General features: G+C 66.0%; 40 protein-coding genes and 5 pseudogenes. 22 read left to right on the forward strand and 23 right to left on the reverse strand.

What is annotated here, in order from left to right:
* Positions 1–222 precede the first annotated feature (222 nt).
* The 9 genes and pseudogenes from CDN38_RS21015 to CDN38_RS21055 form a co-directional block, all read right to left on the reverse strand.
* A complete protein-coding gene (locus CDN38_RS21015; RefSeq protein ID WP_075512663.1) occupies positions 223–2,013 on the reverse strand; it encodes a serine/threonine-protein kinase in 1,791 nt (596 codons plus the stop codon).
* A gap of 376 nt (positions 2,014–2,389) precedes the next feature.
* On the reverse strand, positions 2,390–3,550 hold the full coding sequence (embR, locus tag CDN38_RS21020; RefSeq protein ID WP_075512664.1) for an ATPase/transcriptional regulator EmbR: 1,161 nt from the start codon (positions 3,548–3,550) through the stop codon (positions 2,390–2,392).
* Positions 3,551–3,820: 270 nt separating this feature from the next.
* Positions 3,821–4,515 (reverse strand): annotated as a pseudogene (locus CDN38_RS21025) (C39 family peptidase).
* A gap of 196 nt (positions 4,516–4,711) precedes the next feature.
* Positions 4,712–5,425: a C39 family peptidase gene (locus CDN38_RS21030; protein WP_075512665.1), complete on the reverse strand. Its 714-nt coding sequence runs from the start codon at positions 5,423–5,425 to the stop codon at positions 4,712–4,714.
* A 129-nt stretch (positions 5,426–5,554) separates the two neighbouring features.
* On the reverse strand, positions 5,555–5,947 hold the full coding sequence (locus CDN38_RS21035) for a DUF4189 domain-containing protein (RefSeq protein ID WP_099319448.1): 393 nt from the start codon (positions 5,945–5,947) through the stop codon (positions 5,555–5,557).
* A gap of 67 nt (positions 5,948–6,014) precedes the next feature.
* Positions 6,015–6,749: an LppX_LprAFG lipoprotein gene (locus CDN38_RS21040; protein WP_075512681.1), complete on the reverse strand. Its 735-nt coding sequence runs from the start codon at positions 6,747–6,749 to the stop codon at positions 6,015–6,017.
* Positions 6,750–6,920: 171 nt separating this feature from the next.
* Positions 6,921–7,256, reverse strand: coding sequence for a DUF732 domain-containing protein (locus tag CDN38_RS21045; protein ID WP_075512666.1), 336 nt, complete (start codon positions 7,254–7,256; stop codon positions 6,921–6,923).
* Positions 7,257–7,383: 127 nt separating this feature from the next.
* Entirely contained in the window at positions 7,384–9,297 is a 1,914-nt protein-coding gene (locus CDN38_RS21050) for an ABC transporter ATP-binding protein (protein ID WP_075512667.1), read from the reverse strand.
* A gap of 2 nt (positions 9,298–9,299) precedes the next feature.
* Positions 9,300–11,048 (reverse strand): ABC transporter ATP-binding protein, encoded by a 1,749-nt coding sequence (locus tag CDN38_RS21055; protein ID WP_075512668.1) that lies wholly within the window; start codon positions 11,046–11,048, stop codon positions 9,300–9,302.
* Between the two features lie 147 nt (positions 11,049–11,195).
* On the opposite strand from CDN38_RS21055, the gene CDN38_RS21060 reads away from it, so the two are divergent.
* Both CDN38_RS21060 and CDN38_RS21065 read left to right on the forward strand, forming a co-directional pair.
* Positions 11,196–11,753 carry a DUF3558 domain-containing protein gene (locus tag CDN38_RS21060; RefSeq protein WP_075512683.1) on the forward strand — a complete coding sequence of 186 codons (558 nt, stop codon included), beginning with the start codon at positions 11,196–11,198 and terminating at the stop codon, positions 11,751–11,753.
* Positions 11,750–12,292, forward strand: a complete 543-nt coding sequence (locus CDN38_RS21065) for a DUF3558 domain-containing protein (RefSeq protein WP_075512669.1) — start codon at positions 11,750–11,752, stop codon at positions 12,290–12,292. The genes CDN38_RS21060 and CDN38_RS21065 overlap by 4 nt, the downstream gene beginning before the upstream one ends.
* 26 nt (positions 12,293–12,318) lie before the next feature.
* Here CDN38_RS21065 and CDN38_RS21070 read toward each other — a convergent pair whose 3' ends face one another.
* Together CDN38_RS21070 and CDN38_RS21075 are read right to left on the reverse strand one after the other, a co-directional pair.
* Entirely contained in the window at positions 12,319–12,831 is a 513-nt protein-coding gene (locus CDN38_RS21070) for a SixA phosphatase family protein (RefSeq protein WP_075512670.1), read from the reverse strand.
* A gap of 34 nt (positions 12,832–12,865) precedes the next feature.
* Positions 12,866–14,258 (reverse strand): annotated as a pseudogene (locus CDN38_RS21075) (HNH endonuclease signature motif containing protein).
* A gap of 294 nt (positions 14,259–14,552) precedes the next feature.
* Between CDN38_RS21075 and CDN38_RS21080 the strand changes: the two are divergent.
* The 9 genes and pseudogenes from CDN38_RS21080 to CDN38_RS21120 all read left to right on the forward strand — a co-directional run bounded on the left by CDN38_RS21080 (position 14,553) and on the right by CDN38_RS21120 (position 28,796).
* Positions 14,553–17,812, forward strand: a pseudogene (locus CDN38_RS21080) (helix-turn-helix transcriptional regulator).
* 220 nt (positions 17,813–18,032) lie between these two features.
* Positions 18,033–18,503 carry a DIP1984 family protein gene (locus CDN38_RS21085; RefSeq protein ID WP_075512671.1) on the forward strand — a complete coding sequence of 157 codons (471 nt, stop codon included), beginning with the start codon at positions 18,033–18,035 and terminating at the stop codon, positions 18,501–18,503.
* A gap of 797 nt (positions 18,504–19,300) precedes the next feature.
* On the forward strand, positions 19,301–19,789 hold the full coding sequence (locus CDN38_RS21090) for a hypothetical protein (RefSeq protein WP_233026975.1): 489 nt from the start codon (positions 19,301–19,303) through the stop codon (positions 19,787–19,789).
* Complete coding sequence (locus CDN38_RS21095) at positions 19,786–20,544, forward strand: hypothetical protein (RefSeq protein WP_082277337.1); 759 nt, start codon at positions 19,786–19,788, stop codon at positions 20,542–20,544. Before CDN38_RS21090 ends, CDN38_RS21095 begins: the two co-directional genes overlap by 4 nt.
* 149 nt (positions 20,545–20,693) lie before the next feature.
* A complete protein-coding gene (locus tag CDN38_RS21100) occupies positions 20,694–21,752 on the forward strand; it encodes a cupin domain-containing protein (RefSeq protein ID WP_075512673.1) in 1,059 nt (352 codons plus the stop codon).
* Between the two features lie 340 nt (positions 21,753–22,092).
* Positions 22,093–23,253 carry a metallophosphoesterase family protein gene (locus CDN38_RS21105; RefSeq protein ID WP_075512685.1) on the forward strand — a complete coding sequence of 387 codons (1,161 nt, stop codon included), beginning with the start codon at positions 22,093–22,095 and terminating at the stop codon, positions 23,251–23,253.
* Positions 23,250–25,871, forward strand: a complete 2,622-nt coding sequence (locus CDN38_RS21110; protein ID WP_099319160.1) for an AAA family ATPase — start codon at positions 23,250–23,252, stop codon at positions 25,869–25,871. The genes CDN38_RS21105 and CDN38_RS21110 overlap by 4 nt, the downstream gene beginning before the upstream one ends.
* Positions 25,872–25,893: 22 nt before the next feature.
* On the forward strand, positions 25,894–27,486 hold the full coding sequence (locus tag CDN38_RS21115; protein ID WP_099319161.1) for a GMC family oxidoreductase: 1,593 nt from the start codon (positions 25,894–25,896) through the stop codon (positions 27,484–27,486).
* Between the two features lie 68 nt (positions 27,487–27,554).
* Entirely contained in the window at positions 27,555–28,796 is a 1,242-nt protein-coding gene (locus tag CDN38_RS21120) for an alpha/beta fold hydrolase (RefSeq protein WP_075512676.1), read from the forward strand.
* Here the strand turns inward: CDN38_RS21120 and CDN38_RS21125 are convergent.
* Genes CDN38_RS21125 through CDN38_RS21140 form a run of 4 tightly spaced genes read right to left on the reverse strand, consistent with a single transcriptional unit; the run spans position 28,783 to position 34,149 of the window.
* Positions 28,783–30,447 (reverse strand): ABC transporter family substrate-binding protein, encoded by a 1,665-nt coding sequence (locus CDN38_RS21125; RefSeq protein WP_075512677.1) that lies wholly within the window; start codon positions 30,445–30,447, stop codon positions 28,783–28,785. The genes CDN38_RS21120 and CDN38_RS21125 overlap by 14 nt on opposite strands.
* On the reverse strand, positions 30,444–32,279 hold the full coding sequence (locus CDN38_RS21130) for a dipeptide ABC transporter ATP-binding protein (protein WP_075512678.1): 1,836 nt from the start codon (positions 32,277–32,279) through the stop codon (positions 30,444–30,446). Before CDN38_RS21130 ends, CDN38_RS21125 begins: the two co-directional genes overlap by 4 nt.
* Complete coding sequence (locus CDN38_RS21135) at positions 32,276–33,175, reverse strand: ABC transporter permease (protein WP_075512679.1); 900 nt, start codon at positions 33,173–33,175, stop codon at positions 32,276–32,278. Before CDN38_RS21135 ends, CDN38_RS21130 begins: the two co-directional genes overlap by 4 nt.
* Positions 33,172–34,149 carry an ABC transporter permease gene (locus CDN38_RS21140; protein ID WP_075512680.1) on the reverse strand — a complete coding sequence of 326 codons (978 nt, stop codon included), beginning with the start codon at positions 34,147–34,149 and terminating at the stop codon, positions 33,172–33,174. Before CDN38_RS21140 ends, CDN38_RS21135 begins: the two co-directional genes overlap by 4 nt.
* Positions 34,150–34,324: 175 nt before the next feature.
* Here CDN38_RS21140 and CDN38_RS31945 point away from each other — a divergent pair.
* From CDN38_RS31945 to cysC, 5 genes and pseudogenes are all read left to right on the forward strand, one after another.
* Positions 34,325–35,121, forward strand: a pseudogene (locus tag CDN38_RS31945) (PE family protein); the annotation flags it as partial.
* Between the two features lie 116 nt (positions 35,122–35,237).
* A complete protein-coding gene (locus tag CDN38_RS21150; protein ID WP_075513651.1) occupies positions 35,238–35,507 on the forward strand; it encodes a hypothetical protein in 270 nt (89 codons plus the stop codon).
* A 180-nt stretch (positions 35,508–35,687) separates the two neighbouring features.
* Positions 35,688–36,179 carry a beta-class carbonic anhydrase gene (locus CDN38_RS21155; RefSeq protein ID WP_075513650.1) on the forward strand — a complete coding sequence of 164 codons (492 nt, stop codon included), beginning with the start codon at positions 35,688–35,690 and terminating at the stop codon, positions 36,177–36,179.
* A gap of 163 nt (positions 36,180–36,342) precedes the next feature.
* A pseudogene (gene cysD / locus CDN38_RS21160) lies at positions 36,343–37,340 on the forward strand (sulfate adenylyltransferase subunit CysD).
* Positions 37,340–39,190: an adenylyl-sulfate kinase gene (gene cysC, locus CDN38_RS21165; RefSeq protein ID WP_075513648.1), complete on the forward strand. Its 1,851-nt coding sequence runs from the start codon at positions 37,340–37,342 to the stop codon at positions 39,188–39,190. Before cysD ends, cysC begins: the two are co-directional and overlap by 1 nt.
* On the opposite strand, the gene CDN38_RS29035 is transcribed toward cysC, so the two are convergent.
* On the reverse strand, positions 39,162–39,467 hold the full coding sequence (locus CDN38_RS29035; RefSeq protein ID WP_142361307.1) for a hypothetical protein: 306 nt from the start codon (positions 39,465–39,467) through the stop codon (positions 39,162–39,164). The genes cysC and CDN38_RS29035 overlap by 29 nt on opposite strands.
* 33 nt (positions 39,468–39,500) lie before the next feature.
* Here CDN38_RS29035 and CDN38_RS21170 point away from each other — a divergent pair, with 33 nt between their 5' ends.
* The gene (locus CDN38_RS21170) at positions 39,501–39,986 is read left to right on the forward strand and encodes an Rrf2 family transcriptional regulator (RefSeq protein WP_075513647.1); all 486 of its coding nucleotides are present in this window, start codon (positions 39,501–39,503) and stop codon (positions 39,984–39,986) included.
* Positions 39,987–39,989: 3 nt separating this feature from the next.
* On the opposite strand, the gene CDN38_RS21175 is transcribed toward CDN38_RS21170, so the two are convergent.
* Together CDN38_RS21175 and CDN38_RS21180 are read right to left on the reverse strand one after the other, a co-directional pair.
* A complete protein-coding gene (locus tag CDN38_RS21175) occupies positions 39,990–40,379 on the reverse strand; it encodes a VOC family protein (protein WP_075513646.1) in 390 nt (129 codons plus the stop codon).
* Between the two features lie 28 nt (positions 40,380–40,407).
* On the reverse strand, positions 40,408–40,821 hold the full coding sequence (locus CDN38_RS21180; RefSeq protein ID WP_075513645.1) for a VOC family protein: 414 nt from the start codon (positions 40,819–40,821) through the stop codon (positions 40,408–40,410).
* Positions 40,822–40,860: 39 nt separating this feature from the next.
* On the opposite strand from CDN38_RS21180, the gene CDN38_RS21185 reads away from it, so the two are divergent.
* Entirely contained in the window at positions 40,861–41,739 is an 879-nt protein-coding gene (locus tag CDN38_RS21185; protein WP_075513644.1) for an LLM class flavin-dependent oxidoreductase, read from the forward strand.
* Position 41,740: 1 nt separating this feature from the next.
* Here the strand turns inward: CDN38_RS21185 and CDN38_RS21190 are convergent, their stop codons facing one another.
* Entirely contained in the window at positions 41,741–43,456 is a 1,716-nt protein-coding gene (locus CDN38_RS21190) for an NAD-binding protein (protein ID WP_075513643.1), read from the reverse strand.
* A 145-nt stretch (positions 43,457–43,601) separates the two neighbouring features.
* On the opposite strand from CDN38_RS21190, the gene CDN38_RS21195 reads away from it, so the two are divergent.
* Positions 43,602–44,069, forward strand: coding sequence for an SRPBCC family protein (locus tag CDN38_RS21195; protein ID WP_075513642.1), 468 nt, complete (start codon positions 43,602–43,604; stop codon positions 44,067–44,069).
* 11 nt (positions 44,070–44,080) lie between these two features.
* Here the strand turns inward: CDN38_RS21195 and CDN38_RS21200 are convergent, their stop codons facing one another.
* Positions 44,081–44,998 (reverse strand): DUF2971 domain-containing protein, encoded by a 918-nt coding sequence (locus CDN38_RS21200; RefSeq protein ID WP_075513641.1) that lies wholly within the window; start codon positions 44,996–44,998, stop codon positions 44,081–44,083.
* Between the two features lie 62 nt (positions 44,999–45,060).
* Between CDN38_RS21200 and CDN38_RS21205 the strand changes: the two genes are divergently transcribed.
* The 3 genes from CDN38_RS21205 (at position 45,061) to CDN38_RS21215 (ending at position 46,905) form a co-directional block, all read left to right on the forward strand.
* Complete coding sequence (locus tag CDN38_RS21205) at positions 45,061–45,597, forward strand: NUDIX domain-containing protein (RefSeq protein ID WP_075513640.1); 537 nt, start codon at positions 45,061–45,063, stop codon at positions 45,595–45,597.
* Positions 45,598–45,704: 107 nt separating this feature from the next.
* Positions 45,705–46,220, forward strand: coding sequence for an Rv2253 family sensor-like surface protein (locus CDN38_RS21210; protein ID WP_180276366.1), 516 nt, complete (start codon positions 45,705–45,707; stop codon positions 46,218–46,220).
* Positions 46,221–46,269: 49 nt separating this feature from the next.
* Positions 46,270–46,905, forward strand: a complete 636-nt coding sequence (locus tag CDN38_RS21215) for an Rv1289 family protein (protein WP_075513639.1) — start codon at positions 46,270–46,272, stop codon at positions 46,903–46,905.
* A gap of 11 nt (positions 46,906–46,916) precedes the next feature.
* Here CDN38_RS21215 and CDN38_RS21220 read toward each other — a convergent pair whose 3' ends face one another.
* From CDN38_RS21220 to CDN38_RS21230, 3 genes are all read right to left on the reverse strand, one after another.
* Complete coding sequence (locus CDN38_RS21220; RefSeq protein WP_075513638.1) at positions 46,917–48,341, reverse strand: DUF2254 domain-containing protein; 1,425 nt, start codon at positions 48,339–48,341, stop codon at positions 46,917–46,919.
* A gap of 263 nt (positions 48,342–48,604) precedes the next feature.
* Entirely contained in the window at positions 48,605–49,042 is a 438-nt protein-coding gene (locus CDN38_RS21225; protein ID WP_497755994.1) for an Rv1443c family protein, read from the reverse strand.
* A gap of 270 nt (positions 49,043–49,312) precedes the next feature.
* Complete coding sequence (locus CDN38_RS21230) at positions 49,313–49,813, reverse strand: nucleotidyl transferase AbiEii/AbiGii toxin family protein (RefSeq protein ID WP_161951718.1); 501 nt, start codon at positions 49,811–49,813, stop codon at positions 49,313–49,315.
* Positions 49,814–50,050 lie beyond the last annotated feature (237 nt).

Below are 50,050 nucleotides of genomic sequence, written 5' to 3' on the forward strand. Positions count from 1 at the left end.
CATCAGCCTCAGCCGAACGACCAATCGTCCACACCCGATTCGGTGTGGCATGCCAGACCCGCCCACCAGCACGCACCTCCAACCGGGGCACCTCCCTCATAACCCGCCTCCGGCACCTCGGGTTCGCAACGGTTCGCCCATCCCGTGCAACTTGCTCATCGCCGCCCTTGCCTGCGGATGTCGTTGTGCTGCTTGGGCTTTAGCGGCTACGGACGGTCCGGATCAGCCGTACTTCGCCCACCACGTGTGCAGTTCGTCGATCGTGGCCGGATCGCCGAAGACGTCGCTGAGCATCAGTTTTTCTTCGTTGGTCCAGATCACGTTCGGGTGGTTCTTGTAGGTGCCACACGCGATCATCCCGGCGGTCACATTCGGCGTCCGGTCGTAATGCCAGCCGTCCGGCGACGGTCCTTCTCCGGGGCAGTTCATCAGATCCACCGCGGCGATGTCGTCGTCGAAGGCCTTCTTGAGCGCGTCAAGAGTCGGAAACAGTCCGTAGATGGCGCGGCTGGGGCCGCCCTGGTTGGTGTTCTGCCCGCAGTTGTACATGGCAGTCGCTCCGGTCCAAACGCTGTCCGGCTTGGGAGTGGTGGGTGTGCACGTGCCGCTGGCGTAGCCGGACGGCAGATAACTCATCAGCCTGCTTTGTGGGTCCCCGGCCGGCGTGGTTGTCGCGGGAGAACTTGGGGTCGTCGGCTTGGTGGTGGTGGGGACGGAGGTCGTGGTGTCCGCCTTCGGGGTTGAGTCCGGTCTGGTCGCCAACCAGATCCCGATGGCGGCGACGACGAGAACGACCACCAGTGCGGCGGCACCGGCCACGATCGGCCACGGGTTGCGCTTGCGCGGCGCGGGCTGATTCCAGGGAACCGGGCCGCCGGGCTGTTGTGGTGGCGTGCCCGGTGGCGAGCCCCCCCAGCCGCCGCCTTGATAGTACTGCGGGACGGGGGCGGGCTGACCGGCGGCCGGAATGGGACCGCTTGCCGGTGCCCATGCGGGCTGCCCGGTCGGGCTCGGCTGTGGCAACGGCCCCGAACCGGCCGGGTCCGAGTACTGCGGCGTCGGTGGCGGCGTGGCAGCAGCTAGCGTCGGAGGTTGGGGCGCAAAAGGCGCAAAAGCGGTGCCCGGCAGGGTCGCTTCCTGGCTGCGGCGCAGGATGTCGGCGGCGTGGTCTTGATCGGGGTCGCTGAGCGCGTCGTGGGCAGCGCGGGCGAAATCGCCGGCGCTGGCGTAGCGGTCCTCGGGTCTCTTGGCCATGCCACGCGCGATCACCGCGTCCAACCCCTTGGGTATCCCCGAGCGCGCGGCGCTGGCCTGCGGCACCGGATCCATCAGGTGCGCGGTGACCAATGTGGACGCGCTGTCGGCGCGATACGGCGGGGAGCCGGTCAAACATTCGTACAACACGCACGCCAATGCGTAGATGTCGGCGCGGTAGGTGACTTCGTCGTTGGAAAACCGTTCGGGCGCCATGTATTTCCAGGTGCCCACCGCCGTGCCCAATTGGGTCAGCTTCTCGTCGGTGGTGGCGCTGGCGATGCCGAAGTCGACAAGGTAGGCGAAGTCGTCGCGGGTCACCAGGACGTTGGGCGGTTTGACGTCGCGGTGCATCACCCCCGCGGCGTGGGCCGCGTCGAGGGCGGAGGCGACCTGGCTGATGATGGCCACCGCCCGCGGCGGGGTCAGCGGACCGAAACGCTTGAGCAGGGTATCTAGGTCGGTGCCCTCGATCAGGCGCATCTCCAGGTACATCTGCCCGTCGATCTCACCGTAGTCGTGGATGGGCACCACATGGGGTTCCTGCAACCGACCGGCGGTGCGGGCTTCGCGCTTCATCCGCTCGCGAAACACCGGGTCCTTACTGAATTCCGCGGTCATCAGCTTGACCGCGCACGGCCACTCCTTGACGGTGTTCTCGGCCTCGTAGACCTCACCCATACCGCCACGGCCCAGCAGCCGCTTGAGGTGGTAAGGGCCGAACATCGACCCCACACGCGAGTCTGGCGCCTCGCCCATCGCTGATCCTCCCTCGACCCAACCCGAATTCCGCCGACCCTATCAAGCGGGCACCAGGTATCGCAGCGAGTGCGACCGTCGGCCCAGCAACCCGTGACGGTAACCATGACGGTAAGCCCTCGCCAACCGGACCGCATGAAAACGGGGCTTATCCGTCGGTGGGCGACCGGGCACCGGTTGCCCTGTCGGTCTTCGGACGAAAACGGTCGGCCACGACGGCCGTCCGGCTATGGCCGCGCGCTAGCCGAGCGCCCCACCGTGCGGTCACCGCACGCCGAAAAGCCTTGGCGCAGTACGACACTGAGTCGGCACCCGTCCTATTGGGCCGGCTCGTCGCGGGTCAAAGCGGTTGCGACACAACCGTGCTGCCGCCAGGCTAGCGGTCACGCCGGGCAGCGATCTGAAAGGTGAATTCGTGGTCGCAGATGCGGATGTGATCGCCGTCGTTGAGCGTGGCGGCACCGCGGATCCGCTGGTGCCCTACGTGCACACCGTTGGATGACCGGAGATCGTTGATGATGTAGTTGGTCCCGGTGTCGATGATGACCGCGTGATGGCGGCTGATCTTCGCGCTGTCGAGAACGATGTCGTTGTCACTGAGACGGCCGATTCGGGTCGCCGCGGTGCGAAGCGGGTGGTCGTGCCCGGTGGCGATGTCGTGCAGGCAGGCCACGGCATGTTGCCCGGTCACCATGGTGCGCTGGTCGAGCGCGGTGACGGTGCCGACGGCGGTGGACTTGGCATTCATCTTGGCGTCCAACGGTTCCTGGCGCAGGATCCGTTCGTTGAGACCGCGCAGGGTCGGGCCGGGGTCGATGCCGAGATCCTCGGCCAGGGTTGTCTTTACCCGCCGATACGCGCCCAACGCGTCGGATTGCCGATCGGTGAGGTAATAGGCGGTGATCAGCTGCGCCCACAGCGGTTCGCGATACGGGTGTTCGACGGTGAGGGCCTCCAGCTCGGTGATCACCTCAGCAGCACGGCCGCAAGCGATCTCGGCTTCCGCCTTGGCGGTGTGGGCGAGAATCTTGTCCTCCACGAGCGCGGTGGCGAACGCGTCGACGAACTGGAAGTCACGCAGGTCGTCGAGCACGGGTCCACGCCATTCCCGCAGTGCCGCAGCCAAATGCCGGCTGGCCTGGTCGAATTTGCCGGCAGCGGCCGCGTGCACCCCGGCAGCTTTCTCCGCGATGAACCGCCCGAGATCACAGCTGTTCTCGGGGATGCTGAGCCGGTAGCCCGGGGGCGCCGCAGCCAATACCGCCCGGGGGTCTACCCCGGCGCCGCTGAGCAGCTTGCGCAGGTTGGACACGTAGGAATGAATGCTGGCCCGGGCTCCGGAGGGTGGCCACTCCTCCCAGAGGGCGGTGATCAGCGCGTCGACCCCGACCGGCCGGTTGCGGTTGATCACCAGCATGGCCAGCACCGCCCGCTGTTTAGGGGTGCCGGTCGGTACCAGGGCGCCGTCGATGCTCATCTCCAGCGGTCCCAGCAGACCGAATTCGAGACGTTTGCCCGTCATTGCGTTACCAGCCATCCCGGGTCCTCCGCGGCTTCATCTGCGCCTCATCTGCCTAGTGTCAAGCAACCGTCGTCAACGGTCATTCTGGTACGAAGTTCGCCGCTCCGGTACGAACCAACGGCCCGGGCACGTCGATCCCGTCGCGCCGCCGGGCCGGAAGCTCCCGGCTATCGGTATCCTTCAAGCGAATCACTATGTCGCCCTGCGGGACACGCGATGGGCGGGCAACTGAGCGGGCGCGTTGCCCGCGGTGGCTACCTGCCGCCGCCGTCCCCGTGGTCGTGGTCAGGTGCCGGTGGTGACGACCAGGAAGTCGTGGCTGGTGGCCCACGCCTTGACGAAGGCCTCGATCGGGACCTGCTCGTCGTGGCCTTGCTTGGTACCGCTGTCGTTGAGGTGCACGATGCCGTTGGCGGTGTCGACGCCGGTGACCACCACCGCGTGGTCCGAGCGCGGATTACCGTCGCTGTCTTTGCTTTCGATCGGCTCACCCAGATCATTTCGGCGTTGAGGCTGACGATGACCTTGTGGCCGCCGCCCAGGTACTGCTCGAGCGCCTCCATGCCCGTGGGGACGCCGGTTTGCGGGGCGTCGTCGGTGTCGGTGACCTTGGCGTCGACGCCGTAGTGCGCCAGCAGGGCCGGCACGTCCCACATGCTGGTGCCGATGCCGGAATTCGGGTTCGACGGGTCAGCGGGTTTGATGTAGATCGAGCCGGGGTGGACGGTGCTGGGTGTCGACTGGGCCACCTTGACGATCGACCTCTCCGAAGGTTCCTTGCCGGTGATCTGACCGATCACGTCGGCGCTCGACATGATGACGCAGTCGTCGTACTTCTGGTAGCGCCACCACTTGGCGGCCGCCACGGGGTCGCCGTACATCGTGCCCGTAGCCGCATCGGCCGGGACGGCCAGTCCCAGTGCCAGCGCGCCCGCGAAGGTGGCGGCGACGGCCGTCTTGGCGATGGTGGAGATCTTCATCGGTGCTTCCCTTTTTCTCGTTCTCTCGTTCCGCCCCCGTCGGATGGCTGCGGAATGGGCGTTGAGAAAAGGTTTCGCTGACGTTATCTCTATGAATCCTTGAAGTGATCTGCGGGCTATCAGGAGCCGCAAAACACGAGTAGCGGGCAGCCGACCCGGCGCTCGGGTGGCTGCCCGCCATGTGTGGGACCACGGGCTACTTGCGTGTTTCCTGGGTGACGGTCACGAAGTAGTGGCTGGTGGCCCAGGCCTTGACAAAGGTCTCCAGGGGGATCTGCTCGTCGCGACCGTCCGGATTGCCGCTGTCGTTGAGGTGGACTACACCGTTGGCGGTGTCGACGCCGGTCACCACCACTGCGTGGTCGGCCCGCGGCTGGCCGTCGGTGCCCTTGTTCTGGATTGGTTCGTTCCAGATCATTTCAGCGTTGACGCCGACGATCACCGCGTGGCCGCTGCCCAGGTACTGCTCGAGCGCGTCCATGCCGGTGGCGAGGCCGGTCTGCGCGGCGCTGTCCGAGTCGGTGTTGACGCCGTGGACCCCGTAGTGCGCCAGCAGTGTCGGCAGGTCCTCCGGGTTGGTGCCCATGCCCGAGTTCGGGTCGTTCTTGTCGGTCGGCTTGATGTAGATCGAGCCGGGGTGGCTGGTGCTGGGTGTCGACTGGGCCACTTTGATGATGGCCCGCTCCGAGGGCAGCTTGCCTGTGATCTGGCCGATCACGTCGGCGCTGGACATGATGGCGCAGTCGTCGTAGTTCTGGTGGCGCCAGTACTTGGCGGCCGCGGCCGGGTCGCCGAACATGGTGCCGCCGACGGATGCGTCGGCCTGGCTGGCCAAGCCCAGCGACAGGCCGGCCGCGAGCGCGGCGGCGACGGCTGCCTTGGCGACGATAGAGATGTTGACGGTCTTCATGGCCGGGTCCTTTCTCAATTCCGCTCCGGTGGAGGGGGGTTGAGAAAAGGCTCTGATGGTGGCCTATCCGTTATCTCGTCGAATTCTTGGAGTGACCTCGGGCCGCGGCCCGGCCGTGCGGGGGGCGCGTCAGTTGCAGGCCCACGTGTCGATGTAGCCGCCGTCGAGCTTGCTCAGCGCGTCTTTCATGGCGGCGCTGAGATTGGGACCCGTGCCGCCCTTGTAGTCGCGGTCTTTCGCGGCGACGGCGCCGCAGGCGGTGAAGGAGGTGAGCACCTTGCAATCGGAATAGCCGCACGATTTGACCGCGGTGGCTTCGGCAGCCGCCTTGGTGGGGTAGGCCCACGACCGGCCCCATGACCCGTTGCTGGAATAGGCGATAGCACCGTAGGAATCGGTGGCGCGTGCCACGGTCGCCGCAGTCGCCGCCGTTGTTGCGATGGCCGCGATGGTCGAGATGACAACCGCCAGCCGGGCGACCGTCACGGCGAACCGGCGCCGATGGGGAACCATCATCGTCATTGGTGAATCCTTTCCGAGCGTCGGCGGTCCGGCCGGATCAACATGCCGTGACGCCATCCGCCAATGGCTAGACCGGTTTGGTAGCGGTGACCTGTTTGCCCCAGTCGGACATTGTCAGCGTCACCGAAGTGTTGGGGGCCGGGACGATCTGGATTTGCACGAGATGTGAGGACCCGTCCGAAGCGGTCCACACGGTGGTGGGCACCGTGGAAACGTCCTCGGTGGTCAACCGTGAGCCGGCCAGCGTCGCGATGTCGTCGGCACTCGATTTCCCGGTGATCTTGGTGGTGGCAACGCCGTTCACCTGCTGGGAGCCGGCCACCGACGCGTCCTTGAGGTTGGCCAGTACGTTGGCCAAGCCCTTGTCGGGGTCCAGCAGCACCGACACGTTGTAGATGGACGCGCCGTTGCCGAAGTCGGTATACATGCCGGGTTGGCCGAGGTCGGAGTAGAGGTGACCGTCGACATAGACGAATTTGACGTCCTGGGTGTCCTTGCCGACGAGCATCGTCGCGCTGCCGGTGGCGGCGGTCTGCGGTGTGTTGGATACATCGCCGTCGAGCTTTGTCACCCGCAGGTTTGGCACGTCACCCTGCACGGCAAGGCTGAGGTGCATGCCGGTGACTTTGCGCATCACGTCGGTGGCTTGCTTGAGCAACCTCGCCGCCTCCTCGCTGGTGGCGGTGGCCGTGGCGCTCGACGATTTGGCGCCGGTATCCGAATGTCCGCAGCCGCTGATCGTCAGGGCGACAGCGAGTCCGGTGGCCGCGGCGGCGACAACGCTTCGACGCGCAAGCTTCATCGACATCTCCTTAGTCAGCCCGCAGTTGCTCAAGCCGAACTCCGAGCTTAGTGAGCCCTGGGTTAGGGCCGGCCGGTCTGGGTCCACCTACCTCTCCGCGGCCGACTGGCGCAGAATGCGCGATGCGGGGATCCCGGTTCTCGGGATCCCCGCATGCTGTGTGGGAGTCGATCAGGTGAGCTGGCTGGCGTACTGCGGGCAGTAGTCCTTGGTTGCGTAGACGACGAAGTAGGCGGCTTGCTTGGAGGTCAGGTTGGTCTGGCTGAGGATTTCACTGGCGATTTGGGATCCGGTTGCTCCGGCCGCCAATTCGGTGCAGACCTGGTGGCCCTCTTGGACCGCCGCCTGCGGTGAGGAGAAGGTAACGCCAACCGACTCCATCTGCGAGATGAATGCCGCGTCAGCTGCCGTGGTGGCCGAGGCGACGCCGGCGGTGGCGACGGCAAGCCCGACGCCGGCGGCGCCGACGGCGGTGGCCAGGACTGCGGTGAGGCGTGCTGAGAACATTGCTGAGGTCCTTTGCTGAGTGCTGTGGGTTTCCTGCTTGGTGACCTCAGCTTCGGACCGACCTCTTGGCGAATTCTCAATAACTTCTTGATAACTTCCCGGCGCCGATTCGCCCGGCGCGGCGAGGTTAGGCCTGAGTCATCGCGTAGTAGGCGCCGCGCCGGGCCAGCAGTTCGGCGCGGTTGCCCTGTTCGACGATCCGTCCGTCCCGTACGACCACGATGCGATCGGCATCGCGAATCGTCGAAAGCCGATGGGCGATAATGAAACTCGTTCTGTCTCGGCGAAGTTCGCACATCGCTTGGGCGATGAGCAGCTCGGTGCGGGTATCGACCGAGCTGGTGGCCTCGTCCAGGATCAGCAGTTGGGGGCGCGCAAGGAACGCCCGCGCGATGGTGATCAGCTGCTTCTCGCCGGCGCTGATATTGCTCCCGTCGCCGCTGATCCGGGTCTGATAGCCGGCCGGCAGGCTACGCACGAACCGGTCGACATGAGCCGCTCTGGCGGCTTCGGTTATCTCGCGCGGGGCGGCGTCCGGCCGCCCGTAGGCGATGTTTTCGGCGATCGTCCCGTCGAACAGCCAGGTGTCTTGCAGCACCATGCCGATCCGTGACCGCAATGCTGGCCGGCTCATCGAAGCGATGTCCACGCCGTCGATCAGGATTCGGCCGGAATCGACCTCGTAGAACCGCATCAGCAGGTTCACCAGCGTGGTCTTGCCCGCGCCGGTCGGTCCGACGATCGCCACCGTGCTACCCGGCTCGGCCACCAGCGACACGTCCCGGATCACCGGGTGACCGGGGTGGTAGGCGAAGCTCACGTGTTCGAACTCGACGCGACCGGGCCGGCTCGGGCCCCGGACCGGCTCCGGGCCCCGGATGGCTGAAACCGGCTCCGGCTCTTCTTCGGCCTCGTCGAGCAGCTCGAACACCCGCTCGGCGCTGGCCACCCCCGATTGCAGGGTGTTGTACATCCCGGCCACCTGGCTCACCGGCATGTTGAACTGGCGGACATATTGAATGAAGGCCTGGATACTGCCCAGCGTGATGTGTCCGGTGGCGACCTGCAGGCCACCCACCACGGCGACGGCGACGTAACCGAGGTTGCCGATGAACGTCGTCGCCGGTCCGACCAGGCCGGACAAGAACTGCGCGCCGAAGCTGGCCTGGTAGACGTCGTCGTTGAGCTTGCGGAATTCTTCTCGCGCGGCGGCCTGGTGGCCGAAGGTCTTGACCACCGTGAAGCCGCTGTACGTCTCTTCGATGTGGGCGTTGAGGCGCCCGGTGCTGGTCCAATGCGCAACGAACAGTCCTTGCGAACGTCGCGTGATCGCCCGGGTCACCAGCAGCGACAGCGGCACCGTCAGCACCGTGATCAGCGCCAGCAGCGGCGAGATCCACACCATCATGAAAAGCACGGCCAGCACCGTCAGCATCGAGGTCACCAGCTGGCTGATCGTCATCGACAGCGACGACTGGACGTTGTCGATGTCGTTGGTGACCCGGCTCAACAGCTCGCCGCGCTGACGTCCGTCGAAGTAGGACAACGGCAGCCGGTGCACTTTGTCCTCGACATCGGACCGCAACGTCGTTATGGTCCGCTGCACCGTCAGGTTGAGCAGCCGGGCCTGAGCCCAAATCAACAGCGACGCAACCAAATACAGCGCCAGCGCCAGCGCCAGCGTGCGTCCCACCGCGCCGAGGTCCACCCCCCGGCCCGGCACCACATTCATCCCGGACAGCAGGTCGGCGAACGCGTTGTCACCGCGGGCCCGGGCCGCCGCGACGGCCTGCGCCTTGGTGATGCCGGCCGGCAGCCGTCGCCCGATCACGCCGTTGAACAACAGATCGGTGGCATGGCCCAGGATTCGCGGAACGACCACGCTGATCGCCGTACCGGTGATACCCAGCGTGATCACCGCAAGGCTGAGCCGGCGTTGCGGCGCGAGCCGTTTCACCAGGCGCGCCGCCGAACCCCAGAAGTCTTGCGACCGCATGGTAGGGGGCGGCGCCGCGCCGCGCGGCCGCTGGTTCGTTGCCATGGTCACGGGACGCCCCCGGCGCCGACGGTCACCGACTGCGAGATGGCGAATTCGGCATACGTGGGGCAGTCGGCCAGCAGGGCTTCGTGGGTGCCCGCGCCGACGATCCTGCCGTCATCGACGACGAGCACCTGATCGGCCTGGCATGCAGTCGAAACACGTTGGGTGACAATGATAATGGTTGAAGCTGCGGCCACCTCACGCAGCTGCGAGCGAACGCGGGCCTCGGTGTGCACGTCCAGAGCCGAGAACGCGTCGTCGAACAGATAGATGGCGGGGCGGCGGATCACGGCCCGCGCGATCGCCAGCCGTTGGCGCTGCCCACCGGAGAAGTTGATCCCACCCTGGCCGACGCGCATGTGCAGCCCGTGCGCCCGCACGAAATCGTCTGCGGCGGCGACCCGCAGCGCCTCCCACATCTCCGCGTCGGTTACCGACTGGTGCGGGGCCGCGCCGTAACGCAGGTTGTCGGCGACGGTGCCGGAAAAGAGGTAGCCGCGCTGCGGCACCAAACCGATTGCAGTCCACAGTCTTTCGGTGTGGTAGTCCCGGACGTCGATGCCGTCGATCAGGACGGCGCCGCCGGTGACGTCGCGGAGCCGGCAGATCAGCGAGACAAGCGTCGACTTGCCCGAGCCGGTACTGCCGACAATCGCGGTGGTGGCACCCGGCCGCGCGGTCAGCGAGATATCCTGCAGCACCGGACAATCAGCGCCCGGATAAGTGAACGTCACACCGTCCAGACGGACCACGCCGGCGATTCCGTCCGGCGGGAACATGGGATTTGCGGGGTTGCCGATGGCGGCGCGGGTGGACAGCACCTCGGTGATGCGTTCAGCGCACACGGATGCTCGCGGCAGCACCACCAGCGTCATCGTCGCCATCAACACCGCCATCAGAATCTGGGCGAAATACGCCAGGAAGGCGCTCAGCGAGCCCACCTGCATCTGGCCGTTGTCGATGCGCAGGCCGCCGAACCAGATCACCGCGACGCTGGAAGCATTGATGGTCAGGGTGGTCACCGGCAGCATCAGCGCTTGCCAGTTACCCGCTGCCAGTGCGGTCTTGGACAGCGCGGTGTTCGCCCGGGCGAACCTGTCCCGCTCGAAGCCTTCCCGGGTGAAGGCGCGGACCACCCGGACCCCGGACAGTTGGTCGCGCAGCACTCGGTTGATGCCGTCGATCAGGTTCTGCATGCTGCGAAACAACGGCAGCAGGTGCGTCATGATCCAGTAGTTCGCCACCGCCAGGACCGGGACGCTGACCAGTAGCAGCCAGGTCAGTGCGGCTTCCTGGTGAATCGCCATGAGAATGCCGCCGACGCTCATGATCGGCGCGGCGACCAGCACGGTGGCCGTCGTCTGCACCAGGAACACGATCTGGCGCACGTCGTTGGTGCTTCGGGTCAGCAACGTCGAGGCGCCGAACCGGGCGGTCTCTTGTTCGGAGAAGGTGACGACGTGTTCGAACATGGCTGAACGCAGGTCGCGGCCGAAGCCGGTCCCAGTCCGGGAGCCAACGTAGAGCGCACCGACCGCGCACAGCGCCTGCAATCCGGTGACGCCGAGCATCACCACGCCCAGCCGGACGATGATGGCGGTGTTGCCCTTGGCGACTCCGTCGTCGATGATCGCGGCGTTGACGGTGGGAAGGTACAGCGAAGCCAGGGTGCTGATCAGCTGCAACACCATCAGTACGGCGATCAGCCGGCGGTAGGGCCGCAGGTACTGGCGCAGCAGTGCCAGGAGCATGGGGTAACTGTCGCACACCGCGCCTGCCCGGCACCGGCGCCAGGTTCGCTCGTGAGACCGAAATGCCTGATCAGCGGGCGTGTCGTGATTGACCTCTGGGGCTGCGGCTACAGTGCATGCTGTGAGCGGCAGAAGAAGAGGTACGCGGTGCGGCGCAATGTGACGACGCTGGTGTTGGCGGCGTCGGCCCTGGTGGCTTTGACACCGGCGATCGCGGGGTGTTCCAGTTCCGGCGCCAACCAGGAGGGTGCGACGATTTCGTCGACGCCCGGCAACGCGGCGGGCAAGCACGGGCCGTTTTTCCCGCAGTGCGGCGGCATCAGCGATCAGACGGTGACCGAGCTGACCAGGGTCGGCGGGCTGATCAACACGGCCAAGAACTCGGTGGGCTGCCAATGGCTGGCAGGCGGCGGAATCATGGGACCGCACTTCTCCTTCTCCTGGTACCGTGGTAGCCCGATCGGGCGGGAGCGCAAGACCGAGGAACTGTCGCGGGCGAGTGTCGAGGACATCAACATCAACGGCCACAGCGGCTTCATTGCGATCGGCAACGAGCCCAGTCTGGGTGATTCGTTGTGTGAAGTGGGGATCCAATTCCAGGATGATTTCATCGAGTGGTCGGTGAGCTTTAGCCAGAAGCCATTTCCCCCACCGTGTGACGTCGCGAAGGAATTGACCCGCCAATCGATTGCGAACGCGAAATGAGACGTGTTCTGGTCGGTGCCGCCGCATTGATCACCGCGCTGGTTTTCCTGGTGGGTTGCACGAGATCGGTTTCCGGCACCGCCATGAAGGCGGGCGCGGGCGGGGTGCCGCGCAACGACAATTCCGAAAGGCAATATCCGAACCTGCTCAAGGAATGTGAGGTCCTGACCACCGACATCCTGGCCAAGACCGTCGGTGCCGATCCGCTCGACATCCAAAGCACATTCGTGGGCGCGATATGCCGGTGGCAGGCGGCCAACCCGGCCGGTTTGATCGACATCACCCGATTCTGGTTCGAGCAGGGCAGTCTGAGCAACGAGCGCAAGGTCGCCGAGGGTCTGAAATACCAGGTCGAGAATCGCACGATCCAGGGCATCGACTCGATTGTGATGCGGACCGGCGATCCCAACGGCGCCTGCGGTGTGGCCAGCGACGCGGCGGGAGTGGTCGGGTGGTGGGTCAACCCGCAGGCGCCCGGTATCGACGCCTGTGGGCAGGCCATCAAGCTGATGGAGTTGACGCTGGCCACCAACGCCTGAGCCGGCAACCACGATCCCCTGGGTGGTCAGGCTTCCCGCGGCACATGGAAGGTGACGAGCGCGGCGTCGCCGGGTCGCAGATCCTCCCAACGTCCTTCGATCTGTAGCACCGCGATCGCCGACGTCGGGAACTTCTCCGAGATGCGTTGTGCAACTGTAGATTCGGTGCTGCCAGCAGTGGCCAGGATGAGGGCCAGCGCAGACGTTGTCGGTTCGTGACCGATGACGAGCAGGGTGGTGATCTCATCGGCCACCCGGTTGATCTCCTCGATCACGACGCCGGGAGTGGCGCCGTAGAGGCGCCGCGCGTAGCGCACCAGCGCATCGATGCCGGTGTGCGCCAACGTTTCTCGGGTGCGAGTGGCCGTCGAGCACAGCACGCTGTCGACCGTCGGCACATTGGCCCGCAACCACTCACCGGCCAGCCGGGCCTCGCGGATACCCCGTGGCGCCAGCGGCCGGTCGTGGTCGGCGACGCCGTCCGGGTAGGCCGACTTCGCGTGTCGCATCAGCACAAGGTTGCGGCGCTGCTCATTCATTGGGCTCACGCTAGTGAATCCGAAAACCGGGTCGCTACGCCGCCTCCTCCTCCTCCTCCTCGTCGTCCTCCTCGTCGTCGTCGCCTCCGTCGCGCAGCAGTTTCTCGATGTGGTGGAATGTGTTGGTTCTCGGCTGGCCGTGGTCGAGATGCGGTGGTGGGATCCATTCGGTGTCGCCGTGGTTGTTCTTGCGGGTGCTCCAGCCGGTGTCGAGGAGTTTGTGGTGGGGGCCGCAGGCCAGGGTGAGTTGGTCGATGTCGCTGCGCTGGGTGCTGGCCCACTCGCGCACATGATGGACTTCGCAGCGATATCCCGGTACGTCGCAGCCGGGTGCGGTGCAGCCACGGTCGCTGGCAGATAAGACAATTCGTTGTCCCGGTGAGGCCAGGCGTTTGGTGTGATACAAGGCCAGGGGTTTTCCCCGGTCGAAGATCGCCAGATAATGACTCGCGTGGCGGGCCAAGCGGATTACATCCGACATAGGTAGCAGGGTGACCACCACCGGTGAGTGCCTGGCCGGCGGCGGCTTGGAGGTCGTTGTGGGTGGTGGTCACGATGATGGCGGCCGGTAGGCCGTTGTGCTGTCCCAACTTTCCGCTGGCCAGCAACGCGCGCAGGCCGGCCAGCAGCCCGTCGTGGTTTCGTTGGCTTTCCGAGCGGGTGTCGCGCTGGGCGGCATCGTCGGGTGCCGGTCCGTCGACCACCGGGCTTTGGTCGTGCGGGTTGCACATGCCCGGGGCGGCCAGCTTGGCCAGCACCGCATCCAGCGTCGCGCGGGCTTCCGGGGTCAGCCAGCCGCTAAGCCGCGACATCCCGTCGAGGCCTTGCTTGCCCACGGTGATGCCGCGGCGGCGGGCGCGGTCGTCATCGCTGAAGGTGCCGTCGGGGTTGAGGCAGTCCATCAGCCGCTGAGCCAGTTTGGCCAGTTGGTCGGGGCCGAACTGGGTGGCCAGCCGGGCCAGATGGACTTCGGCTTTGCCTCGGGTCTCGCTGTCGACGTCGGCGGGCAGGTGGCGAAAGAAGTCGCGGATCACCCGCACCTGCGCCTCGCCGATATGGCCTGCACGCTGAGCGGCCGCGGTGGCGGTCAGTTGCGGTGCCACCGGTTCACCGGTCAGGGCGCGGCGCTGCCCGAGCTCGGCGGCATCGCCGACGCGCCGGCCGGCCTCGGCGCGGGTGATCCGCAACCGGGTGGCCAGCGCCGCGGGCAGCTTCCCGCCCAACTCCTCCTCGCTGGACTGCTCGCCGATCTGGTTGATCAACCCGTGCCGGGCGACCGGTAACCGGCGCGCCACCCGCTCCACGCGCTCCAACACCCGCAACCGCTCGGGGGTGGTGAGCGCCTCGAAAGACATCTCGATCAGCTCGTCGACGTCGGCGTCGAGACGGTCCAGCACCGCCACCACCGTCTCCCGATCCGAATGCATGTTCGAATACTAGCGCGGCCCACCGACAAGTTCGTCGGCGAACGAAACTCCAGTCATGCCATGCAGCCAGCTGCCGGTTCTCGGTGTTGAAGTCGATGAGAAGTTTCGTGGGGCGGATATCCCGGTGATCGGCTTCCAGCGGCCATCGGTCGAAATACCTAAACCCATGACGCGCGCACACGCTTATAGAGACGCGCCCCACAACTCGCACGATTGGCCATTTCGCTGATGTTTTGCGATCGGCGTCTCCGCATGCTGGCTAACATGAGCGAAATTGACTGGAGCGACGTGGGCATGAGCGAGCTACCAACCGGAACGGTGACGTTGCTGCTGGCTGACGTCGAGGGCTCGACACGGTTGTGGGAAAAGCACCCCGACGAGATCGCGGCCGCTATCACCCGCCTGGACCAAGCGATATCGGAGGCGATCGCCGCCCACGACGGTGTCCGGCCGGTCGAGCAGGGCGAGGGCGACAGCTTCGTGATCGCGTTTGCGCGCGCCTCCTACGCGGTGGCCTGTGTGGTGCAGCTGCAGCGCGCACCGCTGGCGCCGATCAGGTTGCGTATCGGGCTGCACACCGGTGAGGTGCGGCTACGCAGCCAAACCAGTGGCGACGGCACTACGTCGGGCCGGCGATCAATCGCACCGCGCGGCTGCGCGAGTTGGCCCACGGTGGCCAGACGGTGTTGTCAGGCACCACCAGTGATTTGGTCATCGACCAGCTCCCGACCGATGCGTGGTTGGCCGATCTCGGCAGTCACCCATTGCGCGATCTACCCGGCCCGAGCGAGTAGTGCAGCTGTGTCATCCCGAGCTGTGCAACGACTTCCCGCCGCTGCGCACGCCGAAAACCATTGCGACCCACAATCTTCCGGTACATCTGACGAATTTCGTTGGCCGCCAACCGGAAATCGCGAGCCTACGCGAAGCGCTAGCCGATAGTCGGCTGGTCACCCTGACCGGAGTGGGTGGGGTAGGTACGACGCGGCTGGCGGTGCATGTCGCCGCCCTGATCGCCAACGAGTTCCGCGACGGCGTGTTCTACGTCGATTTGGCGCCCATCAGCCATCCCGACGTTGTGCCGGTCACGGCGGCCCGTGCGCTCGGTCTACCGGACCTGCCGGGGCGATCGACGATGGACACGCTGCTGCGATTCCTCCGCGGCCGGCAGGTATTGATCGTGCTGGACAACTGCGAGCACCTGCTCGACGCGAGTTCCAAGCTGGTCGTTGGGTTGCTCACTGCCGCGCCGGAACTGACGGTGCTCGCCACCAGCCGTGAGCCGCTCGGGGTGGCGGGCGAAGCGGCGTGGCAGGTGCCCTCGCTGTCGCTGGCGGACGACGCCGTCGAGTTGTTCGCCGACCGCGCCCGCCTGGCCCAGGCCGGCTTTGCCGTGAGCGACAACGCCGACGCTGTGGCGCAGATCTGCACCCGACTTGACGGCATGCCACTGGCGATCGAACTGGCGGCTGCGCGGGGCCGGCGATGTCGCTGACGGAGATCGTCGATGGCCTGCATGACCGATTCCGGTCGCTGACCGGTGGTTCGCGCACCGCGGTGCGCCGCCAGCAGACGTTGCGGGCCTCGGTGGATTGGTCGCATGCGCTGCTCACCGAAACCGAACGCTGCCTGTTTCGCCGGCTCGCGGTGTTCCTCGGTGGCTTCGACCTGGCTGCCGCGCAAACGGTCGCCGGGGGCGACGACATCGAACGCTACCAAGTGCTCGATCAACTCACCCTCCTGGTGGATAAATCGCTGGTGCGCGCCGAAAACTCAAGCGGCCGAACTCGATACCGGCTGCTGGAGACGGTTCGCCAGTACGCACTGGAAAAACTGGGCGAATCCGAAGAGGCCGACGCTATCCGGGCGCGACACCGCGACTACTACACGTCGATGGCTGCGTTGCTGGACACGCCGGGACGCACCGACTACGAGCAACTGCTCCAGCAGGCCGAAACCAACATGGACAATTTGCGGAGCGCTTTCACCTGGAGCCTGGAAAACTCCGACCCCGAACAGGCGCTCGGACTCGCGTCCTCACTGCAACCGCTGTGGCACACCCGTGGCCGCATCCTGGAAGGCTGTGCGTGGTTCGACGCGATACCCATCGACGAAGCGAGCGAACAGCAAGTCACGGCCGCCACGCGGGCTCGGGCGCTGGCCGACATGGCGGTTGTCACCTTATTTCGGGGCGACCGCATGGCTCGAGCACAGCACGCCCTGACCCTCGCTCGTGAGCTCGACGATCCGGCTCTGCTGGCGCGGGCCTTGACGGCGTGCGGCATCGTCGCGGGCTACCTCTACGACGCCGACGCGGCCGCAGCGTACTACGCCGAGGCGGCTGGCCTCGCCCGCGCAATCGGCGACCAGTGGAGGCTGAGCCAGATCCTTGCTCAGCAGTCGAATACAGCTGTCATGCAGGGTGACCCGGCCGCGGCCCATGCGACCGCGGAAGAGGGATGTGATGTCGCCGATGCCGTCGGCGACCGGTTCGGTGCGCGGCTATGTCGCCTCAGCCGCGGATGGGCCCTCCTGATGCGGGGCGACCTGGTCGACGCCGTAGCACAATTCAGCGCTGTGGTGGCCGATTGCCAAGCGGCCCACGATGAGTTTCTCGCGGCGTCTGGCCTCATGGGCCTGGGTGTCGCGCAGGCACAGCGGGGCGAGGTGAGCGCGGCAGCAGAGGCAGCGGAAGTGGCGCTGGAGGCCGTGGCGGACATCGGCGAGTACTTCCGGGGACTGGGGTACGTGGCGTCAGCACAGCGGCGCTGGCCGGTGGCGATGTCGCGGCGGCGCAGGTCGCCAGTGAGGCTGCGTGGTGCTACGTCAGCGTGGCTCAGCTCAAGCTGGCGGTGGTGCAACGCGCCTTCAACGCCGTCGAAGCGGCACGGGCGCTGGGTGATCTGACCGCAGCCCGCTCGTGGGCCGACGCCGCCGTCGCTGTGGCGACAGGCTGGCACGGGGTGGCGGCACATCTGGCTCGCGCTCGGGTGGCGACGGCACATGGCCTGCCAGACCAGGCCGAACGCGATGTCCACGACGCTCTCGCCTGCACAGTGAAAGCATTGTCTCCCTGAATCGTTCAGATATCCTCGATGTGTTGGCCGATCTGAGCAGGAGCAACGGCACGCAGCGAGCAGCACGACTTTTCGGTGCGGCCGATGCCTGCCGCCGGCGTCTGGGGCAGGTGCGGTTCACAGGTCCACCAGTCCGACTACGAGACGTGGGTTGCCCAACTGCGAGATGCTATGGATCACAACGACTTCGATGCGGCATGGGCAGAAGGTGCGGCGCTGAGCACCGAAGAAGCAATCGGCTACCCGCAGCGCGGCCGCGGCGAACGCAAACGCGCGTCCAGCGGCTGGGAGTCTTTGACCCCGGCCGAACTCGACGTCGTCGGATTGGTCACCGAAGGTCTGGGTAACAAAGACATCGCCACCCGGCTCTTTCTGTCACCGCGCACGGTGCAAGCCCACCTCACCCACGTCTACACCAAGCTCGGTATCGCCTCCCGGTTCCAACTCATCCAAGAAGCGGCGCGGCATTCCGAGTAATGGGTTGCTACCTCGCGGCGATGCCAGGTCGCGATACTCGTCGATTGTGTTCGCGGAAATGCTCGTGCGAGAAGCAATATCGGCCGGGCCGTCGGTCATCGAAGCGCATCCGCGAAAAGTGAATCGCCAGCGAACCGATTTTGCGGCATCATGCTAGTGCCCACCGGCAAGCCCCGGTGCGGACGCCCGATTGGGCTGACCATGACGAGGAGGCGAAATCATGAAGCTGGCGGAGGCGTTATCGCTGCGCGCGGATGCGGCGCGCCGCTTCGAGCAGCTGCGCTCCCGCGTCGTGAACAACGCCCGCTATCAGGAAGGCGAAGACCCTGCCGAGGATGCTGCGGCTCTGCTCGTCGAAGCGAGCGAGGTGTTGGGCGAATACGAAATGCTCATCCGGCGTATCAATCGCACCAATGCCGCCACGGTGATTGGTGCGGACGGCACGCTGACGGACGCGCTAGCCCGCCGAGACGCGTTACGCCCGCGTCACCACATCGTGACCGCGGCAGCAGATGCGGCCGCTGGAAGCGGCCACCCCGGCTATTCGCGGCAACTGCGGTCCGAGCTGAAAATGTTGTCCGCCTTGCCGGTTGCCGAGCTACGCGCCCAGGCCGATGATCTGGCGCGCCAGCTTCGTGAGCTTGATGTTCAGAAACAACGCGTCAACTGGGAGGTAGAGCTGCTGGACTGACCAGCCGAGGTGACGCAGGTAGTTGTCGCGGAGGCGTGCACAAGCCCCCGACCGGCGGGCAAAGCCCGGTCTCTGCTGGTGCACGAAGGGCAGTGCCAAGGGTTCGACTCCCTCATCACATCGCAGCCCAGCATTGCGCACAGGTGAAAGGGCACAGCACACAGCACACCACCACGTGCAGATCCGTGACGATGAGGGTGGGCACGGGGTAGCTATCCTCGGGCGCAACAGCACATGACAACCGCACGGGCAAAGTCGTCGCCGGCGACGTAGACCACCGGCGCCGGGCACGGTGTATCGCTTCTCTGGCGGTTGCCGCCCACAGACCCCGGGCAAGCCCATCCACCAGACGGACAACCGACTTGCGTGCACTTCGGCTCGGGTGTGAGATGTTTCGTCAATCCGCGTGGTAGCGCGAACGCCGCAGACAGGAGGATGGGATGGCGGCTAGCGGGGGGTTCGCGCCGCGCGTTCGGCGATCACGGACGGGCGCGCGGCGCCGATCTTGGCCGTACCTGGTGGCCGGTGCGGCACTAGCCGTGCTCGGCGTGTGTGGGGCGACGGTGCTTGTGATCGGGCCTCGCGCAAACTCATTAACGAGTCTGGCATCGCGACCGGATTGGGTTTTGGCCGGCGCGCTTCCGTCGAGCGGCGACTTTCCGGCGGACTGGGGGTATGGCCTGTCGGGGTCGTTGCGCCGCCGGGCGTTCTCGGAGACCACTGCCTCGAGTACCGCGCCCCAGCTTGGCCCGCGAGCCGTGTATGGACCGACGCAGTGCACAAAGGTCCCGCAACTCTTGACCCATTCCGGAGCGGCGATGGCCGCGGAACTGGACGTCGACCGCTACACCCAGCTGATTGCCCGCGGCGCTCGAATCTGGGATTGGCCGGCGACCGGGGAAAGCGACGAGCACGGCCCCAATGCGCATTTCGAAATCTCGGTGGTTCCCGACGGCTCGGACCGCATCGCCAATTACCTGGACTGGCTGGGCCGATGCGGGTCCTACCAGGTGACCAACTACGACTTCAACGGACGGCTCAAAGATAAGCGCTTGGCCACCACGGTGCTCGACGACCATTGGACCGACAACGCCGTTGTCGCTGTCGTGGTCACCAGAACATTTGTCACCGCCGGCAGTGACGAACCACCGGCGACCTACCGCGTCAGCTACTACGCGTTGCGTGGCGTCATCCTGGAATGCTCCGTCTACATGGAAAACGCCGCCGATCGCGAGCTGGTACAGCGCCGCGCCTCCCAAACGGTGCAAAGGCTGCGCGCCCTGTGAGCGGCACACCCGACTTGGGCGGGCCTGTGCGCAGCCAACGCGATTCGCGCGCAACGTTTTTCGTTGTCACCCTGTTGTGTTCGGTTGCCATCGCCGCCGTACTGATCACTGCGCCTGTCGCGCTGCGACATTGGCGAAAAAGCACCCCGTCGGTGGCCCCGGGACTGGCGGCGCTGTCTGACCAACAGCTGGCCGACCTGCTTCCCAAGCCCGCCGATTTCCCGACAACGTGGACCGTCAACACCAGGACCGAGGGCGCCGACAGGTTCGGGTACTTCAGGACGCAACCGTTCCACGACGGCGCCCTGGACTACGATCCGGCCGAATGCGCCAATGTCGATGGCTTAGCGCCCGGCATTGCCGGCGGCGCCGAAATCGCGGGGCTTGATCCCGCCGATCGGCCTGAACGTTTCGGTCAGCATCCTGACGTCCGCTTGCGGATCGGCCGTGAGTTCAACCAAAGCGGCTTTGACGCGATGACCGCCCTGGTATCCAGGTGCTCACGATTCACCTTCGCGGACACCATAAACCACACGGTGCACGTGATCGAAGACTCCCGCTCCGCTGACGGGCCGCATCTCTTCCGGATCTCGGTCACCACAATCCTCGGAAACTCCACCGACGCGGCGCGGACGGAATATTTCTCCTTCGCACAGCTGTCGAACTTGGTGCTCATCGGTGACGCCACCACAAGCAATCAGCACGTCCTCGACGTGCTTTTCGACAATACCCTGCACCGCATCCGCACCGGCTAAGTTCGGGCTTCGGATCGTCACGGCCGCGTTTGATAACCCATGCTGATCGACACATCGAAACCGAGTCTTGGACGGATCGCCGCCCGCGCCGGGATCGTAAAGGGTAGCAATCCATTGCGATCTTCGATCCAGAAATTGAGGAGAATGAAATGCTCACGCAGACAAGCACACACGTCGTATCACTGATTGACGGTGAAATCGTCGAAGAGTCCGACCTCGGTTCCATCCAGCGGCTGACGGCCAACACCTTCCCCATCCTGAAGGGCCTGTCGATCAAGCGGCTGCTGATCAACCCGGGCGCGATGCGGACACCCCACTGGCACGCCAATACCAACGAACTGACCTACTGTGTTTCGGGCACCGCTCTGGTCTCGGTGCTCGACACCGGTAGCCAGTTCGCCTCATTCGTGGTGCACGCCGGCGACATGTTCCACATCGACTCCGGTTCGCTGCACCACATCGAAAACATCGGCACCGACGTGTGCGAATTCGTCATCGCGTTCCGCAACGAACGGCCCGAGGACTTCGGGCTCGGGGCAGCCTTTGGCGCCATGACCGACGCGGTGCTCGGCAACACCTACGACCTGCCGGCCTCGGATTTCGCCGCGATGCGCCGCAGCACCACTGACCGGGCACTAGCCGCGCGCCCCGGGGCGCTGGATGTCCCTGACACGGCACGCTTCAACGACCCACACAAATTTTCCGTCGACGCGATGACTGCGCCCGTGAGCATGGCCGTCGGCTCCGCACGGACCGCGCGGCTGCAATATTGGACTGCACTCAAAGACTTATCGATGTACTCCTTACGAATCCGTGAGGACGGGATGCGTGAGCCGCACTGGCACCCGATCACCGCCGAGATGGGCTACGTCAACCGGGGCTCGGCGCGCATGACCGTGATGAATCCCGGCGGCAAGCTGGACACCTGGTACCTGCGGCAGGGCGACGTCTACTTCATTCCCCGCGCCTACCCGCACCACATCGAGGTTGTTGACGCCCCGGAAATGCACTTCTGCATCTTCTTCGACCAGCCGACCCCCGGCGACATCGGCTATCGGACGTCGGTGAGTGCTTACTCGCGCGAAGTGCTCGCGGCGACATTCAACACCCACCTCGAGGACCTCCCCGACTTCCCGTTCACCAGCGCCGACCCGCTGATCGTCAACCGGCTCAACCCGCTTGACCCCCACGCTTGCGGGGAACGCTGAGATCAAGCCCGCCGCTGCACAATTCGGTGCCGTGATGACCGATTGCGAAAGCGGCGGACGACGAGCCTGCCAAGGTCCATCTCTGCCCAAGCCCGCCGCAACTGCTGCCGCCCCTGCCGCCGGTGAGTCAACGGCAAAGCACCTCAACACGCGCCGTCAGTTGACTCCGCCGAGGAACTCAAAGACTTCGTCCGCGAAACCAGAGTGACGCGAGTGACTGTCCTGTCAACGACGCCGCGGCCCGAAGCGAACCTGCCGAGCGAGGTCCCGCGACTTGTCGGCACCGAGTCCTACACTCGCGGTGCCTATGACGAGCAGCCTTGGGAAGGAGGGTGCCGGGATGCGATTCCTGCATACCGCCGACTGGCAGCTGGGCATGACCCGGCACTTCCTGGCCGGCGACGCTCAGCCACGTTATTCGGCGGCCCGCCGCGACGCAGTCGCCGGACTCAAAGCGCTGGCCGCCGAGGTCGGCGCCGAATTCGTGGTGGCGGCCGGCGACGTCTTCGAACACAACCAACTCGCTCCGCAGGTGATCGGCCAGTCCCTGGAAGCCATGCGCGCCATCGGAATTCCCGTCTATCTGCTGCCCGGCAACCATGACCCGTTGGACGCATCGTCGGTGTACACCAGCGCGCTGTTCCGGGCCGAACGTCCAGACAATGTGGTGGTGCTCGACCGGCCCGGCGTCCATGAGGTCCGGCCGGGTCTGCAGATTGTCGCCGCACCGTGGCGGTCGAAAGCGCCCACCACTGACCTGGTCGCCGAGGTGCTGGAGGGCTTGACCTGCCTTTCCGCTGCCGATGTCACCCGGGTGCTCGTCGCCCACGGCGGCGTCGACGTCTTGGATCCCGACCGCGACAAGCCCTCCCTGATCCACCTCGGCGAACTCGACCGGGCATTGGCTGCCGGCCTGATTCACTATGTGGCCCTTGGCGATAAGCATTCACGCACCCAGGTCGGCGACAGCGGCCGGGTGTGGTACTCCGGCTCGCCCGAGGTCACCAATTTCGATGATGTCGAAGCAGATCCGGGTTACGTCTTGGTGGTCGACATCGACGAAACCGATGCACGACGTCCGGTAGCCGTCGACGCCAGGCATGTCGGGCGTTGGCGTTTCGTCACGTTGCACACCCAGGTGGACACCAGCCGCGACATCGCCGACCTGGACATGAACCTGGATCTGATGACCGACAAGGAACGCACCGTGGTGCGGCTGGCACTGACCGGCTCACTAACGGTCACCGACCACGCCACGTTGGACGCTTGCCTGGACAAGTACGCGCGGTTGTTCGCGTGGCTGGGCATATGGGAGCGGCACACCGATCTGGCGGTGGTACCGGCCGACGGCGAATTCTGCGACCTCGGCATCGGGGGGTTCGCCGCCGCCGCGGTCGAGGAGCTGGTCGCAACGGCGCGCGCGGGCGAGGGAGATGAGGCTGTGGATGCCCAGGCGGCCTTGGCGCTGCTGCTGCGGCTGACGGACCGGGGCGTCGCATGAAGCTGCACCGGCTCGTCCTGTCGAACTACCGCGGTATCTCCCACCGGGAGATCGAGATTCCCGATCACGGCGTGGTGGTGGTGTGCGGCGCCAACGAGAGCGGCAAGTCGTCGATGATCGAGGCGCTGGACCTGCTGCTGGAATCCAAGGATCGTTCGACGAAGAAGGACGTCAAGCAGGTCAAGCCGACCAACGCGGACGTCGGCTCCGAAGTCACCGCCGAAATAAGCAGTGGCGCTTATCGTTTCGTCTACCGTAAGCGCTTCCACAAGCGGCCCGAGACCGAGCTGACCATCGTGGCGCCGCGCCGCGAACAGCTGACCGGCGATGAGGCACACGATCGGGTGCGGTCAATGCTGGCCGAGACCGTCGATACCGAACTCTGGCATGCGCAGCGAGTGCTGCAGGCGGCGTCGACGGTCGCGGTGGACCTGTCGGGGTGCGATGCGTTGTCGCGCGCGCTCGATGTGGCGGCCGGCGACGACGCGGCGCTGCCGGGCACCGAGCCCTTGTTGATCGAGCGGATCGACGCCGAATATGCGCGCTACTTCACCGCGACCGGGCGGCCCACCGGGGAATGGGCCGCCGCCATCACCCGGCTCGCCGACGCCGAGGCCGCGGTGGCAGCGTGTGCGGCCGCCGTGGCCGAGGTCGACGAGCGAGTCCGTCGCCATGCTGAGCTGACCCGACGGGTGGCCGAGTTGTCGCAGCAACACCGCAACGCCGGTCCTCGGCTTGCTGCGGCGCAGGCCGCGGCCGACAAGATTGCCGCGCTCACCAACGAAGAGCGGGAAGCCAAACTCGTCGCCGCCGCTGCGGCCGCGGCCGGTGCCGCATCGACGACAGCGCATGCGGAGCGGCTGGCCCTTGCCGCCGACGTCGACGCTCGCGCCGCAACCTTCGCGGCCCTGCAGGTCGAGGCGCACCAAGCCGTCGCCGAGCAGGCGTCGGCAGCGGCGGCGGCTGCGGTCTGTGACGCGGCGGTGGAGGAGGCCATACAGGTGTTGACGGCCGCCCAAGCCCGCGCCGAGTCCGCCCGGCGCTCGCTCGACCAGATTGTCGAGCGCGAGGAGGCTGACCGGCTAGGTGCCCGGCTGGCCAGGATCGACGCCATCTACCGCGAACGTGACCGGGTCTGTGCAGAGCTGTCCGCAGTGACGGTGACCGAACAGGTGATGTGTCGAATCGACGCGGCTGCCGCGGCTGCCGATCGATCAGACGGACAGCTGGCGTCGATCTCCGCCGCGGTGGAATTCACCGCCGCTGTCGACATCGAGCTTGTCGTCGGCGAGCAACGGGTGTCGCTGGCGGCGGGCGAATGCTGGTCGATCACGGCCGCCGGGCCCGCCGAGGTGACGGTGCCGGGCATCCTCACCGCGCGAATCAGCCACGGCCCTGCCGCGCAGGAGATGCAGGCCAAACATGTTGCGGCACAACAAGAGCTGGCTGACTCCTTGACGGCCGGCGGGATCACCAGCGTGGCGGATGCGCGAGCTGCCGACCAGCGGCGCCGGGAACTGCACAGCAAGCGCGATCAGCTGACCGCCACCCTGGCCGGCCTGTGCGGCGACGAACAGGTGGATCAACTCCGCGCCCGGCTGGGTCAGTTGCGTGCCAGTCACCCGGCCGAGCCGGATCTGTTCGCGACGGACGCTGCGGCCGCCCGCGGCGAACTGCAAGCGGCCGAGGCGGCCCGCACGGCCGCGGCGATCGAATGTGAGACCCGGCGCCGGGCTGCCGCAACCGCTGGTCGGCAGCTCGCCGAGACGTCCACGCAGGCAACCGTGCTAAGGCACAAAGTGGAAACTCAACTCGCCGAACTCGACTCGGCCCGAGCCCGGTTGGCGCAGGCGCGAGCCTCGGTCAGCGATGCACAGCTGGCGGTCAAAGCCGACGCGGATCTGCGCTCGCGAGAGACCGCCGAGCAGCGGGTGGCCGAACTGGCCGAAGCCCTCGCGGCTATGGCGCCCGAGGCGGTGGCCGCCGAGCTGAAGGAAGCCACCGACATGGCAGAGTCGCTGCGCCAAAGCCACGACGATGCCGTAAGCGCGTTGCGAGAGATCAGCATTGAACTCTCAGTGTTCGGCAGCGAGGGCCGCAAAGGCAAACTCGACGCCGCCGAGACGGAGCGTGAGCACGCCGCGAGCCGGCACGCCCGCGTCGGCCGCCGAGCCCGGGCCGCGCAGCTGCTGCGCTCGGTGATGGCACGCCACCGCGACAGCACCCGCTTGCGTTACATCCAGCCGTACCGCGAGGAGCTGCACCGGCTCGGTCGTCCGGTGTTCGGGCATACCTTCGAGGTCGATATCGACAGTGACTTGAAGATCCGCAGCCGCACCCTCGACGGCACCACGGTGCCCTACGAGTCGTTGTCTGGAGGCGCCAAAGAGCAGCTCGGCATCCTGGCCCGGTTCGCCGGAGCGGCCCTGGTCGCCAAGGAGGACACCGTTCCGGTGGTGGTCGACGACGCGCTAGGGTTCACCGATCCGGAACGGTTGGCCACGATGGGGGAGGTATTCGACACTGTGGGCACCTACGGACAGGTGATCGTGCTGACGTGCAGCCCCGACCGCTACGACGGTGTCACTAACGCGCACCGCATCGATCTCCATGCCTAGCAACCGACGCCACGCACCAGCGGTGGACATCCAATGCGACTACGTGCTGGTCGGCACCGGATCGGCCGGGGCGGTCGTGGCCAATCGGCTCAGCGCCGATCCGGCAACCTCGGTAGTGGCGCTGGAAGCCGGCCCCCGGGATAAGAACCGTTTCATCGGTATTCCGGCGGCGTTTTCCAAGTTGTTCCGCAGTGAGATCGACTGGGACTACCTGACCGAACCGCAGCCGGGGCTCGGCGATCGTGAAATCTATTGGCCCCGAGGCAAAGTGCTCGGTGGCTCATCGGCGATGAATGCGATGATGTGGGTGCGCGGGTTCAAATCGGACTACGACGAGTGGGCGCGGCGTGCCGGCCCGCAGTGGTCCTACACTGAAGTGCTCGGGTATTTCCGTCGGATCGAAAACGTCACCGCCGCTTGGCACTTCGTCAGCGGAGACGACAGCGGGGTGACCGGTCCGCTGCACATCTCCCGTCAGCGCAGCCCCCGGCCGTCGACCGCGGCCTTCCTGGCCGCGACACGTGAGTGCGGCTTTGCGGGTGCGCAGCCCAATTCTGCTGACCCGGAAGGGTTTTGCGAGACGATTGTCACCCAGCGTCGAGGTGCGCGATACAGCACCGCCGACGCCTACCTCAAACCCGCGCTGCGCCGCAAGAACCTGCTTGTGCTCACCGAGGCCACCGCGACCCGAATCGTGATCGACGGAAACCGGGCGGTCGGCGTGGAATACCAGCGTGGCGGCCAACCCTGCGTGGTCCACGCCCGCCGCGAGGTGGTGCTGTGCGGCGGCGCCGTCAACAGCCCGCAGCTGTTGATGCTCTCCGGCATCGGGGACCGCGTTCACCTCGCCGAGCACGGCATCCACACCGTTCACCACTCACCGGAAGTAGGGCAGAACCTGCTGGATCACCTGGTCACACCGATGGGGTTCGACGTCGCCGGCGACAGCCTGGCCGCGGCCGAGAAGCCACGACAGGTGCTCGACTATCTGCTGCTGCGGCGCCGCGGCATGCTCACGTCCAACGTCGGCGAGGCATACGGCTTCGTCCGCAGCCGACCCGATCTCGAGCTGCCCGATCTGGAGCTGATCTTTGCCCCGGCGCCCTTTTACGACGAGGGTCTGCTTGTCCAGCCGCCGGGCCACGGGGTGGTGCTCGGGCCGATCCTGGTCGCCCCGGAAAGCCGCGGCCAGATCACGCTGCGTTCGGCCGACCCGCATGCCAAACCGATCATCGACCCGCGCTATCTCTCGGATCGCCAAGGAACCGACCGGGCCGCGATGATGGCCGGCCTGCGGATGTGTGCCCGCATCGCCGCAGCGCCTTCACTCAAGGGCCTGCTCGGGCCCATCGCCCGGCCGCGCAATTGCGCCGAGCTGGACGAAACAACGCTCGAGTTGGCCCTGGAAACGTGCTCGCACACCCTCTACCATCCGTTGGGCACGTGCCGGATGGGCACCGACGATAACAGCGTGGCCGATCCGCAGCTGCGGGTCCGCGGCGTCGACCGGCTCCGCGTCGCCGACGCATCGGTGATGCCGAGCACCATCAGGGGACACACCCACGCGCCATCGGTGCTGATCGGAGAGAAGGCCGCCGACCTCCTGCGCAGCTGAGGCCGCCCCGCTGAACTGCCGAGCGCGGCGGTTGTCGGCAGAATGGTACGCATGGCGGGGCAAATACGATGACGATGAATGCCAAAAGGCGCCGGGTGCACGAGAAATTGGCGAAACTGCCAGGGGTGCGGCCGGTGCGCCGGCCGGTGTCGCCCGAAAGTGACGACGAGTTCGACCTGTACTACGTGCGCACCGGACGCAAATCGGCGCACCCGCTGGTCATCATCCCGGGAGGACCGGGAGTGGCGTCGATGCGGTTGTATCAGGGGCTGCGCCGGCGAGCCGCCGCGGCGGGTCTGGACGTGATCATGATCGAGCACCGTGGGGTGGGCATGTCGCGCCACGACGCCTCGGGCGCCGATCTGCCGCCCGAGGCGCTAACCATCGACCAGGTCGTCGATGACGTGGCCGCGGTGCTCGACGACGCGCACGTGGACTCGGCCGTCGTCTACGGCACGTCATACGGCACCTATATCGCGGCGGGCTTGGGGGTGCGTCATCCCGGCCGGGTGAAGGCGATGATCCTCGACTCCCCGGTGCTGTCGCGCCACGACATAGCGCTGGCGCGCGACGCTATCCGCGGGCTGCTGCTCAAGGGCGACAGTCCGGAGACGGCCGCGCTGGCGCCCAAGGTTCGCCGGTTGGTCGACTCCGGGGTGATGACCGCCTCGGCGGCCCAGGCCGCCGCGGCAATTTACGGCTACGGTGGCGCCAAGCTCCTCGGCCGGCAACTGGACCTATTGCTCGACGGCCGAACGATGCTGTGGCGCGGGCTCTGCCGGGTCACCACCGCCGTCAATCGGAAGGTGCCCTACCGCTACGAGAACGATCTGGTCAGCCGCATCGCATTCCGCGAACTCGACTACGCCGCCGAGCCCGACGGCCTGCCCCTCGACCCCGCCGTGGCAATGCGGGAAACCCTGAAAGCAACAGCCGCCTTCGAGTCCGAGCCGTATGACTTGGTGGCAGAGATGCCGAAGTTCGGCTGGCCGACGGTGGTCGTAGCCGGTGGCCGCGACCTCATCACCCCGCCGGCGGTAGCCGAACGGGTGGCGGCGCTGGTGCCCAACGCGGTGCCCTTGGAACTACCGACCATGGCGCACAGCGCCCTGGACTTTCGGGAGCCCGCCGCCCTGGCCATCGCCGCCGCGGTATGCCGCGGCGAACACGACCGGCTCACCGGCCAGGCGCCGGTGCTCGACGCCATGCCGGCACGGGCGCCGGTGCGGCTGCTGTGGAAGGTGATCGACCTGGCCGCCGCCGCGGAGGCGGCCGTCCTACCGGCGCGGCGCCAGGTCAGTCCCGCATGAATCCGATTGCGGTGTAATCGAGGTCGGCCAGACCGGTGGCACCGAAATTGGCCAGCGTGCTACGCACCGCGATGGTTCCGGGTGATTGGGTCAGCGGCAGGCTGAATCCTTCCGCCCACACCAGTTTGTCGACCTCGTTGGCCAGCGCACGGGCCTTGGCGGGACCGAGTTCCTGCAGCGTCCGCTCGATGGCGGCGTCGATCTCGGGGCTGCCAATCTTGCCGAAATTGCTTTCCCCGTCCGAGGTGTAGATCTGGGTGAGCGACGACAGCGGAAACGCGTCGCCGACCCACCCGAACAACGCGATATCGAAGGCTCCCACGTTGACGTAGTTGCTGAAAAAGCCACTACCGGAACGGGATTGCAACTCGAGTTTCACCCCGATCTGCGCCAGGCTGTGCTGAGCGACCTGCGCGAACTGCCGAGTGCTCTGCGCATCGTAGAACAGCAAACGCACCACCAGCTGGCGACCGTTCTTCTCCCGGAACTTGCCGTTGAGCCTCCAGCCCAGCGCGTCGAGGTCCCGCTTGGCCTGCTCCGGGTCGTAGGGGGTGCTGTTGTCGTGATAGCCCTCCTGCCCGGCGACGAAGATGTGGTTGTTCAGTGGGACCGGATCGCTGGTGAGGCCGTAGAGGGCCACTTTGGCGATGGTCCGGCGGTCGATCCCCTTGCAGACCGCCAGGCGCAGCGCCGGGTCGGCCAGGATCGCTCCGGGCGCGCCGTTGAGGGTGAAGTGGCTCCAGCTCGGGGCCGGCGCGCGGCGGATCGAGATGCCCTTGGTGCGCTCGGCGATGGTGAGCTGATCGAGCGAGCCGATCCCGGTGGCGTCGATCGTGGCGTTCTGCAGCGCCGGCAACCGTGCGGCGTCGTCGAGAACCAGGTAGGTGATGCTGTCCAGCTTCGGCTGCTCACCCCACCATTTAGGGTTGCGGGACAAGACGATTCGCTGCGTGCTCCGATCCAGCGAGGTCACGATGAACGGGCCGGCGGACGGGCCTGGCGCCTCCAGCTGGCCCTTGTTGAATGCCTCGGGGGTGGCGGTCATGCTGCTGGGCAGCAGCATCCCGTTGCCGGCGAACATTCCCCGCCACTCCGCGTAATGCTGGGCGAAGGTCACGACGGCCTGGCGGTCGTCGACGCCCCGGGTCACCGAGGCGACACGGTCGGCGCCGTTGAGCGACGCGATCGCGAAGTCCTTGTCGGCGCCGCTGGTCGCGTGGATTTGACTGGCGATGTCACGCCAGGTGATCGGCGTGCCGTCGGACCAGAATGCCTTGGGATTGATGGTGTAGGTGATTACCTGCGGGTCGGCCTGGGTGAGTTCGACGCTGGTGAAGTAGTTGGTGTCGACTGTGGTCGAGCCGTCGGGCCCGATGACGAACGCGCGCGGCATGGTGGCCTTCAGCATCGCCGATACCTCGGCCGAATTGCCGTCGATGTGCAGGATATTGAAGTTGGGCGGGAAGTCGCTGAGCGCCAGCCGCAGGTTGCCGCCGTCGCGCAGCGTGGCGGGGTCCTGCGGGTTGATGTCGCTGGTCGTGCCGACGGCGCCGTTCGGCGCGGCCGACGGCGTCACGGGTGCGGCCGAGCAGCCGGCCACCACCAGGGCGGCGATCAGCGGCGCAAGGATGAGGCGGGTCCGGTTGGTCATGATTGCCTGGGATTCGGTTGCGGCACTGCACCAAGCAGCCGCCGCGTGTACTCGTGTTGCGGATTGCTGAAAACCTCCCGGCTGTCGCCCTGCTCGACGATGGCGCCGGCATACATGACGACAACATCGTGGGCGAGGTGCTTGACCACCGAAAGGTCATGGGAGACAAACAAATATGATAGCTGGAGTTGCTCTTGCAGGTCCAGGAGCAGGTTGATGATGCCGGCCTGGATCGACACGTCGAGCGCGGATACCGGTTCGTCGAGCGCCAGGATTCTGGGCTGCAACGCCAGCGCCCTGGCGATACCGATGCGCTGCTTTTGCCCGCCGGAGAACTCGGCGGGATAGCGACTGGCATCGGAGCGGCGCAGCCCGACGATGTCGAGCAGCTCGGCCACCCGGGCGTGCGTGTCGGTCTTGCTGAAGCCGTTGGCCTGCAACGGTTCTGCTAGCAGATCAGAGACGGGAAGCCGCGGATCCAGCGAGGCCACCGGGTCTTGGAAGACGACCTGGATGTCGCGGCGCAGCGAGCGCCGGCTCGACGGGGTCAGGGTGGCGACATCGGTGCCCAGCACTTCGATCGATCCCGATTGCGGCACAACCAATTCCAGGATCTGGTGCAGGGTGGTCGACTTGCCCGAGCCTGATTCACCGACGATGCCCAGCGTGCGGCCCTGCTGCAGTTCGAAACTGACGCCATCCACGGCGCGAACCTCACCGATCGACCGGCGTAACAGCACGCCCTTGGTCAGCCGGTAGGTCTTGACCAGGCCGCTCACCCGCACGACGACCGGCGTGTCGTGAGGTTCTGGCGCGATGCGCTCGGTTTTGACACCGTAGATGTCGGCGGCGCTGCGGCCATTGACCTGGTCGGTGCGGATGCAGGCTGCCCGGTGATCCGCGCCGACTTCGATCAATTCCGGCTCGGCGCTGCGGCATTCGTCGATCACCAGCGGGCACCGGGGCGCGAACGGGCAACCGGGATCCATACCGGCCAGCGACGGTGGGGCACCGGGAATCGGCACCAGCCGGGTGCCCTGCGCGGCGTCCAGGCGGGGGACCGATCCCAACAGTCCGACGGTGTAGGGCATCTGGCGATCGCGGTAAAGGTCATTGACCCCGGCGGACTCGACGACCCGGCCGGCGTACATCACCAGCGCCCGGTCGGCGAACTCGGCGACCACCCCGAGGTCGTGGGTGATGATCAATACCCCGGCGCCGGTGACGTCGCGGGCCGTCCTGAGCACGTCGAGGATCTGCGCCTGCACGGTGACGTCGAGTGCGGTGGTCGGCTCGTCGCAGATCAACAGATCCGGATCGTTGGCAATCGCGATCGCGATCACCACACGCTGCCGCTCGCCACCGGAGAGTTCGTGCGGGAACGCGCGGGCCCGCCGCTGCGCTTGCGAGATACCCACCAGCTCAAGGAGTTCCACGGCGCGTCGGCGGGCCTCCTGCTTACCGACGCGGGGCTGATGCACCCGGATCGCTTCGGCGATCTGGTCGCCGACGGTGTAGACGGGCGTCAGGGCAGACATCGGATCCTGGAACACCGTGCCGATCACCTTGCCGCGGAACCGTGACATCCCGTCGTCGCCAAGACCGAGCAGTTCGGTTCCCTGCAGTCGCACCGAGCCGCGCACCTCGGCGTACTCGGGCAGCAGGCCCACCACCGCCATCGCCGCCGCGGACTTACCCGACCCCGATTCGCCGACCATCGCCACCACTTCGCCCGGGTCGACGCGGTAGCTGATGCCGCGCACCGCGGTCACCGGATCGCCGTCGGTAGGGAAGGCGACAGCCAGGTCGGTCACCTCGAGGAGCGGGGTCATCGCTCACCACGGCGCAGTGTTCTGCTGCCGGGATCCAGGGCATCGCGCAGGCCATCACCGGTCAGGTTGGCGCACACCAGAATCAGCACCAGGACGCCGGCCGGAAACAGGAAGACCCACGGGTACGTCGTCGCTGACTGGGTGCCGTCGGCGATCAACGTGCCCAGCGACACATCGGGTGGCTGGATGCCGAAACCGAGGAAGCTCAAACCGGTTTCGGCCAAGATGGCGGATGCCACGTTGAGGGCCGCGTCGATGATCAGGATCGACGCCACGTTCGGGATCACGTGGCCGGTGATGATCTTGCGGCTGGAAACCCCCATAAACCGTGCCGCACTGATGAATTCGCGCTCTCGCAAGCTCATGGTCATGCCGCGCACCATGCGTGAGCTCACCATCCAGCCGAAGCCGGCCAGCAGCAACACCAGGAACATGATGTTGGCCGAATTCTTGGTTCGCGGAGTGACGATGGCGATCAGGATGAAGCTGGGCACCACCAGCAGCAGGTCGACCACCCACATGAGTGCCCGGTCTCGCCAGCCGCCGAAATACCCCGAAATCGCGCCGACGGTGGCGGCGATGCCGGTGGAGATCACGGCGACACATACACCGATCAGCATCGACTTCTGCATGCCCCGCAATATCTGCGCCAGCAGGTCTTGGCCCAATGCATTGGTGCCCAGCCAGTGACGCGTATCGGGCGGTTGCAGGAGGGCGTCGAAATCAAGGTCCTCGTAGGAATAGGGCAGCAGCGCGGGCAGCGTGTAGCAGCCGACGAACAGCAGCACCAGCACCACGAGGGAGACCACCGCGGACCGGTTGCGCAGGAACCGGCGCAGCACCAGGGTGCGCCGCGACGTGAAATCGGCGACCTCTGGCTGGGCCAAGGCGGTCATGCTACTCGCACTCTCGGATCCAGCGCCGCGTAGATGACATCGGAGAGCAGACCGGCCAGCAAGACCACTGCCCCGGAGAACACCGTGATCGCCGCGACGATATTGGTGTCCTGGGTTGAAATGCCGCGGACCATCCATTCACCCATGCCGTGCCAGCCGAAGATCTTCTCGACAAAAACCGCTCCGGTGACCAGTCCGGCCACCCCGTAGGCGAACAGCGTGGCCATCGGTATCAGCGCGGTCCGCAGCCCGTGTTTGATCAGCGCTCGCCGCCGGGTCAGCCCCTTGGCGCGGGCGGTGCGGATGAAATCCTGCCCCAGGACGTCGAGCATCGCGTTGCGCTGATAGCGGCTGTAACCGGCGGCAGCTCCCAGCGCCAGCGTGAGCGACGGCAGCACCAGGTGCTTCAACCGGTCACCGAAGGCTTCCCAGGTCCCGGCGGCCACGCCCGGTGCGGTCTCGCCGGTGTAGTCGAACAGTTGCAGGCCCAGCCCCCAGTTGACCCGCAGGGCACCCAGGATCAGCAGGTTGGCCACGACGAACGTCGGGGTGCTCAGCACCAGCAGCGCCAGCATGGTGATGACGCGGTCACTGAGCCGGTATTGACGGATGGCGCCCCACGCCCCGATCGCCACCCCCAGTATCGTGCCGACCACCGATCCGATGATCAGCAGCCGCAGGCTGGTTCCGATGCGCCGCCCCAGCTCGGCGCCGACGGGCTGGCCGGTGATGGTGACCCCGAAGTCCCCGCGAACGGCGTGGGAAACCCAGTTGGCGTAGCGGATCGGGATGGGCCGGTTCAACCCCAGTTGGGCGGCCTTGGCGTCGATCACCGCTTGCGGCGGCCGCGGACTGCGCTGCATCAGGTTTTCCAGCGGCGAGAACGCAAGAGAAGTCAGGCAGTAGGTCAGAAACGAGGCCAACGCCAATAGCACGAGGTAGTTGAGCAACCGGCGCGCCAGAAAGCGGGTCATGCCCGACCACCATGCCGCATTGGGACAGAGTAGCGAGCCTTTTCTGCAGGGCCCCGCATCACGCGTGTGACCGGCGCATTTCATGACTTCTGAAGGTTCGTCGAAGTGCCGGCCCACAGACTTTGTGCTGATTCGGGCCGGGCTGGGCAGGTGCGAGGACGTATTGGAGGGCGCAATGTCGTTCGTATTCGCGGTACCTCAATTAGTCGACGCCGCGGCCACGGAGCTGGCGGGGATCGGCTCGGCGATCAGCAATGCCAATGCGGCTGCCGCTTATCCGACGACGGCGATCGCTGCCGCGGGTGCCGATGAGGTGTCGGCGGCCATCGCGGCGTTGTTCGGCGCGCACGCGCAGGCATATCAGGCGGTCAGTGCACAGCTGGCGACGTTTCATGATCAATTCGTGCGCACCCTGCAGGTCAGTGTGGGCGCCTATGCGAGCACCGATGCTGCCGCTGCGGTCGCCGCGGCAGAGCAACACCTGCTCGATGTGATCAACGGTCCTGCCAAAGCGCTGACCGGGCGTCCGCTGATCGGCGACGGTGCCGACGGCGTAGCCCCGGGACAGGACGGTGGCGATGGCGGCTGGCTCATCGGGAACGGCGGCGACGGCGCCGACGGGACGGCACCCGGTCAGGCCGGTGGGCAAGGCGGCGACGCCGGATTCATCGGCAGCGGCGGAAAGGGTGGCAAAGGCGCAGATTTTCGTGCGATTGACGGACTGCAGGGTGGTTTCGGTGGCCGCGGAGGTGACGCGTGGGGCTTCGGCAACGGCGGGGCCGGCGGGGCGGGCGGAACGCTGGCAGGCTATAAGAGACAGTCGCCGGGGGCCGCGGCGGTGATGGTGGCGACGCCTATCTGTACGGATTCGGCGGCGCCGGGGGACCCGGCGCCGCGGGTAGCCAGGGCATCGCCGATTTCACCAGCACCGGCGTATTTTCCGGTGGTCCCGGCGGGTCCGGCGGCGCGTCCATTTTTAGGCCGACCTCAACGCCCCTGCCGGGCGGGCCGGCGGGCACGGGGGTAGGGGCTGGGGGTTCGGTGACGGCGGCGACGGCGGGCCCGGCGGCCGCGGCGGAAATGGCCGCGTGGCGATCGACTTCCAAGGCCAGACGGTCATCGGCCGCAATGGCGACGGCGGCGTTGGCGGCAGCGGCGGCGACGCAGGATCTGGCCGGATTCCGTACGGCTTCGGCGGAAACCCCACCTTCCTTCAGTACGGGGGCGGTGACGGCGGCGACGCCGGTAGTACGCCCGGAGCGAAGCCCGGCGTCGGCGGTGTCGCCGGTAGCGCAGGTGTCGGCGGATCACTCTTCGGCCGCGACGGTACGGACGGCTCGCCGGGCGCGCCAAGCTGACGCGCTGGGTGGTACCGGGTTCCTCAAACTGGGTCAGGACGCCGATCCGTTCGGTTCATCCGGAAGCATTCCGCTACGACTGATTTTCACCGGTGAAACTCCAGCTGCCCATTGTTAAACTCCTCCGCGGCATCGAGTCTGTCCAGCAACTCCGTGTGTTTCGACCACTAAGGAGACGGTGTGACCGTAACCGACGAATATTTGGCGCACAACGCCCAGTACGCGAGCACCTTCAAGGGTCCGCTACCGCTGCCACCCAGCAAACACATCGCCATCTTGGCTTGCATGGATGCCCGACTCGATGTCTACCGCCTGCTCGGGATCAACGAGGGGGAGGCGCACGTCATCCGTAACGCGGGCGGCGTCGCTACCGACGACGCGATCCGCTCGTTGGCCATCAGCCAGCGACTGCTCGGGACCCGCGAGATCATGCTGATTCACCACACCGACTGCGGGATGCTCACTTTTACCGACGACGAGTTCAAACGCGCTATCCACGAAGAGGTCGGGGTCAAACCGCCGTGGGCGGCGGAGGCATTCTCGGATGTCGCCGAGGCTGTCAAGCAGTCGTTGCGCCGCATCGAGCACAGCCTGTTCGTGACCAAACATGTCTCGGTGCGCGGATTCGTGTTCGACGTCGCCACCGGCAAGCTCGCCGAGGTCACGCTGTAACACTCGGTTCACTGCCCTCAGCGGCTGTCATGGGATGGTCGCCGTCTCGCGGCGTCTCCTCGACACTCGGCCCGGCCCCGATACCTCGCTGATTGCCCAGGTGGCAGCCGGCGCACCTGAGTTCCGTTGACAGCGCCAGGGAAGACTGGTTCCATTGGTGACAATGACCGTAAACCTGGTCAATCCAACCGACTTAATCAGGTATGAGGCGCGGACTATGACGGGTAAGCCATGACCAGCGGCGTGAAGGCCGGCCCCGCGGCGGGGCAGTACGAGTTGAGCCATCTGCGCTTACTCGAAGCCGAGGCGATCCACATCATTCGCGAAGTGGCCGCTGAGTTCGAACGGCCGGTGCTGCTGTTCTCCGGTGGCAAGGACTCCATCGTCATGCTGCACTTGGCGCTCAAGGCGTTTCGGCCGGGACGGCCGCCGTTCCCGGTGATGCACGTCGACACCGGCCACAACTTCGACGAGGTGATCGCAACCCGCGATGAGCTGGTCGGCGAGTCCGGGGTGAGGTTGGTGGTGGCATCGGTGCAGGACGACATCGACGCCGGGCGGGTCGTCGAAACCCCGCCTTCGCGTAATCCGCTACAGACCGTGACGCTGCTGCGCGCCATCCGGGAGAACAAGTTCGACGCCGCGTTCGGGGGAGCCCGGCGCGACGAGGAGAAGGCGCGTGCCAAAGAGCGGGTGTTCAGCTTCCGCGACGAATTCGGCCAGTGGGACCCCAAAGCCCAGCGCCCCGAGTTGTGGAACCTCTACAACGGACGGCATCACAAGGGTGAGCACATCCGGGTCTTCCCCTTGTCGAACTGGACCGAGTTCGACATCTGGTCCTACATCGGCGAGGAGAACATCACCTTGCCGTCGATCTATTTCGCCCACCGGCGCAAGGTATTTGAGCGCGACGGAATGCTGCTGGCCGTGCATCGCTACCTACAGCCGCGCGCCGACGAGCCGGTATTCGAGGCCACGGTGCGGTTCCGCACCGTCGGTGACGTCACCTGCACCGGGTGTGTGGAATCAGATGCCGCGACGGTGGCCGAAGTCATCGCCGAGACGGCGGTGTCCCGGCTGACCGAACGCGGGGCGACCAGGGCTGACGACCGGATCTCAGAGGCTGGGATGGAAGACCGCAAACGGCAGGGGTACTTCTGATGACTGCATCCACCACGCTGTTGCGCATCGCGACCGCCGGATCCGTCGACGACGGCAAGTCGACGTTGATCGGGCGGCTGCTCTACGACTCCAAGGCGGTCATGGAAGACCAGTGGGCGTCGGTGGAACAGACGTCGCGGGAACGCGGCCACGACTACACCGACCTGGCTCTGGTCACCGACGGTCTGCGGGCAGAGCGCGAGCAGGGCATCACCATCGACGTCGCCTACCGCTACTTCGCCACGCCCAAGCGAAAATTCATCATTGCCGACACCCCCGGCCACATCCAGTACACGCGCAACATGGTGACTGGCGCGTCGACCGCCCAACTGGTGATCGTACTGGTCGATGCTCGTCACGGGCTGCTGGAGCAGTCCCGCCGGCACGCCTTCCTGGCGTCGCTGCTGGGCATTCAGCACATTGTGCTCGCGGTCAACAAGATGGACCTGATCGGTTGGGACAAGGACAAATTCGAGGCGATTCGGGACGAGTTCCACGCCTTCGCCGCCCGCTTGGATGTGCAAGATGTGGCCACGATCCCCATCTCCGCGCTGAACGGCGACAATGTGGTGACCAAGTCCGACCAGACACCGTGGTACGAGGGACCAGCGCTGCTGACCCATCTCGAAGAGGTCTACATCGCCGGTGACCGAAATCTGGTCGACGTGCGATTCCCGGTTCAGTACGTCATCCGGCCGCATACGCTTCGGCATCAAGACCACCGCAGCTATGCGGGCACCGTGGCCAGCGGGGTAATGCGTCCAGGTGACGAGGTGGTCGTGTTGCCGATCGGCAAGACAACCCGGATCACCGCCATCGAAGGGCCCAACGGTCCAGTGCCGGAAGCGTTTCCGCCGATGGCGGTCTCGGTGAGCATTGCCGACGACATCGACATCTCCCGCGGCGACATGATCGCTCGCACCCTCAACCGGCCGAGGGTCGCGCAAAGTTTCGACGCGACGGTGTGCTGGATGGCGGATTCGTCGGTGCTGGAGCCGGGCCGGGACTACATCATCAAGCACACCACCCGAACCACTCGTGCCCGCGTTACCGGGCTCGACTACCGGCTCGACGTCAACACCCTGCACCGCGACAAGACGGCAACCGCCTTGAAGCTCAACGAGCTTGGCCGGATCTCGCTGCGCACCCAGATGCCGCTGCTGCTCGACGAATACACCCGCAACGCCGCCACCGGATCGTTCATCCTCATCGATCCCGACACCAACGGAACCGTCGCGGCGGGCATGGTGTTGCGCGAGGTCTCGGCCCACACGCCCAGCCCCAACACCGTGCGGCACAAGTCGCTGGTGACAGCCGACGACCGGCCGCGGGGACGCACCGTATGGTTCACCGGGTTGTCCGGCGCGGGCAAGTCGTCGGTGGCCACGCGGGTGGAGCAGAAGCTGCTCGAAAGCGGTGTTCCCGCTTACGTTCTCGACGGCGACAACCTGCGGCACGGATTGAACGCGGACCTGGGATTCAGTATGGCCGATCGCGCCGAAAACCTGCGGCGGCTGGCGCATGTGGCGGTACTGCTCGCCGACTGCGGCCACGTCGTGCTGGTTCCGGCGATCAGCCCACTGGCTGAGCACCGCGCGTTGGCCCGGAAAGTGCACGACGACGCCGGATTTGACTTTGTCGAGGTGTTCTGCGACACGCCGCTCGAAGACTGCGAGCGCCGCGATCCCAAGGGCCTGTACGCCAAAGCGCGCGCGGGTGAAATCACGCACTTCACCGGGATCGACAGTCCGTATCAGCGGCCGAAGAATCCCGACCTGCGGCTCACCCCCGACCGCGGCCTTGACGAGCAGGCGCAGACGCTTATCGACCTACTGGAGTCCCGCGGCTGAGCGGCGCTCCCACACTGCAACGCTTCGCGTTGCGCATCGTCGCTTTCGGCGGTGCCGGATTGCCCCGCTCCTTCTCGCAACGCTTCGCGTTGCGCATCGTCGCTTTCGGCGGTGCCGGATTGCCCCGCTCCTTCTCGCAACGCTTCGCGTTGCGCATCGTCGCTTTCGGCGGTGCCGGATTGCCCCGCTCCTTCTCGCAACGCTTCGCGTTGCGCATCGTCGCTTTCGGCGGTGCCGGATTGCCCCGCTCCTTCTCGCAACGCTTCGCGTTGCGCATCGTCGCTTTCGGCGGGTGGCACAATCCTGAAGCATGCGGATGTCGGCCAAGGCTGAGTACGCGGTGCGGGCGATGGTCCAACTCGCCACGGCTCCCACCGGCATCCTGGTCAAGACCGACGATTTGGCCCAGGCTCAGGGCATACCCCCGCAATTTCTCGTCGACATCCTGACCAACCTGCGCACCGACCGGCTGGTGCGCAGCCACCGTGGTCGCGAGGGCGGTTATGAGCTGGCCCGTCCGGGCACCGAGATCAGCATTGCCGACGTGCTGCGCTGCATCGACGGGCCGCTGGCCAGCGTGCGTGATATCGGGCTCGGTGACCTGCCCTACTCCGGACCCACCGCGGCGCTGACCGATGTGTGGCGGGCGCTGCGGGCCAGTATGCGGTCGGTGCTCGAAGAAACCACCCTGGCCGACGTCGCCGCCGGCACGCTACCCAAGCATGTCGCACAACTTGCCGACGACTACCGCGAGCAGGAGAGCAAACGGCACGGGTCGACTCGCAGCGGCGACTAACGACTAGCCGCCCGAACCGTACGGCCGGGTGACGATCTCCATGAAATGTCCGGCAGGGTCGCGGAAATACACGCCACGCCCGCCGTCGCGGTGATTGATCTCGCCGGGCCTGGTGGCCCCGGGGTCGGCCCAGTGCACCAATCCGCGGGACTGGATCCTGCCGTAGATGGCGTCGAATTCCTCCTCGGAGACCAGGAAGGCGTAGTGCTGGCCACGGATTTCCTCGTCTGCCGGGACGTCGGCGTAATCGAGAGAGGCGCCGTGTTCGAGTGCGACAACCATGAAGTGACCGAACGCAACCGGCTCGGGCAAGCCGAACAGGTCGGTGAGGAACTCCGCGGACTGCCGCTTGTCGTGCGACGCGACAATGGTGTGGTTGAAGCTGATGCCCACGTTCTGGCCTTCCCTGGCATCGGGCCCGCTATTTGGGCGCGGTGAGTTCCAATGCGATGTTGTCGGGGTCGCGGAACTCGAGAATGTATGCCGGCCCGATGTCTTTGATCGGCTCGTGCCGGATACCGAGATCGTCGAGATGTGTAGCTGCAGAATCTAATTCGGCTCTGCTGCCGACTCGGAACGCGATGTGGTCCAGGCCGGTGCGATCCTCGTCGAAGCGGTCGTCGGCTACTGGCCGCAGACCTAGCAGCGCGCCGCCGAGGTCGTAGATGACCCCGCCGAACAGAAAGCCCAACTGCCGGCGCGTTGCATCGTCGGCATTGTCGGGAACTTCGATCAGCACCGGCCAGCCGAACACGCTCTCGTAGAACCGCCGCGATCGCTCGATATCGGTGACCGTGAGCCTGACATGCGCAATCGACGTGCTGGCGAACCCCATCTAGCTCATGCTGCCAGAATCGCCTTCGTGCAGATAGCCATGACCATGCCCGTGATGGAGCCCGACCTCGATGCGGCGGTGCTCGAGAAGTGGGCGCGCGCAATAGACGACGGACCGTTCTCGTCGCTGTGCTGGGGCGAGCGCATCGCGTTCGACAACCCCGACAGCCTGACGTTGCTGGGTGCGCTGGCCGCCTGGACCGACCGGGTCCGATTGGTGACGACGGTGATCGTGCCCCAATTGCACCATCCGGTGATGCTGGCGAAGGGCCTGGCCACCGGCGACGTGCTGAGCGGTGGGCGGTTGACGGTGGGAGTCGGGATCGGCGGCAGGCAGGAGGACTACCACGCCGTCGGCGCCGACTCCTCGACGCAGACGATGCGCGGTATGGCCGAACGGGTGGCGGTCATGAAGCGGATCTGGGCCGGCGAGAAGATCACCGAGTCACAGCGGCCGATCGGCCCGGCGCCGGTGCAGGCCGGCGGTCCGCCGCTGCTTGTGGGGACGATTGGGCCAAAGACCCTCCGCAGCGCCGCCGCGTGGGCCGACGGGCTCGCGGGAACAACCCTGGACCTCGACGTCGCCAGGCAGAACGAGCTCTACCACATTGCTCGCACCGCCTGGGCCGAAGCAGGTAAGCCCAAACCGCATCTGGGGACGTCGTTCTGGTTCGCCTTCGGGTCGCAGGATCAAGCCCGCGCGCAGGTGCATCGTCACCTGCGGCGCTACATGAACTGGATCCCGGCCGAATACGTCGATGCCATGGCGCCGATGACCGGCTGGGCCGGTAGCGAGGAACAACTGCTGGCGGTGCTGCGAAAGTTCGACGAGATCGGCACCGACGAAGTTCAGCTGATCCCGACCAGTGCTGACCTGGAACAGCTTCGTCGCGCCGCCGACGTGGTCGCCGCGCTGTAGATCAGCCAGTCGCCGCTTCGGGCAAGCCGCCGACCGCGCGTTGCTGCACGGGTTGGCCCTTACGCAGCGTCGCCAGCAGCTCGCGGTAGGGGCCGACGAGGTACACCGTGTCGCCGGCCCGCAGCCGGGCTTCGCGACGCGGATGCAGCGTGACCGGCTCGTCGGCCCGGGTGATCGCGATGACCCGGGTGTCGGTCGACAACTCGTACATCGGCAGCCCGTCGAGTTCGCTGCCGGCGCCCACTTGCATTCCGCCCACCATGAAAGAGCTTTGCCCCACCGAAAAGGTGCCCAGCACCTGCAGGCCCATCGCGGCGCCGATGAACCACGGTGCCGCCAATTCCACGGTCGAGCGCACACTTTCGAAGCCAAACCGCTGCGCCACCGCGCTTCCCAAGGTGCGGTCATACACCCGCAGAACGAGCGGAACGCTGCGACCCTTCCCCTTGAGGCCACCCAGCATTTCACGCAGCACGATCCCGGTCTCGATGTTGACCATGTCGTCCTGGGTCAGCACCGCCACCGCGCGGGCATGGGCGACGCAGGCCGATTCCAGCGTCTGCGGCAATGTCGCGTCACCAAAGATGACCGGCACCTCGAGCTCGGCTGCCGATGACAGATACCGGCTGTTCTCGTCGAGTTCGATGACAGCGACGTCGTACCCGGCGGCGGTCAGATCCCTGACCACCCGGATGCCGAAGGAGCCGAGGCCGACGACAATGACGTGGTTGCGTAGATGGCGTGCCCGCATCCGGCCGGCCGAACGGGTGAAGCGGCGCGACAACAGCAGGTCGGCAAGGAACGCGACCAGGATCGCGGTCAGCGTTACCCCGGCGAACATCAACGAGATGCTGAACACCCGTAGCCAGGTCGGCTGGTGGGCAAAGCTGAAGTCGCCGTAGCCCACGGTCGCGATCGTCTCCGTGCTGAAATACAGCGCATCGAGCCACGTCATGCCCGGTGGACGCAGGTAGGCAAAGCGCAACAAAATCGTTGATCCGATGAGCAGGACCGCCATCGCGGCCAAAGCCCGATAGAACATCGGGTTCACGTCGTTTCGAAACGCGCGCACCGCGTCAGACAGCTGACGAAGCCACACCATTCGAAAGCGGGTCGCGGTGGGCCTGGGGACTTTGATGCCGCGGACGGCCAACTCGTCCGCGGTGCCGATCATTGCGGTCTGGTCGCCGGCGTGGACGCGCAGATCGCGGCCCGGACAGGCCACCAGTTCGCCGGGGTTGGACGAGTTCTTGCCGCGGACCACCGCCACCGGCGCTAGGTCGCCATAGATCTCCCGCAGGCTTGCCTCGCGCCGTGCTTCGGACCGCCAGACGACGAACTTCATGCCGGCCACCTCGAACGGGTGAGCGGTGCGCGCCAGACACGCCTCCACAACCGAAGGCGCCGCCAGGTCAGCGACGTCGAGGATCGCGCCGGGCTCATTGGCGGCAGTCATCGCTTCCCGCAGGACGTCGTTGGCCAGCCTCGCCACCACCCGCACATGGGGGTCGGCTTTCCTTGCCAGCAGCGCGATTTCGAGATTTCGCGCGTCGTCGTCGCCGGCGCAGATGACGGCGATCGCGTGGGCGAGCTCGGCATCTTTGAGCTCGTCGGCGGCAAGCTTGACAATGTGGACGCCGGCGTTGTTCAGCTCCTCGACAATCGTGTTCGCCAGCGCGTCGTCACCGCTGACGATGATGTGCCGGCGCGCTCTCACCGATACCGCCGTGGCACCGGGTCGTCTGGCATTTTCAACCCCTCCGCTGGCTGCTGTCGCTCTCTACGGCTATCTGGCACCGTAACGGTTTGCCGGCCCAACATGTGTGGTAACTCGGCGCGCAGTCGGGTGGGATACTCGGGCCATGCCCACAGCCCGGCGCGGACACGGCAGTATCGACATTTCCGCACCCCCGGAACTGGTGTACGACCTCATTGCCGACGTCACCCGGATGGGGGACTGGAGCCCGGAGTGTTATCGGTGCGAGTGGCTCGACGGGGTTTCCACCGCGGCCCCGGGTGCGCGGTTCCGCGGGTACAACCGGCTGGGTCTGATGCGCTGGGAAAGGACCGCGGTGGTGGGCACGGCCGATCGGGGCCGAGAATTCAGCTTTACCACCGTCAACGACGGTGCTGGCCGTGAAGAAACACGCTGGCGCTACACCATGGAGCCGACACCGACGGGAACCCTGCTCACCGAATCATTCGAGTTTCTCTGGTGCTCGATGGTCAATAGGTTGGCCGAAGCGGCTATTCCGCGGGGGCGGCAAATGGACCGAGGCATCCAGGAAACGCTGCGGCGCATCAAGAAAGCCGCCGAAACCGCGGCCTGACGGCGACTACGTCAGATGTCGCGATACGGCACGCTGGACCGGACGACGTCGGCCTTGGGGTACCTACGCCGCAGGTAACGGTACAGTGACAGCGTTTTGGCGTCGCAGTGTTCGCTCGGCCCCACCAGCACTCCGGTGACCGCGCTTCGGTCGAATTCGAATCTGATCCGCGGTATCAGGCCGATGCGAGACGTGGAATAGAACGTCTCGGACGTATGGGATATCAGCCGCTGTTCTGCTTCGCCGAGGAACTTCTTGTGTTTCATCGAAGCCGCCAACGGAATTATTCGCCGGACCAGGCGCTGCTGGGCTGGATGAATGCCGGAAACCGTGTCGTCGCCCACGGCGTCGATCAACTCGTCGATGTGGTCGTCGACCAGCCGGGCCACCCGCGCGGACTGCCGATCGGGCAGATATTCCACCGGATGCAACTCGGGAACCGGCGCGGGTTCTGCGATCGGTAATTCGGTGGGAAGCGTCGTTTGCTTGACGGTTTCTTTCAGTATCTGGCTGTCGAACTTGATCGCGTAGCCGCCGTTAGCGTAACCGCGCCACTGGGACAGGTCGTCTCCGGACATGGAAAAGCAGGCGACAAACGGTCCGAAATCGTCTTCGATGAGCTCTTGGGCGCGCAGCACATTGTTGCAGACGCTCAGAATCGCGGACGATCGCAATTCGGGTTCCGCTTGTCCGGAGGCTTTAACGTGTTCCCCGTAGCGCGTAATCATCGCGCAGATGGCTTCCACGCCGTAGGAGAACTCCTGGGAGTCGTTCAGGTACGCGACATGAGTACCCCAGATGTGTCCCGAGTCGAGAATTCCCTTGAGGCCCTTGATGTCTGTGTAGTGGTAGACGCTGCCGTCGCTCGCATGCGCCGGCCAGTCGGCTGCGTGTTCTGCTGAGTGGCCCGCAGCGGCGTCATCGGACACGTCGCCTAGTGAAGCATGTCGGCCCGAGGAGCGCTCCCCGCGGCTGCCGCAATACTGGCCGGGTGCCCTACATCGAACCCGTAGCATCCCGCGAGATCTATCGCAATCGCTGGATGGTGCTCCGCGAAGACGACATCCGTCGCCCCGATGGCAGCCCCGGGATATACGGCGTGGTCGACAAGCCGACGTACGCGCTCGTGATGCCGTATGACGGGCGCGCATTCCGGCTGGTCGAGCAATTCCGGTATCCCGTCGGCGCCCGACGCTGGGAGTTCCCGCAGGGCACCGCGCCCGATTTGGCCGATCTGGAGCCCGCCGAGCTGGCCGCGCGTGAGCTGCGCGAGGAGACCGGATTGTGCGCGGCGTCGCTCGAGTTGCTCGGCCGGCTCGACACCGCTCCAGGAATGACGAGCCAGCGTGGATGGGTGTATCTGGCCACCGACCTCACCGAGGGCGAATCCGATCCCGAGCACGAGGAGCAGGACATGCGCAGCGCATGGTTTGCGCGCGGCGAGGTCGAGGAGATGATCCGCTCCGGAGTGATCGTCGACTCGCAGTCGATCGCCGCCTACGGGCTGTTCCTCGTGCTCGGCCGCTGACATGGATTGCCTTGCATTGGTGACAGTTTCGTCGCTTCTGCCGCCGAACGCGATCGTGTCCGCGCTGAGACCCGATTGCGTCGTCGAACCCGCACCATAAGTACCCGATGCATCTGTTTCCGCGGTTCGCAGCGCAGGTGGCCGGCCTGCTGGGTGCCGCCACGCTATTCGGCAGCCCTGCGGTTCCGGTGCACGCGGCGACACCATCGTGGAACGGGAAATACTCGCTGGTGCGCTACGCCGCCGACAAGTCCGGCACCAGCATGGCTGCCGGTCAGGCCGAACCCACTTTCAGCGCGGACTACGTCTTCACGACGACGTGTTCGGCTGCCCAGTGCGTTGCCACTGCCACCAACGGACCTACGCCGAAGAACCCGACATTGCCCCAGCCTTCCCACTACGCATGGGATGGAACCAGGTGGGTGGAGCACTTCGACTTTCAATGGGACTGCTACCTGGGAGAAGGGGCCGCCAAAGTGTGGGCACCCGCCCGGTCGTGGGCCTTCTACGCGCCTCAGGCGGACGGGTCGCTGCGCGGCACCTGGCATACCGATATTGCCAGCGGCCCGTGCCGCGGCAGCGTCGAAATGCCGGTGGCGGCGTTTCCTGCTCGACCTCAATAGAACGGGGCGGTTGCGCCACGGCCGAGGTACTGGCCGATAGCCTGATCGCATGACCGTGGGCGAGTCCGTTGCGCAGTCGCTGCAACAGTGGGATCGAAAACTGTGGGATGTGGCCATGCTGCACGCATGCAACGCCGTCGACGGCACCGCCCGAAAACGCTATCCGGCGTTGGGAGTCGGCACCCGCTTCAGGAAAGTCATCCGGGATTCGCTCGACATCTTCGGTGTGATGGCGACCCCGGGCGTCAACCTGGAAGAAACGCGTTTTCCGGTGGCGGTGCGATCCGATCTGCCCGACAAGCGCCCCGACATTGCCGACGTTCTGTTCGGGATTCGCCGGTGGTTGCACGGTCACATCGACGAAAGCCCGGTTGGCTTCGAAGTAACGCCATATGTGACCGCCGGTGCGGTACTGCGCACTGCCAATGACGGCAAAATCCAGCTGACCAAGTTCGCGATCCTGGGAATGCTGGCCGTGGCGGTGTTTTCGCCGGAGAACAAGGGCGAGTCCATCCCGTCCGATTACCAGCTCAGCTGGTTTGACCATGTGTTCTTCATCAGTGTCTGGTGGGGCTGGCAAGACCACTTCCGCGAAATCGTCAACGTCGACCCGGCGTCGCTGGTCACGCTCAACTTCGGCGATTCATGGGATCGGTGGACACCGGTGTCGGCGAGCCCGGCTTAATCGAGGGTCTGTTAAACCGGCCCGCGTTTGTCGGCGGCCCTGATTGTCGATGCTGCCGCCTGTGCCGCAGCTACCTGGCCGAACACCGATGACGGCGGGGCCAAGGTCCCGGGTTTTTCGGCGACCTCGGTCGCCCGTGCGGCGGCGCTGACAACCATGGCCCGGTCCGATTCCTCCGCGAGATCGCGGTGGGCGGCACGGACCACCAGGGCGATCTGGGTCTGCACCGCCGCGCGGCGCGACGGGTCGACGCAGTTTTGGGCGACGGCACTCAGCAACTGCAGCAGCGCAGCCAGCACCAGCGGTTCCCGCGAACCGTAGCGGCGTATCTGAGCACAGCCGACGTGCAGGTAGGCGGCAAAGCCGGGGTAGGGAAGCCAGACGAGGAGCTCCCCGCTGCTGTCACGGCGTACGTCATTGGGAAGCGCGCGTGATGCCAGTGCCGATTCGACGGCCGAAAGATGGTGCACGACTTGGATTGCCGTGTAGGGGTCGTTGACCGCAGGCGATAGCGCCCGCAGCGCGATATCGACCAGCTGCCGCAGTCCGAACCGGACGTCCTGCTGCAGCGTGCGCTCGAACCCGATGTGCACAAAGCGCAAACAGTGTTGCGCAAAGTCCGATTCCGGTGGGCCCGGCTTCGCGCTCCGGTGCCAGCACCAGCCGAGCAAGCCCCCGGCGGTGACGTAATCGCCGACAAAGGCAACCAGTTGCACGGTGTGCCCGCTGGCTGCTGCTGATTCGGCGATCTCGTCGATATCGACGGTCTGTAGGTAACCCGACTGCGGGGCTAGCAGCGGCACCGCCTCGGCCGGCGGCTTGGGTGGCGTTTCCACTTGTCGATCCGGTGTATCCGGATCCGGATACATCTCGTCGATCAGCCCGAGGGTGCGCAGTCGCACCTTTTCCATGATCGTGTCGATCTGGATCGAATGCATGAGGTGGTGCAGGAAATAGATCAGCGCGGCGAAGCTGACGAAGGCCAGCGCGAGGGAACCGCTGACCGCGACCTTCGGGACAAACGCGCCCCCGCTGGCATGCTCGCCGACGGTGTGCAGCCCGCCGGTGCTGTAAGCGAAGGTGCAGGCGAAGATCGCCAGCACCACCTGGTTGGACACATCGCGCAGGAAGGTCCGCAATAACCGGACCGAGAATTGGCTGGAAGCGATCTGCAGGGACAGGACCGTCAGCGAGAAGACGATGCCGATGGTGGTGATCATCGTGGCCGACACCACGATCAGCACCCCGCGAGCGTCGCCGGCGGTGCCCTGAAACATCAGCTGGTCGATCAGCGAGCCGGGTTTCACCGGGATCAGCGACAGAGCAGCTCCAGCCGCAAGGCCGAGCACAATGCCCAGTGTCGGGAGCACCCAGACCGCGCCCTGCAGGTAATCCCGGATGACGCTGCGGCGGCTGAGCAGGCTCTTTGCGGTCACCGATTAAGCATGCACCGCATGCAGGCGGTGGAACGAGAGTTTGCCTACCGCTGTGCCGGATGCGGGTCGGCAGTTGCCGCCACCATCGCTCGTCGGGTCGGTGATTCGCTTCCAGACGGTCATCGTGGGTTTGGGATCGCCCGTTTCGGCGCGCACGCCGCGGTCGGCGAGTGGTGTCAAGACATCTCCGCTTCGCGTGCGGACCTGACTCGAATGCGTTGGCTCCCAACGCCATTGGGTGCTGCTCTCCGGGCGGGCGAGGATCAGCGCAGTCTTTCTGCCAGCCGGTGCCACCGGCGGTGACGGTGGCGGAACATCAGCCTGATGAACAACCGCGTCGGAGCGCCGCGCAGCCCGTCATCCGTTTCAATCTCGTCGGTGTAACGACAGTGGTGCTCGTCGATGGGCTCGAAAGTCAAGCGGTGGTTCCAGGTGCGTACGGGTCCGCCGTGTTCGTTGGTATAGAACTCGGTGGCATCGAGTTGCTTGATCGTCAGGTGGTGGGTCCACGCGGGTATTACGCCCAACCACCACAGGCGCCCCGATGCCTGGGTGCCGACCCCGAAGTGTTCGGGGAATTCGAGGCGATAGAAGCGCAAGATCGGGCTCAGGACGTAGGTCATCGTCGTAGGTTTGCGCGCCAGCGCGGCAGCCGTCTCCGCGGACATCGGCGGTTCGGTAGTTAGGGCAACCTTACTCACCGGATTATGATGCACTGCGTGTTGAGGCCGGGCCAGTCCGGACGCGAGGTGCCCGGGAGGGCGCTGATGTATTGCCCGTTGGTGGGTGGGGTCGGAATTTTGGCCCGGCACGCTATCTAAATTTAATGTCGCCCATTGGACGGGGATTGGGGCTGCGGCCAGGCGAGAGCCCAGCCCCCGCTTGTCTCGGCGGGTGACCGGTGGGATGGTGGCCGGTCGGCGGTTGACGAGTGGGGGCGCTGAGCGGCGGCGGGCGCGGGACCGAAACTATTAATGGGTGTCGATCTCTTCGATCCGCGCGTTCAGCCATGCGCATGCCTCGGGCAACGTCGCGACCAGCAGGACGGCCCGGTTCACTTCATCTTTGGCCACCTGGTAACGCGTCTCCAAAGCGTTGGGCATCGCCGCGGCCGGCGGCCACATGTGGGCTTTCCGGTAGGCGAATGTCCGTCGGCACCGATCCGCGAGCTTCAGCAGATCGAGCCCGTGTTCCCCCACCGTGCCCGCATGCCATAACAGTTGCAGATCGACTAAGTCATGCGCTCGTGTCGAGCCTTGTTCGGTCGCGGCGTGAATCTTCTGAGTGATCTGCTGCTCCAGTGATATGAGTGGGACCGGCGCCAGTTCCCCGAAACCCAGGACCCTGCCGATAGCCGCGATCTGGTCGGCGATCTCGGTCGGATGGTCAGCGTCCTCAAGCCCGTCGATCTCGTCATGGCCCACCTCGACGGGCACCTTTTTCCATGGTTTGCCCATGAAGTGCAACGTCACGTCGTAAGGCTCCATGAGGTACTCAGCCAGCACCCCGTCGGGCCGCGCCTGTCTAGGAGCGCACTGAATAACCCGTCCAGCGATCGTCGTGTCTGACGGCTATGGGCGGTGTGGCGTGTGATGATGTTGTGGTGCAAAGGATTACGCGATCGGATCGGGAGTTGCTGGACGCGCAGGCGCTGGTCGGGGAGTTGGTGCCGGCGGGCAGTGTGTTCGCCTTCCTGGCCGAGCACCGCC

This window comes from Mycobacterium ostraviense (genome assembly GCF_002705925.1).
Lineage (GTDB): Bacteria > Actinomycetota > Actinomycetes > Mycobacteriales > Mycobacteriaceae > Mycobacterium > Mycobacterium ostraviense.

Coding starts and splice junctions, on each gene's coding strand:
- CDN38_RS21015 (WP_075512663.1), bottom strand. CDS start 2,013: ATGGGCGAGGCGCCAGACTCGCGTGTGGGGTCGATGTTCGGCCCTTAC.
- embR (WP_075512664.1), bottom strand. CDS start 3,550: ATGGCTGGTAACGCAATGACGGGCAAACGTCTCGAATTCGGTCTGCTG.
- CDN38_RS21030 (WP_075512665.1), bottom strand. CDS start 5,425: ATGAAGACCGTCAACATCTCTATCGTCGCCAAGGCAGCCGTCGCCGCC.
- CDN38_RS21035 (WP_099319448.1), bottom strand. CDS start 5,947: ATGACGATGATGGTTCCCCATCGGCGCCGGTTCGCCGTGACGGTCGCC.
- CDN38_RS21040 (WP_075512681.1), bottom strand. CDS start 6,749: ATGAAGCTTGCGCGTCGAAGCGTTGTCGCCGCCGCGGCCACCGGACTC.
- CDN38_RS21045 (WP_075512666.1), bottom strand. CDS start 7,256: ATGTTCTCAGCACGCCTCACCGCAGTCCTGGCCACCGCCGTCGGCGCC.
- CDN38_RS21050 (WP_075512667.1), bottom strand. CDS start 9,297: ATGGCAACGAACCAGCGGCCGCGCGGCGCGGCGCCGCCCCCTACCATG.
- CDN38_RS21055 (WP_075512668.1), bottom strand. CDS start 11,048: ATGCTCCTGGCACTGCTGCGCCAGTACCTGCGGCCCTACCGCCGGCTG.
- CDN38_RS21065 (WP_075512669.1), top strand. CDS start 11,750: ATGAGACGTGTTCTGGTCGGTGCCGCCGCATTGATCACCGCGCTGGTT.
- CDN38_RS21070 (WP_075512670.1), bottom strand. CDS start 12,831: ATGAATGAGCAGCGCCGCAACCTTGTGCTGATGCGACACGCGAAGTCG.
- CDN38_RS21085 (WP_075512671.1), top strand. CDS start 18,033: ATGAAGCTGGCGGAGGCGTTATCGCTGCGCGCGGATGCGGCGCGCCGC.
- CDN38_RS21100 (WP_075512673.1), top strand. CDS start 20,694: ATGCTCACGCAGACAAGCACACACGTCGTATCACTGATTGACGGTGAA.
- CDN38_RS21105 (WP_075512685.1), top strand. CDS start 22,093: ATGCGATTCCTGCATACCGCCGACTGGCAGCTGGGCATGACCCGGCAC.
- CDN38_RS21110 (WP_099319160.1), top strand. CDS start 23,250: ATGAAGCTGCACCGGCTCGTCCTGTCGAACTACCGCGGTATCTCCCAC.
- CDN38_RS21120 (WP_075512676.1), top strand. CDS start 27,555: ATGACGATGAATGCCAAAAGGCGCCGGGTGCACGAGAAATTGGCGAAA.
- CDN38_RS21125 (WP_075512677.1), bottom strand. CDS start 30,447: ATGACCAACCGGACCCGCCTCATCCTTGCGCCGCTGATCGCCGCCCTG.
- CDN38_RS21130 (WP_075512678.1), bottom strand. CDS start 32,279: ATGACCCCGCTCCTCGAGGTGACCGACCTGGCTGTCGCCTTCCCTACC.
- CDN38_RS21135 (WP_075512679.1), bottom strand. CDS start 33,175: ATGACCGCCTTGGCCCAGCCAGAGGTCGCCGATTTCACGTCGCGGCGC.
- CDN38_RS21140 (WP_075512680.1), bottom strand. CDS start 34,149: ATGACCCGCTTTCTGGCGCGCCGGTTGCTCAACTACCTCGTGCTATTG.
- cysC (WP_075513648.1), top strand. CDS start 37,340: ATGACTGCATCCACCACGCTGTTGCGCATCGCGACCGCCGGATCCGTC.
- CDN38_RS29035 (WP_142361307.1), bottom strand. CDS start 39,467: ATGCGCAACGCGAAGCGTTGCGAGAAGGAGCGGGGCAATCCGGCACCG.
- CDN38_RS21170 (WP_075513647.1), top strand. CDS start 39,501: ATGCGGATGTCGGCCAAGGCTGAGTACGCGGTGCGGGCGATGGTCCAA.
- CDN38_RS21180 (WP_075513645.1), bottom strand. CDS start 40,821: ATGGGGTTCGCCAGCACGTCGATTGCGCATGTCAGGCTCACGGTCACC.
- CDN38_RS21185 (WP_075513644.1), top strand. CDS start 40,861: ATGACCATGCCCGTGATGGAGCCCGACCTCGATGCGGCGGTGCTCGAG.
- CDN38_RS21195 (WP_075513642.1), top strand. CDS start 43,602: ATGCCCACAGCCCGGCGCGGACACGGCAGTATCGACATTTCCGCACCC.
- CDN38_RS21210 (WP_180276366.1), top strand. CDS start 45,705: ATGCATCTGTTTCCGCGGTTCGCAGCGCAGGTGGCCGGCCTGCTGGGT.
- CDN38_RS21215 (WP_075513639.1), top strand. CDS start 46,270: ATGACCGTGGGCGAGTCCGTTGCGCAGTCGCTGCAACAGTGGGATCGA.